This window comes from Brumimicrobium mesophilum, assembly GCF_003025005.1.
GTDB classification, from domain to species: Bacteria; Bacteroidota; Bacteroidia; order Flavobacteriales_D; family Crocinitomicaceae; genus Brumimicrobium; species Brumimicrobium mesophilum.
On the sequence record NZ_PVSS01000005.1, the window covers coordinates 1 to 57,671 of the forward strand.

Here is a 57,671-nt window from a genome sequence, read left to right on the forward strand (position 1 = left end):
TTAACAAGGGTTTTTTGAATGTATTATTAATCTCTTTTTAACAAACTCCGTAACAACGTCATTACCCACGTATTAAATTCAAAATATTTTATTTAGGTCAATCCAATTATACAAGAATCACTTATATTAAGGCTGAAATAAAGGTCAATACTGTTAGATCAATTCATATAAAGCATTACTCAATCCGGTGATATAACCATACACCAAGAGCTTGGTACAATCCAATTATATCAGACAATAACCATCATCATAAAACAACTACACTTATCTGCCCTTCTATTTCAATAATATCACCCTTTCGGATTTTAGCCCTTTTACGCGTTTCGACCTCACCATCTCGAACAACAACACCGTCCTCAACAATCATCTTTGCGTGCCCACCTGTTTGTGCTATAGTTAGCGCTTTTAAAAGTTGAATCAGTTCAATGTATTCTCCTTCCAAGTTAAATTCAATTGTTTCCATTTGTTATGATTTAAAAAATGCCGTTCCATAGTATTGGAACGGCATAATAAATTTAATTATTTTTATGAGATATAAATTACTTTACTCCATGCATTAATTTCTTCAATATAGGATTAAGCACAGCAATAAGAATACCAGCAACCACTGGTATAGCCGTAAAGATCAAAAAGAAAGTAGACAAACTATATTCCTCTTGAATTTGCTCAACCATCCCTCCTAAAGATGCTGCGGTTTTATTTCCAATTGCAATAGCTAAGTACCACATACCAAACATCAATGCTATCATTCTTGCTGGAACCAATTTACTTACGTAAGAAAGACCAACAGGAGATAAACAGAGTTCTCCAATAGTATGGAATAAATAAGCCAGCACTAGCCAAACCATACTCACACGAACCATTCCAGCTTCTGCTCCTGCAGGAATGAAACTAGAACCATAAGCTAAAATAGCGAACCCAACTCCCACTAAAATTAATCCCAATGCATACTTCATTGCGGCAGAAGGGTTGTACTTACTTTCCCACCACTTAGAGAAGAAAGAAGCAAATGCAATAATAAAGAATGAATTCAAAATACTAAACCAAGAAACAGTGATTTCTACTTCATTATCTTTAATTTCAGTAACTTCACCGATAACAATTTCTGAAGGCAAGCCTTTTTCAGAATAATTTATAGCAAGTTGATTTTGAGTTTGACCATCCAAGTATTGATACTTTCCTAGCTCTAAATGAGCTGCCACAGTTTCACCCACCTTTAAATCGCTACTCGAAGAAATACTTAAAACCTGATCTTTAGCAACTTCACCCTCACCTAAAGGACGAGCATCAGAAACAGGAACGAATTCTTTCACCACCTGTCCGTCAACTTCTGTTTCAACTTCAACCGCTTGATACGTTATATCGTATGATTTAGTTGAGAAATCTTGAACCAACATCCAAACAACTACACCCCAAACAAGAGCAAAGCACAAAGCAAGTGTGATATTACTTCCTGGAATTTTTTTGAAAGATCTTTTATTCAATAGATACAACACCCAAGTAATAATCATTAATGGAATAACAGTCAGTAATGTATTGACAATATTAAATATCAATGCAGAGTTCCCTGTAAGAACACGATCTGTATAGTCACGAGCGAAGATCACCATTGAAGTAGCTGCTTGCTCAAACGGAATAAAGAACAATACAGTAAAGAAGGCGAATATAATTACCGCTATCATTCTGTCTCTCACTACCTTTTCATATCGGATAATTCGAGTTATAATAAGGTATAAAAACAAAATAACACCTCCAATAATAATTACTAAATCACCAGACAATGTATCTCTTGACAAAAGGAATTCCTCAGGCAATAGATTAACCCCTCCAATTTTTGAAACTGGATCATTAATTAAGTATAATAGACCGATTATAGCAGTAACAACAATTAATATTTTATCAATCATTGTGAATTTATTCTCTTTGTAGTCTTTTACCTCAATAGCTTTTTCTTCTTTCGTTTGACGAATAGGCTTACCTCCTATTTTACCAAACAACGGTTTCGCCAGCAAGAATTGAATTGTACCGAATAACATAAACACACCCGCTAAACCGAATCCCCAAGACCAGCCAACACGTTCTGCTAGGTAACCACAAAGCATCATTCCGAAAAATGCACCAGCATTAACTCCCATATAGAAAATTGTATAAGCCCCATCTTTCTTTTCGGGCAAATAGGTATACATTTCGGAAATAATGGATGTAATATTTGGTTTAAAGAAACCTGTTCCCAGTACTAGAAGTGCAAGTCCCATATACAATGAGAATTCGGTTTCTAATGCCATTGAGGCATGTCCTAGGGTCATGATCACACAACCAATAAGAACTGCGACACGATAACCGGTGAATTTATCAGCAATAACACCACCTAAAATTGGCGTTAGGTAAAGTAAACCAGCATAAGTACCAAAAAGGGCACCTGCATTCTCTGCCGTCCATTCCCAACCTGGATTACTCCCAATAACCGCCATGGTAAGGAAGTTAATTAACAAGACTCTCATTCCGTAGAAAGAGAATCGTTCCCACATTTCTGTAAAGAAAAGAACGAACAACCCTGCTGGGTGACCTAAAACTTTACTTTTAAAGAACTCATCATGTTGAGATCTATCAACTGCTTCTGCCATAATTGTAATTTGGAATTAATTGTTAATATCAGTGTCGGCTATTTCGTAACCCTCTTGTTCAAGCTTTTCTACCTCTTTATCTTCAGCACCATGTGTTAACTTCTTCAACCTCTTGATTAAAAGTATTAACAACAAACCGAAACTAACGGTAAAAATAGTAAGCCACATGAAAGTGTTATATTCTTGCTCGTTCTGTTCTTCTTCTAAAACAAAGGAGACACCATAATTCTTACCATCGCCTTTATTCTCTATTTCTTTAGCGAAATCAGAATCTTTTTCAAAAACAAGTCTCGCGTGATAAGGGTTCCCTTCGGTTGCATCATTATCGGCCAAAACACTCTTTAATTCTTCTTTTCTCTTTTCATTTAATTCAAAAATAGAATTCAATTCTCTTGTACCTTCAAATTCAGTAAATTGAATCACATCTCCATCCAAGAAAACATTACTTTTAATTTCAAAATTCTTGTCTTCATTAATTGGAAAATCAATTACCTCAACAACTTTATTTTCCTGATTTTTAACTTTCATCGTATCCATCTCCATGAAAGGAATCAACTGCTCCTTTTCATAAACAACTTCACCTGCATAAGGGGTTAATTGAGAAGATTCACCAATACTTCCAGCTAATTTATTCCCAAAACCTGTTGCAGCGAAATAAATTCCCATCATGATAGATGCATATTTTAAAGGAGCTAATTTAGTAATGAATGAAAGCGAAACTGGTGAGGTTGAAAGTTCTCCAATTGTATGAAATAAATATGCTAAGAAAATCCAGAACATTGCTGCTTTACCGAAAGTTTCTGAACTTGCTTCTTTAGATGCAAACATCATAAACACATATCCAAGTCCCATAATGATTGTACCTACAGCCATTTTGAAAAGAGATGACGATTCACGTCCTTTTTTCTTCCACCATACCCAGAATCCTCCGATTACTGTTCCAAAAATGATTATATATCCTGCATTTAATGATTGAAAAACAGCAGCTGGAATTTCTTGCATCCAACTTAAACCGATATTTCTATCAATTTTCATGTCCGTATATAAGTTCATTAATCCTCCAGCTTGCTCGAAAGCTCCCCAGAAAACAATTACAATTAGGAAGGATATTAAAAGAACAATGATTCTGTCTTTTTCAATTTTAGATAATGGACGTTTTGCTGCTTCCTTTTCAGCTGCACTAACTTTGCTACCACCACTAAATTCACCTACACCTACTAAGTATTTTTGTCCCCAAATATAAACTGCTTGACCTAATAACATACCAATACCAGCTAAACCGAAACCATAATGCCAGCCATAGTAATATGCTATCAATCCAACTGTTATACTCGCCAAGAAAGCACCAATATTAATTCCAATATAAAAAATTGTAAATCCACTATCTCTTCTGATGTCTCCTTCTTCGTAAAGACCACCAACCATTGTTGAAATATTAGGTTTTAAACCACCTACTCCTAAAATAATTAGTGCTAAACCTGTAAAAAATGCCCAATCTTGAGGAATAGCGAGTACTCCATGTCCAATACATAAAAGAATTCCTCCATACATCACCGTTCTTTTTTGACCTAAGAACTTATCGGCAATCCATCCACCAGGAATTGAAGCTACATAAACAAACATTGTGTACCATCCATACAACCAGATTGCATCTTTACTGCTCCATCCCAAACCTGGATCTGCAGCTGTTGCAGAAGCTGCTATATATAAGGTAAGAATTCCACGCATTCCATAGTAGGAAAAGCGTTCCCACATTTCAGTAAAAAATAAAATGAACAACCCCATCGGGTGTCCCATAAACTCTTTTTTAACACTTGAATCTAAACTCATACTTTTTTCGTTGGTATTTTGGTTGGTGAAAATAAATAAAATTATTGAGCTCAACCTAAAATCTGTTAATTTAAGTTTAAAGTACAAGGTTTTTCGCTTCAAAAACGAAAATTAGTGTTTCAGATGATATATAAGGACAAAATTTGAAGATGTTTATCAAAACAGTTACATTTTTTGATCATTAAATTTTACAGAAACTTCAAGCTTATCAAATCCTTGCTTTTGATCAAAAAAACACCCAATTTTCATCAAACTCATTAATTATTCTAATTTTACACTATAAAATTAAATAAATATGATTAAAAAGCTTTTTCCTGTCATGGCTGTACTTGCCTTATTTTCTTGCAACTCAGAAATAAAAAAAGAAAACCATGAAGTAGAAATCGAAACTCCTAAAGTCGAAGTAATAAATCACAGTTACAGTAAATTGGAAGAGGTCAAAACTATTCGTCTAAACCTCGAGTTGTCATTAGACGTTGACAATAGAGTAATTGACGGTGTTGCTCGTCACCACATGAAAAACTTAGGTTTCGAAAAAGCTTACTTTGACATTAAGGATATTGATATCAAAAAAGTAACTCTAGGAAAATCAAATAATGAAATTCAAACGAATTTTGAAATAGGAGATTACGACTCCTTATTAGGAGCTCCTTTAACAGTGGATTTAAGTAAAACCGATTCACTTATTAATATTTATTACTCCACTTCTCCTGATTCGGAAGCATTAGGTTGGTTATCTCCTGAATTAACCGGAAGCGGAAAACACCCATTTTTATACACACAAGGTCAGGCGATTTTAACAAGAACTTGGATTCCTATTCAAGACACTCCGGAAAATAGAATCACCTATTCTGCAACCGTTGAAGCCCCAGAAGGAATGTTACCATTAATGAGTGCAACTAATCCGACAGAATTAAATGAATCTGGAGTTTATCAATTCGAAATGGAGCAACCTATTCCATGTTATTTACTGGCATTGACAGTTGGAGAATTAGAATACAGAAGGTTAAGCGAGAACAGCGGAGTTTATGCAGAACCTCACATGATTGATGCTGCGGAAAAAGAATTTAAGGATATTCCAAAAATGATTGATGCAGCAGAAGGACTTTATGGAAAATATTCATGGGATGTCTACGATGTTCTTGTACTGCCGTATTCATTCCCGTTTGGAGGAATGGAAAACCCAAGATTAACTTTCCTTACGCCAACTTTAATTGCTGGTGATGGAAGTTTAGTGAGTACAGTTGCTCACGAATTAGCGCATTCATGGTCTGGAAATTTAGTAACCAACGCATCGTGGGATGACTTTTGGCTGAATGAGGGATTCACAGTTTATTTTGAAAACAGAATAATGCGTGAAGTTTACGGGGATGAAGTTGCAGAAATGTTATCAATTATTGAATTCCAAGAATTACAGAACACAATAGATGACATGAATTCTAAAGGAGAAAACCTGGACACTCACCTGAAATTAGATCTAGATAATAGAAATCCTGATGATGGAATGACTGATATTGCTTATGTAAAAGGTGCTTTTTTCCTAAAAACAATAGAACGAGAAGTAGGAAAGGAAAAATTTGATGAATTTATCAACGCTTATTTTAATGAATACAAATTCAAAACTTTAACAACAGAAGATTTCATTGAATACTTAAACTCAAATCTATTAACACCTAATGACATTACTTTCAACACAGAAGAGTGGATTTATGGAGCTGGAATTCCTGACAACGTCGTTAAAATAGAGTCAAAAAGATTAACAATCGTTCAAGATTTAGCCAATAAGTTTAAAACAGGAGAGCCTCTTCCTAAGGATTTAAAAAGGCAAGATAAAACAACACAAGAGTGGATGGCATTCATCAGAGCATTTGACGGAGAACTTTCGAAGGAAAAAATGATGGAGATTGATAAACAATTGAATTTCAAAAATAGCGGTAATTCAGAAATCATGTCTGAATGGTTTGTACTTGGAATTAAAAACGATTACAAGGAGATTCGTCCAGAAATGAAGGCTTTTTTAGTCCAAGTAGGAAGAAGGAAATATTTAGAACCTCTGTATACAACTTTAGCTGATTCAGAAGAAACTTTGGATTGGGCAAAAGAAGTGTATAAAGATGCGAGACCAAATTATCACGCGATTTCATTTAACACTGTGGATGAGATTTTAGGGATGAAATAGATTTTGACTTTTAGTTTACAATATTGAAATTAGCCTATCTTTTAAAGATGGGCTTTTTTTTTTAAAATGCCATCCGAAATTCGTTCACTCCTGAGAACCATTTGAATTCAGGCCTTCTGAGGAAACAACCAAATTCAACATCTCCAAAAAATCTTCTCTATTTATAAAACTATTGTTTTTGTAAATCACATTATTTCTAATCATAATTACCGTACTTGGAAAACTAATAGTTTCATTTTTTTTGGCTAACTCCATTGCCAACTGATGTTTTCCTTCATCAATTCCGGTGGCTTCATAAACATAACGCTTCCCTTTGTAAACTATGTCTTCTTTACTTTCGGCATCTAGAATAATCAAATAATAATTCTCATTTAACTCTTTTAAAACTGCTTCACTTTTCAACACCTTATTTTCCATCGCTAGGCATATCGAACACCAATCTGTATTGATAAAAAACACCACAGGACGTTCTTCAACATATTGCAAACTATCTAAATCGTTTGCAGAATAATGATTCAGTTGTGCCATTAAAGAAAATGGTATTAAGATAAGTAAAGCAATCCAGTTTTTCATTTTTCTATTTATTCATCGTTGTATTGGAATCAATCCAACATTTCTTCGCTCAATCATTAATTACAGCATTCTAACAAGCCTTACAGCAAGAATTAGCTTCTTTTCTTTTTCGCATTATTCATTCTTGTCTATTTTTATTTGAATTCATGAGCTTCCTTCGGTCGGTTGCTCCAAAAAGAAACAAAAAGATCTAGCGCCTGATATTTTTTATTCAAGCTTTTATATTTTCAATTGTTTTCATGAGCTTGCTGCGCTGCGGTTCTTGTCTCTACTCCTAAAAGTCGATAATGTCGGTGATCTCTTCCGCAAGCTCCAGAGCTTACGCCGTTATTAGCGACTTTCAGCACGCTACACCTTCAAAAAAACATAAAGCGCGTCCGAATCAACTTACATTTTACTTTACAACAGATTGCATTAGAATTCTTATTTAAATTATGAGCTTAGTACAATACAAACTCAGAACTCTATCTATATGACTCATTTTAAATTAATTAATTACATCATTACATAGTCGATTTTAAGGTATAATGAGATTTAAATGAGTAACCCTTTATTACTTTATCGTGTATCGCAGTCCAACAAATCCTCGAATCCCTTGGTTAGATCCATAAATATAATCAGCGTCAAATTGCAAAGCATAAGGATTATCAGGTGTTGCTAAAACCCCACCGTTGGAATCGTATTGAACATTTTCATCAAATGGATCGTTGGCCCTCGCGATAATGAATGGATTTCCTTTGTTTGGTGTCCAATTCAAAAGATTTTTCACTCCTCCAAATATTTCTAAGCCACTTTTAAATTCTTTTGTCAGTTGAATATTCTGAATACTGAATGCTTTTGATTCTCCTAAACGGGGATCTAAATCACTAATTAAAGGCAATTTCATTGGACCATAAACCAATCCTGTGTATTCAACTTTCAGACCTGCTTTTGGAAAATCATAGCCGATATTCCAAGTCATTGTGTACTCCTCTTGGAATTCTTGTCTAATTCTTTCACCATTTTCAACACTCGAAACATCCATTAGCGTTCCTCCTATTCGACCAGTTAGGTTTTTATATCTAACATCCATATTCAATGAAATTCCCTTTGATTCTGCATAACCGTCTAAATTATCATATACAATCAAATTTGGATCTACATCATAATCTGGAATTATCTTATTCCCAAAGTAAGTATAGAAAACAGAAGCGTCAAAATTTAAAAACAATCCATTATCAAAGTTAAGTTTCTTTACAAAATTGATATTTCCATTCCAAGAAGTCTCTGGATTTAATTCCGCCAAGAAAACTACATCTCGGGAACCTGTCAAAGCTGCATGTTCTTCAGTGAAGACATTTGCAACTCTGTATCCTGAACCTCCGCTTAATCTTAAAATATTCATTTTATTTTTTGAAGTCCATTTGTAATTCATTCGCGGAGTAAAAATATTTCCGTGTAAAGAATTGTAATCGTAACGCATACCAACTAATAAAGTCTGTTGTGGTGCAAACTTCCATTCATCTTGAATAAAAATACCTGGCAAATAAATTTCTGAAGGATCAGTTATCACCTCACCATCTACAATCTTTTCGGTAGCTACTGAATTATCATCATAATAAGTATAGCGCATCGAAGCTCCAAGCATCAAATCATGTCTATTTATTTTCTTATCCCACGTAAATTGACCAAATCCAATATTTTGAACAGCGTCATAAACATCAGTTCCATAACGTGAATTTTGATCGTGTCCATTTGCACTAAACATAAACATCACCTTTTCTTTAATAGGCAATTGGTAATTTCCGAAAAGTTCCCACCGACTTGTATATATTGTTTCAGCGTAAATTGAATCACCACCTCTAAATTCAGGAGTCCAATCCATTTCTCCTCCCCATCTGTCTTCATAAACATAACGTGCAGCCATGTTAAAAATGCGGCCCTCTTTTCTTTTAAAGTTCCATTTATTGAAAATAGAGAAACGATCTTGTAAAGTAACATCAGTAAATCCATCATTATTATTGTCGATTGGATTACTATAATTAAAGTAGTTTACTCCGATTAAAGTAGAAACCTTATCTCCTAAACTTGCACTATAACCTAAATCTGTATTAATTTCTCCCCACGATGTTCCAAAAGCTTCTGCAGAAAGTTTTGGCGCTTGATCTGGAGATTTCGTGATTACATTAATTAATCCACCTACCGCTTCCGAACCATATAGAGTTGAAGCAGGACCTTTTACTATTTCAACGCGTTCTATTAATGATTGAGGAATTCCGTTCAAACCATAAACAGTTGATAAACCACTGACAATTGGCATTCCATCAATTAAAATCATTGTATAAGGACCTTCTAATCCATTGATATGAATATCTCCCGTATTACAAACGCTACAATTAATCGTAGGTTTTACTCCATTAACCAATGCTAAGGATTCAAAAATTGAAGCAACGGGATTAGCCCTAAAGAATTCTTTTGAATAAACTTCAATAGGTACTGGACTATCCGATTTACGAACATTTCTCATCGTTCCAGACACAACAACCTCATCAAAATTTGTGGTAATTGATGTTAGATTAAATGTAACACTTACCGGATCATCTGATTTTAAATCAACCTTTACAGTATCATTTTTAAAATCTGTAGATCTTGCAATTAAATTATATGATCCATTAGGTAATCCAGAAATCGTAAATTCTCCAGCAGCATTTGTGGTCGCTCCTTTGTTCATTCCATCAACTACGATGTCAATCCAAGCTAAACGTTCAGCATCTTTACTTTGCACAACTCCCATAATTGTAGTTTGCGAAAATAGCTGCCCTGAACTGAGCGAAAAAATTAGGGTTAAGACTAGTAAATGCAGATTATGTTTCATGCCAATAAATTTATATTTTGGCAAATATAGGTTTTATTTTTAGGCGAGACTAAACTTTAATTTAATTTGTTTGAATTTGTTTATTTCGACATGATAAAATTTTGGTTCAAATTGTGTTATGCGTTTTCATTTTGGGTTTACGACTTTTGATTGGGTAAACGGTTTATTTGGGCAGGCCCGTTTGTTTTATTCGACGTTTTGATTTGTGCGACGATTTGTTTTGTTTTGTTTTGTAGAGACGCACGGCCGTGCGTCTCTACAAAACAAAACAAAACCCAACCAAACCAATCAAAACAAAAAACAATTAATACAAGCGTATTTACCACCTATAATTCACAACATTTTCAAACGATTTCCATCAATATCGTCAGAATAAAACCGCCAAAAAAAAAACACCATTCAAAAAAATATTATTATCTTAAATATAAACAAAGGTTGTTTTCACAAAACTATCCATAACCACTTAAATCAAAATCAACACATTAAGGTTAACGGTTTCCGTTTTGTAATCATTCAATAATGGAAAAGAATAAAAGGTGTCAGAAAAATTTAAAAATAGGTACAGAACCGCTTCACATCGAAAACTCAATTGGAATTATTCCGCGAACGGGTATTATTTTCTTACAATTGTAACGCAAGACCGTGTGTGCAATCTAGGTGAAGTAAAAAATGATAAAATGGTACTTTCGGAATTTGGTGAAATTGTAAGAGCTGAATTTCAAAAATCATTCGAAATACGTAGTGAATTAATTCAACATGAAGAAATCGTCATGCCTAATCACATTCATGCATTAGTTGAAATTGATCAATCTGAAAAAAGGAACGATTTAAAAATTAAAAGAGTGCCTAAAAGAGAAGATTATCAGCAAAATCATGAAGCATATCGAGATTTAAAAATCAAAAGAAATCGCCCAGTAAGGTTACCACAATCTATTTCTTCATTCATCGCAGGATTTAAATCTGCTGTTAATACGAAAATTGATGATTATATTGATGAACTTCAATTAAACATTCCAAAATATAATCGCAATAACCATTTCTTTCAACCTAACTATCATGATCATGTTATTAGAAATGACCAAGAATATCAAAATATAAAATACTACATTAGATATAATCCTGAAAATTGGAATTATGATCGATTGAAGGATAAATGATAGGATTTTCCCAAAACGTAGAGGCGCACGGCCGTTCGCCTCTACGTTTTGGGAAAATTATTCCACCCCCTACCTTCCAATCCTAACCTCAACCGTACCACTATTCCCCGAAAACTTAGGAGCATAATGACATTGAATCTCTGCCACACCACTATTGAAATTTCCACTATGCGTTGCGTAAACTGTATAGGTAAATTTATACGTTCCTTTTGGCATGTTGTCTACAAAATATTCCATCGAAACATCTTTTGGACTTTGGTAATAATACAAACCTTCGTCATAATTGTATCCGCTAGTAGACATCGTTGGCTCGAATCCTGCCGGACGTAAATCTTTGATGTGTACGAATTCTAAATCTCGGTCTACTGTCACAATTAATTCAATTTCGATTTTATCTCCAACAGTAAATGTTGAATCTATAATTCCTTTCTCCTCTTTTGCTCCTGCAACAATTCGGCGGTATGTTTTTTGAATTTCCATCGACTTGTTTTGACTGCTTTTGATTTTCGATAGTTCATCCGTATACTGCCAATACATATTCAAAACGCCTGGACTTTCTGAAAATCTTTCAATTTCAACTGTTCCTTGATTAGCAGAAATCTCTCCTCCTGTCCATTTATTTTTCACTTGACCTAATCCTGGCGTACACTCTACTTCTACCTCATCTTTTTGAGTTGTTGGTGTGTAAACCAATTTCTGATTTCCAACCTTAATAACTGGTTGTTTTGAAGGACTCAAATAATCTCTTCCAGTTGATAAAATTGCATAAACAGCATCTGCAGTCGAAACTCCAGTCTCCCAAGCGTTCCCTTCTTTGTTCAGAATTAACCACAAACGCATGTCGTCCATCATTGCTTTCGGCGCATCCATGCTTTTAAAGAATGAAATAATCATCGCTTGACTTGCTATGTTGTTTTGATACCAGTAATAACCTGAATTCTCCACCCAGTACATTCCAAGATTAGTGTTTTTCTTCGCTCTGTCTTTTAATGAAGAATAAACCAATTGCGCTTCTTTATTTAGGTCTTCACTTTTGAAATAAATTCCAATCATCGCTTGTTCCAAAGGTCCGAAACGTGTCCAATCTTTCTTTAATTTATCTTTAAAGTATGAAGTCACCTCACCAATATCTTTTGATTTGCTGTTATTAAAAAATGTTCTTGAATACAACCAATACACATCCATCGAAGACAAAGTGTAGTTCTTCATATCCTTTATATCTTCTTTGTAACGTTTCACATGATAATTCGCCAAGAAACTTTCTGCTTTTTCAATTAATTGAGATGAATTAGAAATCTCAATTCCCAAACGATCCAAGTGCCCAAATCGAGTCAGCACGTTTTGCGTAATGTATGCATTCGATTTTCCACCTCCAAACCAACCAAATCCTCCATCGGTATTTTGATTTTTCTTGATTTCATTCAAAATATTTTGTTGATTGTCCACCAATTGATTCAACTCAAACAATTGAGCAATTCTTCTGCGTTGTTCCGTTTCATTTTTAGCATCCATTACCCATGGCGTTTCTTTCAAAAGAATCGTTTTCAATTCTTCATTTTTCTCCAATTCCGATAATAAAGCATCAGGTGTTTTAGATTTCCATTGATTAAAAATCGTTTGAATTTGCGGATTACTACTAACAATATCAGCTGCTATCGCGTTTGCATAATAGCTATTCACAAGTGAAGTCACACTTTGGTCATTCTGCTTACTTAAATTCGGTAAAGCCATCACAGCGCTCCAAGCTAAATTGTCAGTGTATTCAATCGTATAAGATTTGTTATCTAAAGTTGAAGAATTCTGATTTTTGAATGCATCAAAATCATGAGTCGTTTTACCTGGTTTTCTCAATAAAACATGATCCGTTTCTGTAATCAAAACACGATTACTCAAAACTGGAATAATATTTTTCTCTCCATCACTAAAACTTTCATTTGAAGCGGTAATTGTATATTGAATCACCTCTTGATTTCCAATATTCATATTCCAAACCACTTCTTCAGACGCTCCAGCTGCAATTGTTACCATTTTACTCATGGGTTGACGACCAATTAAATTCAATCTTTCTTGATTTATCGGATTTTCTAGCATTAACATCACTTCTACCGTTTGTTCTTCTTTGGTTAAATTCACTACTTTCGCAGCAAAATCAATGGCATCACCTTGTCTTACAAAACGTGGAGCATTTGCTGTAACCATCAACTCTTTTTGAGCGATGATTTCCTTTTGAAATGTTCCAACTTGCATTTCTTGGTTGTGACCCAACATCAATAATTTCCATTTCGTTAATGATTCTGGTAATGTGAAATTCAATACATATTTATTAGAATCATTTGAATAAATCGTTGGATAGAAAAAAGCTGTTTCGTTGAAATTTGATCTTGGAGCTACTTGTTTTTGGGGAGCTTCCACTTTTTTTGAAGGGTAATATACTTCTCCGGACGAAATACTATCAGCTCCATATGCTTGACCACTTCCAGACATTGTAGAAGCAACAGAATTTGCATTTCTTTTAGGTTCCCCACCATCACCCCGCATCATTTGTACTTCAGACAATTCCATTTCTGGATAATTTACTATTCCATAAGAACTAGACGTTTGTACATACCTATACCTCAAATTATCTTGATTCAATAATGATCGAAGCCTCCAGTCCAACCCGTATGAACCATTATTTAAAATTTGTCTATCCCAATCATACGACCAACTAACATAATGACCTCTCCCATAATAAGGAAACAAACTCCACGAATGTCCTCTAAACTGATCCAAGGAAGCATCATATAAAGTGGCTGCTAATTCTGCTTTTACGAATTCTTGATTTTCGTCTTGAATGGTAAAACTCCATTGTTCTTTTTGTCCTGGTTCTAATAAATCTCTGAAAGTTGAAGTTTTAATTTTCAATTCTTTGTTGCTGAATGGAACTTGAATAGTTTGCGTTTCTTTGTAGAAAACACCATTATGGAAAAGCACCACATCATATGTCAATACTCCTCTATCTTCTTCTTGAACGGTATAACATTTCGAGAATCTGTTTTTCAAATCCACCCATTCTCTGCTCACTAATTCATCTTTTCTGTAGAATGAAACTAAAGCTTTTGCATCTTCAAATGAAGATCCTACTTGAAAATCAACATCATTTCCAACTTTTACTTCTTCAGCCGAAGTAAAACTCCACAAAGCAAATTGATTTGGTATTTCTTTTGATTTCACATCTATCACCTCTAAGTTATGCTCCGCTTTTATCGTATCTCCTTCTTTGGTTAAAGCATGGAACTTCAACACATAATTTCCTTGTTCGTTATTGATCCAGTCATTAATTTCTAATGAATCTCCAGATTTAAAATCAATGGTTTTTATTAATTCATCCTTTTGTGAATGACCAACAGATGAATTCCATTGCATATTTGGAAATAAAACCGAAAATTCTTCTTGATCAATTCTAGAATCTTCTGCATTTCTCCAAATTCGATTTAGAAATTCTGAGTCATAAACTTCTTTATAAACCTCTACCTTTCCGGAATATCCTTTTTGTTTTTCACCTGATAAACTGACTACATCAATTACTGCGAATTCAGAATCATGGGTGAAGAATTTACTTGGCGCGTTTACTTGAATTGACAAACCAACTTTACTTAAATTCACCGACAAAGTTTCTTCATGTGTTTCACCTGAAATATCAGTTACTTTTACTCTAACTTCATAAGTGTAATAAGCGTTTTCAACAGCATTTGGATCTACCTCAGCAAAAAAGCCTATTGTAAATTCACCTTTTTGATCTGTTTTCACTGTATCTTCTTTCAACAAATCACCAGACGAAGGAGCATTATAAAATCTCCAATAGCGATTCCATTTTCTATAAATCGTGTAAGTCAATTGGGCATCTGAAATTCCATATCCAGCATAAGCTTTCGCATTTCCAGTAATTGAAACCGTATCATTTAATTTAGCTTCTTCTTTGGGTTGATTTAGTTTCACTTCAAAAGTTGGACGTTTATATTCCTCGACGGAAAACCTCAAGTAAGAGTGATTAAACTCTGCTTTACCTACTCCTGTTAAACTAAAGTTCCCTAAAGAGGATGATTTTGGTAATTGAAAACTACCATCAATACTTCCAAATTCATTACTTGTAAACTTAGATCGCGCAACTTCTTGATAAGACGCATCCTTCAAAACTATTTCAATCTTTTGATTTGCAACAACTTCAAATTCATTGTCTTTTCCTTTATATACAATTCCTTTAAAATAAACAGTTTGTCCAGGACGATAAATTGAACGATCTGTATAAAGTTCAACACGACTTATTTCTCTTTCTTCATTTGAATATCTCACATAATCATCTCCAAAAAGCATAGAATTCTTGTATTCTACAGTGTAAGAAATCCGATTATTATCGCCTGTTGAATGAATAAAAAGTCCGTTTTCATCTGTTTTCCCACTTTTTAACTCTATGTAATCCCTATTTCTTCTATAATCTGAATAATACAATGTCACCTCAGCGTTTTCGATCGGTTCACCTGTTTTTTCATCGACAACTAAAACAGTGTATTCATTATTTGAAGAAGTTGATTTCACACTCATTTCTGAGATTGTCAATTGCGTATGGAAAATCTTTTCTGCATTCCAATTTTTAGTATCAGCTGCTAGTTCACTTAGTGACTTTTCACCATCTGTAGCTAAAATAAAATATTGTCCAGGCGTTGAAATTTCGTCAAGTAACAATTCAGTACTTCTTTCTTGAAATAGGTTTTTGTTTTTTAAATCTAACTTTAGTGTTCTTACCAATTTCAGTTTATTCTCTAAAGCATAACTTCTCAGGTTACTATTTATTAAAGGATTAAAATCTTCTAACTTATAAATGCGTATCACTTGATTAGAATAATTTCTATGTTCAAGAAAAAATGGAATCTTTTTGTTTGGCCCGTATACGTTTGGTGATGAAATCCTGATTTCTTTATTTTCAATTATTGATATCAATGATTTTATTTCGTTCTTAAAGTCGTTTTTAGGAAATTGTTTAAGCTCTGCTGTTAAATCATCATGCGCTTCTTTAATAAATCCTTCAACTTCTGGCTGAAATTCAAAATGATACCCTTTTCCTTTCTTGTATTCATTTCTCGCGATTTCAAAAAGGAATTTTGATCGAGCTGAAGTCGATTTAAAATATTCAAATTGTTCTTTCCAAGCTCGGTTAACGGCTTCTTCATTATTAAAGGTCTTTTTTAAATAATGTAATCTCTGGTGAACGGCGGTACTCAAATAATCAGGATTGTTTGAGTTGTTCTTTTCAATGGTTTGAAAAAGGTTTAAAATTCTTCCTGTTAAATCATTTTTCGAAAAATCTAGTTCTATAAAATCAGTTGATTTTGCATACCATTCATTTTTATCCGAACTCGCTTTCTTTAAAGTCCCTCCATTTTGTATAATTGAAGATTCATATAAATTGATTAACTGGTAGCCAACATAATCAGCAATTGAATTTAAGATAAAAAGACTGTCATTTTCTTTTAATAAAACTTCTTGAAATGGTTTGAAATCGTATTTATTTAAATCACCTAATTCAGATTCCAATTCTTGAATATTTTCTAGAACGAAATGATGTCGAACAGTATCTTCACTTAAATTCAAAGAATCATAGATTTTCAAATAGCCATAACTCATCCACTGATGATTATTGAAAGCCAACTGCTGAACCATTTGCAATTTTGCAATTGAATTTGAAGGCGCTGGGAGGTGCTCTGTACTTTCGAGTATTTCGAAATAAAGTGCTGCTCGCTCTTCCTTTTCTAATTGATAAACCATCCCCTGAAAATAAGGGTAGGATTTTATAAGCGTTAGATGATCTTTCTCAATTTTAGCTTTCTCAATTACACTCCACAATTCTGCTTGAGCTGCATTGGGTTGTCTTATTTCCATTAAACTATCCACTTTTTGTAGTCGATTATCTTCTTGACAGTAAGAATTAAATGTCATAAGAATTGAAAATAGAATAACGAGTTGTTGAATTTTCATTGTATATTTTTAATGTGATTGTTCCTTTTGTTTTCTTTTGATGCAAAGAAAGTACCAATTCCATAAAGAACGGGAATTAATTACAAATTACGAATCTTTTAATTACAAATTGGTTGGTGCGGGTGTTACTCATGACGGAACGCGGATGACGCGGATCTCCGAACGCAGATTTACACGGATTTAAAAAAAACTTTTTATGCCCAAAAAAAACAAATTCACAAACGGTAGTTTGTTACAATAAAAAATCCGCTTTTATCCGCGCTGCTTGCATCCGCGTCATCCGCGTTCCAATACAGCGCAAACAATCAGCCCTTGAATTTATCTTTCTTCGGCACAGGATCATCTCCAAAACCTCCCCAAGGATGACAAGAACCAATTCTTTTTAGCGCCATCCAACCACCACGAAAAACGCCCCATTCTTTAATTGCATCAACAGAATATTGTGAGCATGTTGGATTATACCTGCAATTCGCTGGGAATATTGGACTAATGATGTATTGATACAAGCGAATCAGTGCAATAAAAGGAAATCGTATGATTTTTTTGATTACTTCCACGGTGTAAAAATACGGATTTAGAAAGGTATTGCATCGTTTGAAAACTAAATCATTTTTTTCTATACTCCCCAAACTTTTCATCATAGGAAAAAGTACCCATCACAATTTCATTATCATTTCCTGTTAAATCAGACAAGAAAAATGAGCCATTTTTATCTATTGCAACTTTAAAACTGTAGCCATAACTTTTCATAACGTTTGTGGAAACAGCAACACTTCCGTTGGAAACATTTTTAATTTCAAACAAACTTTTCTTTGTGTGAACATCCCATACCTCGTATTGACTATAATTCTGTTGATGAGTTCCAACACCATAAGGTCTAAACTCGGGTGGACTAACAGAGCAATACCATTTTCGTAATATAATCCACTCTTTAAAACCATCTTTATTGATATCAATGGAATCTACAATCTCAATTTCCTCTATACGGCAACTTACATTGTACTTTGGTGAATCTTCTGAATAATAATAAAGTCGACCTACATCAGATGAGGGAAAACCATATAAATTTTCAAGCTTTATTGAATCGAGCTTATGGTTATAGTTAAAAACTAAATAAGATTGATTATTCTCGATTTCATGCCCAGATGAATCAACGAAAGATATTTGCCCCCCTTCATTTTGAGAATAACCTAAAAAGGAAATAGAAATCAATAAGTTAATATGGAATAATCTGAACATAATAATTGTTGGTTATAATTAAACTTGTCTAACAGAACAATGTACATTCAAGAAGTAAAACGGTTCAACATTATATGCTTTTAAAACCTTGAAGAACAAAAAAGGGATTTTCTAATTAAAGAAAATCCCAATATTATTAATTTTCGAAGCTCACTCTTCAATTGATCTCGCCTCAAAACTCACTCTCAATACTGAAACGTCAGCTACTGCAATCTATGGAATTTAATCCCCCAACTTTCCATATCTGCATTTGCAAAATCTAATTTGTATTTTGTTGGGATTCCTGCATCATCCAACATAGATCCAATATCAATAGATGGAAATAGCTCTTCATAGGTAATCATCTCATTCAATGAAACACGTCTGTAAATATGTGAACGCGTTAAATTTTTGGTTTCATCCAAACCAGAAGCGCCTAATAATTCGACATAATTCTTCAACATCTTCGAATGATACTCTGCTACACGGGCTTTTTTATCTTTTACAACCAATCCAACAGCAAGTTCTTTTTTCTGAGTAGCAACACCTGAGGGGCATTCATTTGTGTTGCAAATCAATGCCTGAATACATCCCAATGCCATCATCATTGCACGTGCTTGGTAACAAGCATCCGCACCTAGTGCCATTGCTCTGGCAACATGAAATGCAGAAGTAATTTTACCCGATGCTATAATTTTAATATGGTCACGAATACCCAAACCATTTAATATATTGTGAACAAAATCTAAACCATCAATCATTGGAGCACCAACATAATTACTGAATTCAGGTGGAGCAGCTCCTGTACCTCCTTCACCACCATCTATAGCAATGAAATCCGGATAAACATCCAAATGAATCATCGCTTTACAAATCGCAATAAACTCACTTTTATGTCCAATACATAATTTAAACCCGATTGGTTTACCATCAGATAAATCACGTAATTGTTTAATAAATTTTATCATTTCAACTGGCGTATTAAAAGCCGAATGAAATGGAGGGGAAGCAACAACCGTATGAGGTTTTATATGTCTTATTCTAGCAATTTCTTCTGTATTTTTTGATGAAGGTAAAATTCCTCCATGCCCAGGTTTAGCCCCTTGAGATAATTTAATCTCTATCATCTTCACGCTTGGATTCTTTGACTTCTCTGCAAATAACTCAGGATTAAACTTCCCTTCTTCATCTCTACATCCGAAATACCCCGTTCCAATTTGCCAAATTATATCACCTCCATGTTTTAAATGGTAATCACTCAAACCTCCTTCACCAGTGTTATGCGCAAATCCACCTATTTTAGCACCTCCATTTAATGCTTCAATTGCATTAGAACTCAATGAACCAAAACTCATCGCTGAGATATTCAAAATACTTGAAGAGTATGGTTGTTTACAATCCTTATTTCCAATTTTCACTCTAGGGTCATGATTCAAAGTATCAAAAGCACGTGGTGCCACGGAATGACACATCCATTCATAACCTTCTGCATATAAATCTAACTGAGTACCAAAAGGAATAGTATCTCTAACATTTTTTGCTCGTTGATAAATTGAAGATCTATCTAATCTACTAAAAGGACGACCATCTATGTCCGACTCAATAAAATATTGGTACATTTTAGGCCTTAGTTCTTCCATCACATAACGAAGTCTCCCTAACAATGGATAAATCCTTCGAATAGACTGTCTAGTTTGTATCATATCGACATAACCCATAACGGTTAATATAAATACAATAGCAAATATAACATACCAATTGCTACTTAGATAAATAGAAAGAGCAAGTGAAACTAATAATAACACAGTGCTGACAAGTACGAATTTTACACGCATAATATAACTCCTTTTAATAAAACTTTAAAGTTCTTTTTGAGGTTTTTAAATCAATAGATAATCAAAATAAATTGTATTACAATAACCGAAAAAAATTAATCTTTGGTTAGCTAACATAAAAGTAATGATAAAATCATAACTATGAAGTAGTACGATCTACTTTATATTATTTCCAATACAACAAAAAAAATTATAATCAAACTTCGGCTATGCTTTCCTTTTGAAACTCAATCGAATCTATCATTTTTAGAAAAGCCTAATAACTTAAACACTTTTCATCCCTGTAACTATTGCGTTTTACTGATTTAAGTATAGAACTTACTTTCAAAATGAAAATTATTGAATCTATAAGGATCAAAAGGCATACCTACTATATAATACATCACTCAATATTACATATATTTAAATGAGTAATTCCAAGTCGATCAACATTTTAATCAAAAACAATAGGATTAAAGGAATTTTATCTATCTTTGTCGCCTTAATTAAAAAACAAAATAATATGAATAACTACGAGACTGTTTTCATTTTAACTCCCGTTTTGTCAGAAGATCAGACAAAGGAAGCAGTAAAGAAGTTTGAAGAAGAGATTAAATCTCTAGGCGGAAAACTAACTAATTCTGAGTCTTGGGGCTTGAAAAAATTGGCTTATCCAATTCAGAAAAAAACAACAGGATTTTACTTTCTTTTAGAATATGAAGGAGAAGGAAACCTTGTTTCTGAATTAGAAGTGACTTACAAACGTGACGAACGTGTAATGCGTTTCTTAACTGTTAAAATGGACAAGCACCACAAAGAGTGGGCTGAGAAAAGAAAGTCAAGAATGAAAAATGCAAAACCTGCAAAGGCTGAAGCAAAGTAATTAAAGTAAAGAACCAAAAAAAATTGCAATTATGGCACAAGATGTAAGATATTTATCGCCGGTAAACATTGACATAAAAAAGGACAAATACTGTCGTTTTAAGAAAAGTGGAATTAAATTCGTTGATTACAAAGACGCTAACTTTTTATTGAAACTATTGAACGAACAAGGTAAAATTTTACCACGTCGTATCACTGGAACTTCTTCTAAGTTTCAAAGTAGAGTAAACAAGGCTGTTAAACGTGCTCGTCACATAGCGATCCTTCCATATGTTGGAGATCAATTAAGATAAGCCTATTTATTAACACATTAAAAAGACAATTATGGAAATCATATTAAAGAAAAATGTTGATAAACTAGGTTACAAAGACGATATCGTTGAAGTAAAACCTGGATATGCGCTTAACTTCCTTATTCCTCAAGGATACGGAACGATTGCAACTAAGTCAACTAAAAAATCTCACGCCGAGGTTTTGAGACAGCGCTCTCATAAAGAAGTTAAAATCAAAGAAGAAGCTCAAGCAACTGCAACTAAAATAGAAGGTACTTCTATCAAGATTGGTGCTAAAGTTGGAGAAAACGGTCGTATTTTCGGTTCTGTTAACACTATTCAGTTATCTGAAATGTTAAAAGCTGAAGGTATTGATATCGACAGAAGATCTTTGAAAATTGTTGAAGAGCCAATTAAAGAAGTTGGAACTTACACTGGAGTAGCAAACCTTCACAAAGAAGTTTCTGCTGAATTTAAATTTGAAGTTATCGAAGAGTAATCTTTGCAAACAATATTTAATAGGAACCGTTCTTGCTAAAAGCATGAACGGTTTTTTTTATGGCAATTTGGTAGGTAGTTTAGAAACCCTATCGTGCATAACAATACTTCCTGCAACTGCTACATTTAATGAATTTGTCCCAGGCAACTGAATTAAATCATGGCACTTGTCTAAAATCTCTAATGGCAAACCATTGTCTTCAGCCCCTAACAAATAAACAGCTCTAGGCGTATGACTGTATTCACTTAACATTTCAGCACGTTCATCCAATTCTACACCAACAAGCTGACTGTTATAAGGTATATGCTTATAGAAGTCTTCAAAATCTTCATAATGAAACAAAGGAATCTCACGCCATGACTTCAACACATCTGAAGTTTGTTTTTTATAACTTTTTCCAATTGTAAAAATATACGAAGCCCCTAAAATATATGCAGACCTCCACAAAGTTCCGATATTATGACCACGTTTGTGTTGTAAAACACCAATTCCAAAATAATTCGCATCATCTGGTTTAACTTTCATATTTTAGAAATTTTATTTTATGATTACTATCGTTTAATAATGTTGTCCAAAGAAAAGCGTCCTGGTCCTATAAAAAGAATCGCAATATATCCCGTTAAATAAATAAGTGGTAATTCAATTTTACCAAATGCATGACCGCTGTGAACAATAAACACTGCTACAGCCATCGTTATAATTAATGGGACCAAAGCTAAACGAGTCAGTAATCCTGTTGCTATTAAAAGAGAGCATATTACCTCGGAAAAGACAGTTAAAATTAAAGATAGCATTACCCCCACTCCCAAAGGATCTCCAAATTTGATTTCTCCTTCACCAAAAAGAATCTGCCATTTTGCAATTCCATGTCCATAAAACATCGATAGACCTAAAACTAAACGCAATATCAAAGCATTGATATCTTTACCATATGCCCATTCCTTTTTTAATTTTGCCATTTCTAAAATATAAATAATAAATTACTTGGTTGAATACATCATCCTAGGATAACAGCATTATGTATTTCAAAATGCTAATTTGTAAATATAAAGATAAATCCAAAACGAAGTTGGAGTTCAAGAATAAGTAGAATAGAAAATGATTGAAAACATCTAGATATCTTTATCTTTGGCAAAAAGAAAAAATCATGGCATCAGCGGAAAGAGCAGCAGAAAAAAGAGAAAAAATAAAATTAATTTTAAAAGATATTAATTCTGGTGAAGACACAAAAATCATTGAAGGCTTGAAAGCCCTAAAAGTGAATGGCGATGACAATGTTATATTACCCATTGTTGATGCTTGGAACAAAGGAGTTTCTCCAGAAACGGAAGAAGAAATAATCACCTTTATAGGAGATATTAAGTCAACTTCAAGTGCTCAAACTATAATGGACATTTTACTAAATGACGAATACAATGATATCCATTTACCACTTTTATCAACAATCTGGAATAGTAAAGTTGATTACTCAGAATATATTGTAGACTTTGTTTCACTAGCTGTTCAATATGACTTCCTTGTCGCTTTAGAATGCCTTACTATCATAGAAAACATGGAAGGTCCATTCGAAGAGCACCATATCTTGGATTCAGAAATTATTTTGAGAGAATTCGCTGAAAATCATCAAGAAAATGAAACACAAGAAGAGAAGAAAGTTCAAATGATTTTGGAAATCTCTAAATTAGTGAAGGAATTTGATGACAAGATAATGTAAGATCAATGGCTTTAATGATTAAAAATAAGGTCAAAAAAACAAAGCCTCAAAACATTGCCTTCGACAAGCACAGTCAACGGAAAACTCTTCGGTGACTGAGTCTGTCGAAAGCATTGGAAATTAAAGGAATTCCATATTAAAACAATCCATTGATCTCCGCATCTATTGCAGAAATTATTCTCCCTAAATCCTCAGGGTTTTCATGGTAATTGTTATTGTCGACATCTACGATAATCATTTTTCCTTTGTCATAAGTACTGATCCAGGCTTCGTATCTTTCATTCAAGCGCTTCAGATAATCTAAACGAATAGACTCTTCATACTCACGCCCTCTTTTTTGAATTTGATTCACTAATGTCGGAACACTAGCTCTTAAATAAATAAGTAAATCAGGAGAGGAAACAAATGATTCAATTAAATTGAATAAAGAAAAGTAGTTTTCAAAATCTCTTGTAGTCATCAAACCCATAGAATGAAGATTAGGTGCAAAAATATATGCATCTTCATAAATGGTTCTGTCTTGTATTACAACTTTATCAGTTTGCTGAATCTCCTGAATCTGCGTAAATCGACTATTCAAATAGTAAACTTGCAGATTAAAAGACCAACGTTGCATATCTTCATAAAAATCATTTAAGTACGGATTTTGAGATACATTTTCATAATGTGTTTCCCAACCATAATGTTTGGATAGTAACTCTGTTAGAGTTGTTTTCCCTGACCCTATATTTCCAGCAACTGCGATATGCATAATTCAACTTATTAAATGATGGACTAAAATACTATAATAGTTTTAAATACTGAGTTTAATTGGCGTGATTTATCCCGTTTTTAGTTTAAATTAAGAAGTTAAAGATTGATTAAACTATGGAAATTTAATTCCAGAATGAGGTAGCTAATTCTCAATTAAAGAATATTTATGCACACCATTTTTATCTTTAAAATAAACTGCATTTCCAAATACCCGGAAATCTTCAACACTAGTGATGGGTAAAGAAATAGTCTCCTCCATATCATTCTTCCTGTCCAATCTCATTATTGAATCTTTTTTCAATAAATATATGAATCTCTCGGTGGGATAGATTTTTAAAGCTCCTTTTATGGAATATTTACGCAATAGACTTCCATAATAATCAAAAACAAAAATATCACTCCCTTCATAAAACAAAAAAAGTTGATTCTGACTTTCAATCAATGCACTAGGCATATCATTATTAGTTATTGTCATTAAATTGGAAATTTCTGATTGAGCAACACTAGACTTCAACCCTTCGAAACGAATTAAACGCGCATTTTGTTCATCAAACACCCAAAAGCGACTCGATTGATCGGAATAGCAGACATGTGTTCCATAGCCAATATTTAAGGCTGACAAATCGATTTTTCCATCCTGAAAAGAAAGTGTGTTGTCTAAAAAACCAATCATTTGTTGATTTTCAGAAAAAAGCATAGTTTTCATTGAATGTCTAGCATCTATTTTTGAAATAGCGCCAAAGCCTTTTCTACTCTGTGTAAAAGCAACTTGAAAATTTGTATCCAATTTTTGAAGGGTACCTTGATCTGAAATGATTAGCTCCTCCAATGGAGTAATGTCCCAAGCCTCAATATTATTATTCAGATGAGAATTTACTAATCTCCAACTATAAGTTTGACCAAAAGTCAGAAAAGAGAATGAACAAATAAAAAATATGACTAAACGAGTTTTCTTCATACTTTATTCGCTTCAAAAACAATGCTAGGATTCAAACTTAGTATATCTTCTAGGATAATTCTATCATTTGATAATCGCGGAACCTTATGTTGACCACCTAGCTTGCCCTTTTTTTTCAACCATTCATCAAAAAGTCCATTTCTAGCTTGATGCACCAATGGAAAGTCAAGCGTAAGATTCATCGTTCTTTTGGCATCATAATCTGAATTTAGTTCCCTCAAAGTATTATCTAAAATTTGAGAAAATACAAACATATCTTCAGGTTCCTTACTAAATTCAATAAGCCATTCATGACCACCTTTTTTATCTTTTTCCATATAAATAGGACAAGCAGTATAATCTTTCAAAAGCGAATTTGTTCTTTCACAAGCCACTTTTATAGCTTTGTCAGCATTATCAACTATTACTTCTTCCCCAAAAACATTGATAAAATGCTTTGTCCGCCCAGTTACTTTCACTCGATAGGGTTTTAAGCTAGAGAACTGAACTGTATCTCCTAAAATATACCTCCACAACCCCCCATTCGTTGATATTACCATCGCATAATTTGTATCCAACTCAACTTCAGACAAACTGATCACCTTTTCAGATTGAGTTCCTTTGTATTCAGACATTGGAATAAATTCAAAGAAAATTCCATAATCTAACATCAATAACAAATCGCCATTAAGTTCGTCTTGAATTCCAAAAAATCCTTCTGAAGCGTTATAGGACTCTATATAATGCATATCCTCATGCGGAATAATTCTTTTGAATTCTTTCTCATACGGTGAAAAACTCACACCGCCATGCATAAAAAGTTCAAGATTAGGCCACACTTCTCTAATGTCACTTTTACCAGTCTTTTCTAAAATACGATTCAACAAAACTAAAGTCCAACTTGGCACACCAGAGATACTTGAAACATCTTCGTACATCGTTTCTTCAGCAAGTTTCTCTATTTTCTCTTCCCATTCACTCATTAATGCTGTTTCTCGAGAAGGAATTCTTTTGATTTCAACCCACCAAGGTAAGTTTTTTAAAATAATTGAAGATAAATCCCCAGTGTAACGATCGGGCCTGAGTTTATTTTGTTCAGCCGTCCCACCCACTACTAGGTGCTTCCCTTTGTATAATTTAGTATATGGAAAATGAGAATAATAAATAGCCAGTAGGTCCTTTCCTCCTTTATAATGGCATTCTTCAAGTGAATCTTTCGTTACAGGAATAAACTTACTTCGATCAGAGGTTGTTCCAGAAGATTTAGCGAACCATTGTGTTTCTCCAGGCCATAAAACATCTTCTTCGCCAGAAACTTCTCTTTCAACCCATTCTTTCACATTTTCATAATCCTGTAATGGAATGTTACTTCTAAAATCATCATAGTGATTAATGTCATCAAAATTATATCTTTTACCAAAAACAGTTTTACGTCCAGTTAGGATTAACCGTTCAAACCATTCCTTTTGAACCTCTACAGGATGCATTCGAAACAAATCAATTTGATGAATTCGTTTTTTTATTAACCACCCGAAAATTGCATTAAAAGGCATAATAGTATTTTTTCTTGGATGAATATACGAAGAACGACCAACAGTTTTAAAAAATAATTGTTTTTTTTCAAACCTAAATTAAAAAACTGCTCTATAGAGGTAGTTTAAATAAAAAAAGGTCAAGTAATTTCTTACTTAACCTTATCAAATTTGAATTTATTTTTTTTTATTTCTTTCTCATGAAAATTCGAACAGGAACTCCTTCGAAATCGAAATGATCTCTAATTTTATTTTCTAAGAAACGCTTATAACTATCTGGAATATATTGAGGCAAATTGCTGTAAAATGCAAAAGCCGGAGCATGAGTGGGTAACTGCGTAATATACTTGATATTGATATACTTTCCTTTCAAAGATGGTGGTGGGAAGTAAGTAATTTCTCTTTGTAAAACCTCGTTTAATACAGAAGTTTGAATCTTCTTAACCCTGTTATTATAAACCTTCATTGCAGCCTCAAGCGCTTTATGAATACGTTGTTTCGTTACAGCCGAAGTGAATACAATTGGAACATCATTAAAAGGAGCCAACTGTTCACGAATTGCATCTTCAGCTTCTTTTGTTGATTGTGTTCCCTTATTTTCAACTAAATCCCATTTATTCACAAGTACAACAATTCCTTTATGATTTTTTTCACACATATAGAAAATATTCAAATCTTGTTTTTGAATTCCTTCAGTTGCATCAATCATAAAAATACAAACATCTGCACTTTCAATTGTTCTTACAGAACGCAAAACAGAATAGTACTCGATATCCTCGTGAACTTTTGCGCGTTTTCTAATTCCGGCTGTATCGATAAGAATAAAATCAAAACCAAATGAAGAATAACGTGTGTTTACAGAATCACGGGTTGTTCCTGAAATATCTGTTACAATATTACGCTCTTCACCAATTAATGCATTAGCTAAAGAAGATTTTCCAACATTAGGTTTACCAACAATAGCAAAACGAGGTAAATCACTATCTGATTCAATAGTTTTAGATTTAAATTCTTTCACTAAATCATCCAACAATTCTCCTGTTCCTGCACCACTAGCAGCTGCAATATCATAAACCTCTCCAGCGCCTAAAGACCAAAAATCAGCTGACATTCCCACTCTTCCAGTGTTATCCACCTTATTAGCAGCTAAGAATACTTTCTTTTTTGAAGAACGCAATAATTTAGCGACTTTATCATCTAAATCAGTTACCCCTGTTGTAACATCAACAACAAAAATAATTACGTTAGCCTCTTCTATTGCTAATTCTACTTGTTTTCTAATTTCAGTTTCAAAAACATCATCAGATCCTCTAACATACCCTCCTGTATCTATAACAGAATATTCATAACCAATCCATTCACCTTTACCGTAAATACGATCACGAGTAACCCCACTCATCTCTTCGGTGATGGCATTCTGTGATTCTGTTAACCGATTAAAAAGCGTTGATTTACCAACATTTGGTCTACCAACAATTGCTACTATATTACTCATAATTAGTATCCATATTTTTTAAGTTTACCTTCATTACTTCGCCAATCTTTATCGACTTTCACAAAAGTTTCAAGGAAGACATGTTTATCGACAAATTTTTCAATATCTTTTCGGCTATCAATACCGATATATTTCAATTGCCTTCCTTTAGCACCAATTAAAATCCCTTTTTGAGAATCACGTTCAACGATAATGTTGGCACGAATTCTAATTATATCTTCTTCTTCGATATATTCCGTTACTTCAACTTCACACGCATAAGGAACTTCCTTTTTGATATTCAAAAATATCTTCTCTCTAATAATCTCTGAAATAAAGAAACGCATTGGGCGATCCGAAATTTCATCTTTATCAAAGAATGCAGGTGATTCTGGCAACTTATCTAAAATTACACTCAAGATAGGCTCTACATTGAAATTATGTAAGGCTGAAGTTGGAATTATTGTTGCATTAGGCAATTGTTTAGCCCAATGTGCCAAACGATCTGCAACCACTTTTTGATCTCTTAGATCCATTTTATTTACCAGACAGATTACCGGAACTTTTAGTTCTTTTATCTTTTCCAATGTATCAGCATGATTCATTGTGTCTTCAAAAACATCAGTAATAAAAAGTAAAACGTCAGCATCACTTAGTGATGTACTTACGTACTTCATCATTGTATCATGTAATTGATATGCTGAATTAACTACCCCAGGTGTGTCAGAGAATACAATTTGATAATTCTCGTGATTTAAAATACCACGAATACGGTGACGCGTAGTTTGGGCTTTTGATGTTACAATTGAAAGCTTTTCACCTAGTAGGCGATTCATCAATGTAGACTTACCTACATTTGGGCTTCCAACTATATTAACAAAACCAGATTTGTGACTCATATATATAATTTTATATCTGCAAAATTGCGAAATATTACCAAGTAATTTATCAAAAGAACTAATAATATTTAAGATCATCAATCTAAAATTCCTAGTATTAAAATTAACATGGGAACAGTAGACAAAAAATCCAATTTGAAATTGGATTAAAATAAAAAGAGGCTGTCTAAAAGTTTAGACAGCCTCTAATTTTAATATTAAATAGGAACAAAGCCTATTTAGAATTTTATTTAGCTAAATCTTTAGCCTGTGAAATCCATTCTTCTGAAGCGATTCTATCACCGTTAATTCCTTCGATTGCAGAAATTTTAGCGATATCCTCATCTGTTAAAGCAGCAATATCCGCGATTGTAGTATATCCCGCTTCCTCTAATTGCTTAGCATATACTGGACCAATACCTTTAATCTTAGTCAATTCACTTTTTGCTTCCGATTTCTTCTCAGTAGCACCACCTTCAGTTGAAGTACCAGCAGATGAACCTCCACCTCTTCTAGAACGACGAGTTTTCTTTTCAGCTGGCTCTTTAGTCATCAATTCATTGAAGTCAACGATTTCAACCATACACATTTCAGCGTTATCACCCAAACGGTTACCAATACGAATGATACGTAAATATCCTCCTGGTCTATCAGCAATCTTTGGTGCAACCTCTCTAAACAATTCTGCCGTAGCATCTTTACTTTGTAAGTATTTAAATACTATACGACGTGAATGTGTAGAATCTGTTTTTGATTTCGTTAGCAAAGGTTCAATATACACACGAAGTGCTTTTGCTTTTGCTACGGTTGTATTGATTCTTTTGTGTTCAATAAGTGAACACGCCATGTTAGAAAGCATCGCTTTTCTATGTGCAGATGTTCTACCTAAACTATTATTTTTCTTACCGTGTCTCATTTTAAAGTCTTATATCAGTTTTTACTCTTTGTCTAATTTGTATTTAGACGTATTCATTCCGAACGACAATCCTTTAGCATCAACAAGATCCTCAAGTTCTGTAAGGGATTTCTTACCAAAGTTTCTGAACTTCAATAAGTCGTTTTTATTATAGACTACCAAATCTCCTAAGGTATCTACATCAGCAGCTTTCAAACAATTTAATGCACGAACTGATAAGTCCAAGTCCACTAATTTCGATTTCAACAATTGACGCATGTGTAATGAAGTCTCATCAAACTCTTCAGTTTCTGATTTGATTTCACTATCCAAAGTTATGCGCTCATCAGAGAACAACATAAAGTGATGGATAAGGATTTTTGCAGCTTCTTGTAAAGCATCTTTCGGATGAATAGAACCATCTGTTAAGATGTCAAAGATTAATTTTTCATAATCTGTTTTTTGTTCTACACGGAAATTATCAACTGTGAATTTTACATTCTTAATAGGTGTAAAAATTGAGTCAATAAAAATAGTTCCAAATGGTGCATTAGCCGTTTTATTCTCTTCAGCAGGAACATATCCTCTTCCCTTAATAATTTTTAGCTCAATATCCAATTTTACAGATGCATCCATGTTACAAAGAACCAAATCTGGGTTCAACACTTGGAATGCAGTTGTAAATTTCCCGATATCACCAGCTGTGAAAGTATCTTGCCCTCCAACAGAAATGATAACAGTTTCTTCGTCCTGGTCTTCTATTTGTTGTTTAAAACGAACTTGTTTTAAATTCAAAACAATCTCAGTAACGTCTTCTACTACACCTTTGATTGTTGAAAACTCATGATCAACTCCTTCAATTCTAATTGAAGATACTGCAAAGCCTTCTAATGAGGAAAGTAATATACGTCTTAAAGCGTTTCCAACAGTGATACCATAACCTGGCTCTAACGGACGAAACTCGAATTGACCTTCGTGTTCGTTAGATTCAATCATGATCACCTTGTCCGGCTTTTGAAAATCTAAAATAGCCATAATAATAAATTAATTTTTATTTAGAATATAATTCTACAATCAGTTGTTCCTTAATGTTTTCAGGAATCATTTCTCTCGAAGGAGTACTCATAACTGTTCCAGACATACTACCTGAATCCCAGTTCAACCAATCATAATTAGTAGTCTTAGATGCGATAGAATTAGTAATCGCCTCTAAAGATTTAGATTTCTCACGTACACCTACTACATCCCCATCACGAAGTGTATAAGATGGGATATTTACTAAATTACCATTAACGGTAATGTGTCTATGAGAAACAAATTGACGAGCAGCGCTACGTGTCGGAGCAATTCCTAAACGATAAACTGTATTGTCTAAACGAGACTCACAAAGAATTAACAAGTTTTCACCAGTAATTCCTTTCATTGCAGAGGCTTTTTTAAATAAATTTAAAAACTGACGCTCTAAAATACCGTAAGTGTATTTTGCTTTTTGTTTTTCAGTCAATTGAATAGAGTACTCAGATTGTTTTCCTCTTCTCTTGTTTGGTCCGTGTTGTCCCGGTCCATAACTTCTTTTTTCCAGTGCTTTATCTGGGCCAAAAATTGGTTCTCTAAATCTACGAGCAATTTTCGACTTTGGTCCTGTATATCTTGCCATTACAAATTATTATTTTGAGGTACTGGGAATTAAGGCATCTTCCTTCGCCAGTATGACTCCTCTTGTTGTTAATTAAAATTAAACTCTTCTACGTTTCGGTGGGCGACAACCATTGTGTGGTAATGGAGTAACATCGTTAATCTCTGTTACCTCAATTCCTGAGTTGTGAATTGCACGGATAGCTGATTCTCTTCCTGAACCAGGTCCTTTTACAAATACTTTTACTTTACGTAATCCGAAGTCATGCGCTTCTCTAGCACACTCTTCTGCAGCAACTTGTGCAGCATAAGGAGTGTTCTTTTTAGAACCTTTGAAGCCCATTTTACCTGCAGATGACCAAGAAATTACTTGACCTTGTGCATTGGTTAAAGAAATAATGACATTGTTGAAGGTAGCTTGGATATGCGCTTCACCAATAGCATCTACTTTAACATTTTTCTTCTTCTTTTGATTAGACTTTGCCATATTAAATACTAATTATTTAGTTGCTTTTTTCTTGTTTGCAACAGTTTTTCTTCTACCTTTTCTTGTTCTAGAGTTGTTCTTAGTACGTTGTCCTCTTAAAGGAAGTCCAGATCTATGTCTAACCCCTCTATAACAACCAATATCCATTAAACGTTTGATGTTTAATTGAACCTCTGAACGCAAAGCACCTTCAACTTTTACTTCACTAATAGTTGTACGAATAAGACCTATTTGGTCATCATTCCAGTCTTGAACTTTAATGTTCTCGTCAATATTATTAGCCTTTAAAATTTCTTTTGCTCTACTACGTCCAATACCAAAAATATATGTTAATCCAATAACACCTCTTTTGTTTTTCGGTAAATCTATTCCTGCAATTCTCGCCATAACTTTTACAATTATCTTATCCTTGTCTTTGTTTAAACTTAGGATTTTTTTTGTTTATAACGTAAACTCTTCCTTTTCGTTTTACGATTTTACAATCTTCCGATCGCTTTTTTACTGAAGCTCTTACTTTCATTTTACTTTCTATTTAAGCGTTTAACGCCCTTTTATTTATATCTAAATGTGATTCTCCCCTTTGTGAGATCATAAGGAGACATTTCTACTTTGACACGGTCTCCAGGTAGAATTTTGATGTAATACATCCTCATCTTTCCAGATATGTGCGCGGTGATTATATGTCCATTTTCCAACTCAACTCTAAACATTGCGTTTGATAATGATTCTATAATCGTACCGTCTTGTTCTATTGATTGCTGCTTAGCCATTTATATTGTATATTTTACATTCCAGACATTTCGCCTTGCGTACGACGTCCTCTAATCTTAGTTCCTTCCATTAACCCATCATAATGACGGTTCAATAAGTAAGACTCTATTTGCTGTAACGTATCCAAAACAACACCTACCATAATCAATAGAGAAGTTCCACCAAAGAATAGTGCAAATCCATCACCTACTCCGAATAAAACTGCAATAGCAGGTATTATAGCAATCATTGCTAAAAATACAGATCCAGGTAAAGTAATTTTAGACACTAAATTATCGATGTAACTAGCAGTTTCATCTCCAGGTCTAACCCCAGGTATAAACCCACCATTTCGTTTCATATCGTCAGCCATCTTCTTTGGATTGATCATTATCGCTGTATAGAAATACGTAAATACGATAATTAATACAAACAAGACAAGATTGTACCAGAATCCAAAGATTCCGAATTGACTTTCAATAAACATTACAGGAACCGTCATAATTGCTTGTGCAAAGATGATTGGCATTACACCAGAAGCATTTACTTTTATCGGTAAATAAGAGCGTGCTCCCTGTGCATCAACTGCACCTCCTCTTGCACCAGCAACTCGCTTTGCATAATTCATAGGGATTTTTCGAACACCTTGAACAATTAAAACTGTAGCCATTACAATTAGCATGAAAACGATTACTTCTATAATAACTATAAGGAAAGAATGTTGTGCTGTTTCCGCAACAAAAGATTGTGGCAGACGAGCAATAATCCCTACAGTAATTAATAATGAAATACCATTTCCAACACCTTTATCAGTTATTCTTTCACCTAACCAAACAGCGAACATTGCTCCAGCAACTAATACCAAAACTGATTGTGTCCACCAAAGAGGTGAATTAATAAATGCTTCAGGGATTGCGTTTTTACCTGCAACATAAAGAGAAAGATAACCTGGAGCTTGAACAGCACAAATAATGATTGTGAGAATACGCGTATAATTATTTATACGTTTTCTTCCACTTTCACCTTCTTGCTGCATCTTTTGAACCGCAGGCACAGCCATTCCCATCAACTGCATGATAATCGAAGCAGAAATGTAAGGCATAATACCTAACGCTAAAAAAGAAGCATTAGTAAATCCACCACCTGAAAGAAGACCTAACAGGCCTTCAATAGTACCCGCATCAGCTCCATCAGCTGCTAGTTTAGAACTATCAACTCCTGGTAATACAATAAACGATCCGATTCGGAAAACAAGAATTAAAGAAAAGGTTACTAATAACCTTTTCCTTAGTTCTTCAACTTTCCAAATATTACTTATATTCTCTATTAGTTTCTTCATTTGGGTAAAATAGTTTGCAAAGTTAATTAGATTTCTGAACAATCACCACCTTTCGACTCAATTTCTGCTTTTGCAGTTGCCGAAAACTTGTGAGCAGAAACGCTAATTTTTGCTTTTAGTTCACCTCTTCCAAGGATTTTAACTAATTCTCTATTTCCTAAAAGTCCATTTTGACGTAAAACTTCAGGGTTAATTTCTGTAAGATTTTTACGATCTACTAGAGTTTGAATAGCATCCAGATTAACTGCTTTATATTCTACTCTATTAATATTCGTAAAACCAAATTTTGGTGCACGTCTTTGGATTGGCATTTGCCCCCCTTCAAAACCTACTTTTTTACTGTAACCAGATCTTGATTTAGCACCTTTATGACCACGCGTTGCTGTTCCACCGTATCCAGAACCTTGTCCTCTACCGATTCGGCGCTGGTGATGTGTAGAACCCTTAGCTGGTTTTAAATTATTTAAACTCATTGCTTTTCAGTTTTTATGTTTTACTCAACTACTTCAACTAAGTGTTGAACTTTAGCGATCATACCCATAACTTGAGGAGTTGCTTCCTTTTCGATAGTATGATTCATTCTTCTTAATCCTAATGCTTGAACCGTGTCCTTTTGACGTTGTGTTCGGTTAATAGCACTTCTTACAAGTTTAATTTTTACTGTCTTTGCCATTATAAATTATATTAACCGTTAAACACTTGCTCCATCGTAATTCCACGTTGTTTAGCAACAGAAAATGCATCTCTCATTTGAGATAAAGCATCGATTGTAGCCTTAACAACATTAGCTGGATTAGATGAACCTTGAGATTTTGCCAAAACATTATGGATTCCTGCACTCTCCAATACAGCACGCATTGCACCTCCTGCAATTACACCTGTACCTTCTGATGCCGGCTTGAGTAAAACTCTTGCTCCACTATATTTACCTTTCTGTGTATGAGGCACAGTATTGTTTATGATTGGAACACGAATTAAGTTCTTTTTCGCATCATCAATTCCTTTAGAAATTGCTTCAGTTACTTCATTTGCTTTACCTAATCCTTGACCTACAATTCCATTTTCGTTACCAACCACTACGATTGCAGAGAAACTGAATGTACGTCCACCTTTTGTTACCTTTGTAACTCTGTTAATACCTACTAACTTGTCTACAAGTTCTAAGTCAGCTGGTTTAACGTGATTATTAATTTTTGCTGCCATTTTCTTAAAGTTTTAGTCCACCTTCTCTTGCACCTTCAGCAAGTGATTTTACTCTACCATGATATAAATAACCATTACGGTCAAATTTCACTGCTTCAATGTTTGCTTTGATTGCTTTTTCAGCGATCAATTTACCAACAAATTTAGCTTGCTCAATTTTCGGAAGGTTTTCACATTCTTTTACTCCTTGCGACGAAGCAGAAACCAATGTTTCTCCTTTCAAGTCATTAACTACTTGTGCATAGATTTGTTTATTACTTCTAAACACAGTTAATCTTGGAAGCGTCGCTGTACCCGTGATATTCTTACGGATACGCTTTTTAATTTTAGCTCTTCTAGCTACTTTACTAAATGCCATTTTTTTCTTAAATTAAGGTTATTTACCTGCGGCTTTACCTGCTTTTCTTCTCACATACTCCCCTTGGAAGCGGATACCTTTTCCTTTGTATGGTTCAGGTTTACGGAAGGAACGAATCTTGGCAGCTACGTGTCCTAACAGTTGTTTATCAAATGACTCTAAAGTCACAACTGGTGGTTTACCTTTAGCGGTTTCTGCAGATACCTTAATTTCTTGCGGAATTTCGATAACAATAGGGTGTGAATGTCCTACAGACATTGTTAATACGTTTCCTTGAACTTCTGCTCTGAAACCTACTCCTATTACTTCTAATACCTTTTTAAACCCTTCTGAAACACCTTCAATCATATTGCTAACTAATGCTCTTGAAAGACCATGTTTTGCTCTTGTTGCTGGGGCGTCCGACGCGCGGTTAAATGTGATTGAACCATCCTCGATTTGAGCAGTGATTTCTGGATCTAATTCTTGAGATATTTCTCCTTTAGGTCCTTTCACTGTCACAAGTTGTCCATCCATTTTTACTTCTACTCCACTCGGGATACTTACTGGGGATTTACCTATCCTTGACATTGCTTATTACTACTTTTATAAATTAATAAACGTAACAAAGAACTTCACCACCAACTTTTTGTACTCTCGCTTCTTTATCTGTCATCAAACCCTTTGATGTAGATATAATTGCGATTCCCAAACCGTTTAATACACGTGGCAATTCTTTTGAATTACTATACTTTCTTAATCCTGGAGATGATACACGTTGCAATTTTGTTATTGCCGGTACTCTCGTTGATGGATTATATTTAAGTGCAATCTTAATTACTCCTTGCTTATCATCCTCTTCAACCTTATAGTTTGCTATATAACCTTTTTCGAAAAGGATTTTAGCGATTGCTACTTTAGTATTTGAAGAAGGGATTTCCACAACTTTCTTAGTCACACTGCTCGCATTTCTAATGCGAGTCAAAAAATCTGCTATTGGATCTGTATTCATAACTTTTTTAACTATTAGATTACCAACTTGCCTTTTTAATTCCTGGTATTTTACCAGAAAGTGCCATTTCTCTGAATGTCACCCTTGAAAGTCCAAATTGTCTCATGTAACCTCTTGGACGACCAGTTAAATTACAACGATTGTGCAATCTAACTTTTGATGAATTAGCAGGCAATTTTTGAAGACCTTCCCAATCACCAGCTTCTTTAAGCTCTTTACGCTTTGCAGCATATTTTAAAACTAGGGCTTCTCTTTTACGCTCACGCGCTTTCATTGATTCTTTTGCCATAATACTATTTTTTTGTAAATGGAAATTTAAATGCATCTAACAATGCTTTCGCTTCTTCATCAGATTCTGCTGAAGTTACAAAAGTAATATCCATTCCTAAAATTTTATTTACTTTATCAATATCGATTTCCGGGAAAATAATATGTTCTTTAACCCCCATATTAAAATTACCACGTCCATCAAAACCTCTTGCTGGAACTCCTTTGAAGTCACGAGTACGAGGTAGAGCAACTGAAATCAGTCTGTCTAAAAATTCGTACATGTTATCTCCACGTAGAGTAACTTTAGTTCCAATCGGCATTCCTTTTCTTAATTTAAAGTTAGAAACGTCTTTCTTTGAAACTGTTGCTATAGGTTTTTGTCCTGTTATTGCAGTAATGTCTTCAAGTGCTCCATCAATGATTTTCTTATCAGCTACTGCTTCTCCAATACCTTGAGATAAAATAATTTTCTCAATTTTAGGAACACGCATAACAGATTTGAAACCAAATTGTTTTTGCAAGGCAGGAATAACTTCCTCCGAATACTGCTTTCTAAGTCTTGGTGTATAACTCATTACTTAATTTCTTCTCCTGATTTCTTAGCGAATCGAACTAGCTTTCCATCCTTGTTTTTCTTACGTCCAACTTTTGTTGGTTCGTTGTTAAATACAAGCATGAGGTTGGAAATGTGAAGACCCGCTTCTTTCTCTACAATACCACCTTGAGGGTTCGCTGCATCTGGTTTAGTGTGACGTTTTACAACGTTAACACCTTCCACAAGCACGCGCTCTTTTTTTCTGTCTATAGAAAGGACTTTTCCGTCCTGACCACGATGTTCACCGCTAATTACCTTAACAGTGTCACCAACTTTAATGTGTAATTTCTTTTGCATGACTTTTTAGTTTTAAAGCACCTCTGGTGCTAATGAAACAATTTTCATGTAATTCTTATCACGTAACTCTCTAGCTACTGGTCCGAAAATACGAGTTCCTCTCATTTCATTTGCTTGGTTTAATATAACCACAGCATTATCATCGAAGCGAATATAAGATCCATCTGGACGACGAATTTCTTTCTTCACTCTTACTACCACAGCCTTGGCTACTTGTCCTTTTTTGACAGCACCAGAGGGCATTGCGCTCTTGACAGAAACCACTATTTTATCTCCAATAGAAGCGTAACGACGTTTTGTACCTCCGAGAACTCGGATACACAATACCTCTTTCGCGCCACTATTGTCGGCTACTGCAAGTCTTGATTCTTGTTGTATCATTTCTTAATGATTATTTGGCTCTTTCTAAAATTTCTACTAATCTCCAATTCTTTGTCTTAGACAAAGGTCGGCACTCACGAATTGTTACTGTATCACCTATGTTACAGTCATTTTTTTCATCGTGGGCTACAAATTTAGTAGATTTTTTGATAAACTTACCATATTTAAGGTGTTTTACTTTTCGCTCAACTGTAATTACGATGGATTTATCCATCAAATCACTAGTTACGACACCCGTTCTTTCTTTTCTTAAATGTTGATTTTCCATATCAAGGCATTTTCTAAATTACAAGCTTAAGCTTGATTGTTTCTTTTAGTCAACTCCGTATTTAATCTTGCGATAGTCTTTCTCAACATCTTAATTTGCATTGGATTTTCTAACGGTGACACTTTATGTGTCAAAGTTATTTTAGCAATCTTTTCAGATGTTGTGTCAAGACGATCTTTAAGATCGTTTAGCGACAATTGAGTGATTTCTTCTTGTTTCATTTGTTTTATTATTTTCCTGGAACTACATAATCGTTACGTGTAACGAATTTACATTTTACCGGAAGCTTTTGAGCTGCTAAACGAAGCGCTTCTTTAGCTGTTTCGTAAGACACTCCGTCTGCTTCAAATAAAATTCGTCCTGGTTTAACAACAGCAACCCAGTGACTTGGTGCACCTTTCCCTTTACCCATACGAACCTCTGCAGGCTTCGATGTAACAGGCTTGTCTGGGAAGATACGTATCCAAACTTTTCCCTCTCTCTTCATGTATCTCGTAACGGCTATACGTGAAGCTTCGATTTGTCTGGATGTAATCCATGCTGGCTCCAAGGTTTTTAGTCCAAAAGAACCAAAAGCAACAGTACTTCCTCTATGAGCAAGTCCAGTGTTTCGGCCTTTCATGGCTTTTCTAAATTTGGTTTTCTTTGGTGATAACATCTTTCAGTACTTTTTAAGAATTCAACTTATTTTTTCTTTCTCTTATTAGGAGCGCCGCGGCGACCACCTTTCTTTTGAGACTCAAGTCCAATGTTAGGTGAAAGATCGCGTTTACCAAAAATCTCACCTTTACAGATCCATACCTTAATTCCGATACGACCGTAAGTTGTGTGAGCTTCTGCTAAAGCATAATCAATGTCTGCTCTAAACGTATGCAATGGAGTTCTACCATCTTTATACATTTCATCACGTGCCATTTCAGCTCCGTTCAAACGACCAGAAATCTTAACTTTGATTCCTTCTGCACCCATTCTCATAGTAGATGCGACTGACATTTTAATAGCTCTACGGAAAGAGATACGAGCTTCAATTTGACGAGCAATGTTATCCGCAACTAAATGAGCATCCAACTCTGGACGTTTGATCTCAAATATGTTGATTTGGATTTCTTTGTTTGTCAATTTTTTTAACTCCTCTTTAAGCTTATCTACCTCTTGTCCACCTTTACCAATAATCACTCCTGGACGTGAAGTATTGATAGTAACAGTAACCAACTTTAAAGTTCTTTCGATGATAATTTTAGAGATACTAGCACGTGATAAACGAGCATTTAAGTATTTTCTGATTTTATCGTCCTCAACAATTTTATCCGCATAGTCAGATCCACCGTACCAGTTAGAATCCCAACCGTGGATGTAACCTAATCTATTCCCTATTGGATTAGTTTTTTGTCCCATATCCTAATTTTTAACTCCGTCCACAACTAAACGTACGTGGTTAGATCGTTTTCTAATTCTGTTAGCTCTTCCTTGAGCCCTTGGTTGAATTCTCTTCAACATTCCGGCTTGTGACACTTCAATAGTTTTCACAACTAACTCTTCATCTTCCAAACTTTTGTCTTCATTTTTAGCTTCCCAGTTAGCTATTGCTGAACGCAATAACGTTGAAAGGCTTTTTGAAGCATCTTTTGGATTATGTTGTAATATATTTAACGCCTTATTTACTTCTACTCCACGAATAAGATCAGCAACTAATCTCATTTTTCTTGGAGCGATTGGAGAGTTCTTAAGCGATGCAAACGCAATCGACTTATTTGCTTCCTTTCTTTCTTCGGCTTTTAATCTTTTTCTAGCACCCATGATATGAAGTTTTAGTTATCTTCTTTTATCTTTCTTATTACCGCCATGTCCTCTGAAGTTACGCGTTGGCGCAAATTCTCCAAATTTATGTCCTACCATATTTTCAGTACAAAAAACTGGAATAAATTTATTCCCATTGTGTACTGCTATTGTGAATCCAACAAAATCAGGAGTAATTGTAGAGGCACGAGACCAAGTTTTAATTACACTTTTAGATTTTGAGGATTGTGCTGTTTCCACTTTTTGCACTAACTTATAGTGCACAAATGGTGGTTTCTTTAATGACCTACTCATATCCTATTTCTTTCTTTTCTCGATGATAAACTTATCTGAATATTTCTTAGCAGAACGCGTTTTGAATCCTTTTGCAGGAATACCATTACGTGATCTTGGGTGTCCACCTGAGTGACGACCTTCACCACCACCCATTGGGTGATCGACAGGATTCATCACTACCCCTCTAACACGAGGACGACGGCCTAACCATCTTGAACGCCCAGCTTTACCAGAAACAGATAAACTGTGATCATGGTTAGATACTGAACCAATAGTTGCTAAACAAGTAGTTAAGATCATACGAACTTCACTTGATGGCATTTTTAAAATACCAAACTTCCCTTCTCTAGCGATAAGTTGAGCAGATGTTCCTGCACCACGTGCAATAACACCACCTTTTCCAGGTGTCATCTCAACATTGTGAACTGTTGTTCCTAAAGGAATGTCACCAATATACATGGCATTACCCCTTACTGGAGTAGCATTCTTTCCAGACAACACAGTGTCACCAACTTGTAAACCCTCAGGAGCGATAATATAACGCTTCTCACCATCTTTGTAAAAAAGTAACGCAATATTTGCTGTACGATTTGGATCGTACTCAATACTTTTCACAGTCGCAGGAATATCCGCTTTATCTCTTTTGAAGTCGATAATACGGTATTTTTGCTTGTGACCACCACCGATATAACGCATTGTCATACGACCAGAATTGTTACGTCCACCAGACTTCTTTCTAGAAGCTAATAGAGACTTTTCTGGACGAGATGTTGTTATCTCAGAATAATCACTGATGAGTTTGTGTCTCTGCCCTGGAGTTGTAGGCTTGAATTTTTTAAGACTCATTTCTTTTAATTAATTAAACATTAGTAAACAGATCAATCGTCTCTCCTTCTGCAACAGTTACAATAGCTTTTTTGAATTTACTACTGCGTTGCTCAACGATACCTTTGTTAGTAAATTTAACAGAGGGTTTTCCACCGCCATAATTCATCGTGCGAACAGCTTCAACTGTTACGCCATACATGTTCTCGACGGCCTTTTTAATTTCAATCTTATTAGCTTTATGATCTACTACGAAAGTGAAACGATTGTTCATTTCACTATCCATAGTTGCTTTCTCGGTAATAAGAGGCTTTTTTATAATTGTGTACATCACCAATTAGTTTAAAATCTTTTCAATTACATCAACTGCATCTTTTGCAATTACAATTTTTCTTGCATTCAACACATCGTAAGTGTTAAGTGAGTCAGCAGAAACAACCTTAGTATTACTTAGGTTTTTCGCCGATTTGTATGCGTTATCGCTATCAGCTCCAACTACAAACAAAACTTTCTCATTTTCCAATTTCAACGCTGTCAAAACTGATAAAAACTCTTTTGTTTTTGGTGTGTCAAACTTAAGTCCATCAAGGATAAGAATTCCTTCCCCTTTTGCTTTAAGAGACAATGCAGATCTTCTTGCTACTCTTTTCAACTTTGTATTAAGTTTGAAACGGTAGTTTCTTGGACGTGGTCCAAAAGCACGACCTCCACCTCTAAAGATTGGACTTTTAATAGAACCAGCACGTGCTGTACCTGTTCCTTTTTGCTTTTTAATTTTTCTAGTACTTCCAGAAATGTCAGCTCTTTCTTTAGACTTGTGCGTTCCTTGACGTTGGTTAGCCAAGTATTGCTTTACATCTAAGTAAATTGCGTGATCATTTGGTTCAATTCCGTAAATTGAATCAGATAGTGTTACCTTATCTGAAGTAGCTTTACCTTTTGTATCTAATACTTTTGCTTCCATTACTTCTCAATTATTACTGTTGAACCTTTAGCTCCTGGTATAGAACCTTTAACTACTAAAATGTTTTTGTCAGCCAAAACCTTAATTACTTGTAGGTTTTCGATAGTAACTCTTACGTTACCCATCTGACCGGCCATTTTCTTACCTTTAAATACTCGTCCCGGTGTAGAAGCCATTCCGACAGAACCTGGAGCTCTTCTCATGCTTTTTTGACCGTGAGACGTTTCAGACCCTCCAAAACCGTGTCTTCTAACAACACCTTGGAAACCTTTACCTTTTGATGTTCCAGAAACACTAACTAGGTCTCCTTCTGCAAAAAATTCAGCATTTAAAACATCACCTGCTTTAAAGTCTTGCTCGTAACCATCGAACTCAACTAAATCGCTTTTAGGCGTAGTATTTGCTTTTTTAAAGTGACCTTTCAAGGCATTAGGAGTGTTTTTTTCTTTACGCTCTCCAAAACCAAGTTGAATGGCATCATAACCATCTCTATCACTTGTTTTCACTTGTGTTACTACACAAGGACCAGCTTCTATCACTGTGCATGGTGTTGCCTTACCCTCGACACTGTAGACACTAGTCATTCCGACTTTTCTTCCAATAATTCCTGGCATTCTTTCTTTATTATAATTAAACTTTAATTTCTACGTCAACACCACTTGGTAACTCTAAACGCATTAAAGCATCAACAGTTTTTGAAGACGAACTATAAATATCTAACAATCTCTTGTAAGAACATAATTCGAACTGCTCACGCGCTTTTTTGTTAACGTGTGGTGATTTCAATACAGTATAAATTCTTTTGTGCGTAGGAAGTGGAATTGGTCCACTTACTACTGCTCCAGTTGTTTTTACTGTTTTTACGATTTTCTCAGCTGACTTGTCAACCAAGTTGTAATCGTAAGACTTTAATTTTATTCTAATTTTTTGACTCATTACTTATAGATTAAGCTGTAACATTTCCTTTAATTTTCGCGATCACATTGTCTGCAATGTTTCTTGGACAAATATCATAGTGAGCGAACTCCATAGTTGAAGTTGCACGTCCTGATGATACAGTTCTCAAAGTGGTTACATAACCAAACATTTCAGAAAGAGGAACGAATGCTTTGATAACTTTCGCACCATGACGGTCGTCCATTCCTTGCATTTGTCCACGTCTTCTATTTAAATCCGCTACTATATCCCCCATATTTTCTTCTGGAGTAACAACCTCTAATTTCATGATTGGCTCAAGAAGTTGTGGGTTTGTTTTAGGAACTGCATGACGATAAGCCATTTTTGCTGCTACCTCAAACGATAGAGAATCTGAATCGACAGCGTGGAAAGATCCATCAATCAACTCAACTTTAAGAGAATCCATTGGGTATCCAGCTAGAACACCATTTTTCATAGCAGTTTCAAAACCTTTTTGAACTGAAGGGATATATTCACGAGGAACGTTACCACCTTTAATGCTATTAATGAATTCTAAACCTAATTTTTCTTTGTCATCTTGTGGGCTAATTTTCACAACTATATCTGCGAATTTACCACGTCCACCTGATTGTTTCTTGTAAGTTTCTCTGTGATCAACCGGTGTAGAAATCTGCTCTTTATAAGATACTTGAGGTTCACCTTCATTCACCTCTACTTTAAATTCACGTTTCAAACGGTCAATAAGTACTTCAAGGTGCAACTCTCCCATTCCTGAGATAATTGTTTGTCCAGAATCTTCGTTAGAAGTAATTTGGAATGTTGGATCCTCTTCAGATAACTTATTAAGTCCTACAGATAATTTTTCAACATCTGCCTTAGTTTTAGGCTCGATAGCGATACCAATTACTGGGTCTGGGAAATCCATTGATTCTAATACAATAGGATGTTTCTCATCACACAAAGTATCACCAGTACGAATATCTTTAAATCCTACAGCTGCTCCAATATCACCACAATCAAGCATATCTATTGCATTTTGCTTGTTTGCATGCATTTGGAATAAACGAGAAATACGTTCTTTTTTATTAGTACGTGTATTGTAAACGTAAGAACCAGCTGGAATTTGTCCAGAATACGTTCTAACGAAACATAAACGACCAACGAAAGGATCCGTAGCAATTTTAAATGCTAAAGCAGACATAGGCTCATCAGTAGATGGTCTTCTTTTTTCCGTTTCTCCTGAATCAGGATTAGTTCCTTCAATAGCTTCAACATCTAAAGGAGAAGGTAAGAATGCCATTACCGCATCTAAAAGTGTTTGAACACCTTTGTTTTTGAAGGCAGAACCACACATAATTGGTGTGATAGCCATAGAAACAGTAGATTTTCTAATTGCTGCAATCATCTCATCTTCTGTAATTGAATCAGAATCTTCAAAGAATTTCTCCATTAAAGCATCATCAGACTCAGCTACAGTTTCGATAAGGTAGTTTCTGTATTCAGCAACTTGTTCTTTCATATCCTCAGGCATTTCTACCTCAGTCCATGTCATCCCTAAATCTTCCTCATTCCAAACAAAAGCTTTGTTTACAATTAGGTCAACAACACCCTTAAAGTCATCCTCAGAACCGATTGGCAACTGAAGTGGAACTGGTGTACCTCCTAATCTTTCTTTAATTTGGTTTACAGTTCCTAAAAAATCTGCACCAGCACGGTCCATTTTATTTACGAAACCGATTCTTGGAACACCATATTTATTAGCTTGTCTCCAAACAGTCTCAGACTGTGGTTCAACACCTGAAGAAGCACAAAACAATGCTACAGCACCATCCAAAACACGTAATGAACGCTCTACCTCAACAGTAAAGTCAACGTGACCAGGAGTATCAATAATATTGATTTTGTATTCCTTATCTAAATATGTCCAAGATGCAGTAGTAGCAGCAGAAGTAATTGTAATACCTCTTTCTTGCTCTTGCTCCATCCAATCCATAACGGCAGCACCATCATGAACCTCACCAATTTTATGGCTAATTCCTGTATAATAAAGAATACGCTCCGTAGTTGTGGTTTTCCCAGCATCTACGTGCGCCATAATTCCGATGTTTCTCGTATATTTTAAATCTCTTTTTGCCATAACTTATCTTTAGAATCTGAAGTGTGAAAATGCTTTATTAGCTTCCGCCATTCTTAAAGTATCTTCTTTTTTCTTGTATGCACCACCTTCTTCTTTAGAAGCAGCAATAAACTCGTTAGCTAAACGCTGAGCCATTGTTTTTTCGTTACGCTTACGAGAAAAAGTAATCATCCACTTCATAGCTAATGATTGTTTTCTTCCTTCACGTACAGGAGTAGGTATTTGGAAAGTCGCCCCACCAACACGTCTACTTCTTACTTCTACACTAGGAGTAATGTTTTCGATTGCTTTTTTAAACACATCCAAACCTTTTTGGTCTTCCAATTTACTTTCAACGATGTCAATTGCATCATAAAAGATTTTGAAAGAAGTGTTTTTCTTACCGTCAAGCATTAAGTTATTCACAAACTTTGTTACTTGAACGTCGTTAAACTTTGGATCCGGAAGGATCTCAATTTTTTTGGCCTTTTTTCTTCTCATGACTTACGTTTTATTTTTTAGGTCTTTTAGTACCATACTTAGAACGACGTTGTGTTCTTCCTTCAACACCCGCGGTATCTTCTGCACCACGAACGATATGATATCGAACACCCGGAAGATCTTTTACTCTTCCTCCTCGAACCAATACCATCGAGTGCTCTTGAAGGTTGTGACCTTCTCCACCGATGTAAGCATTGACTTCCTTACCATTTGTTAAACGTACTCTGGCTACTTTTCTCATAGCTGAGTTAGGCTTCTTAGGTGTAGTGGTGTACACACGCACACATACTCCTTTACGCTGCGGACAAGAATCAAGTGCTGCTGACTTGCTCTTCTTCACCGGCGCTGTTCTTCCCTTGCGCACTAACTGTTGTATAGTTGGCATATTTTTACATTAAATTTTTACAATAAATAATTCCTCAAAACTGCTTTGAGGGTTGCAAAAATAAAAATATAATTTTAGAATACAATAGATTATCAAGAAAACTTCCTGATTTTTAACAAAGAAGTGTTGATTAAATTTCTTTGCCTTGTCTTAGATGACATTTTTTTCTGTTTTTAGGAATACAGAAAATTCGAGTTAGAATTTTTATTCCGAGAAAGGAATTATCTATCACTTTACTCTTCGAAAGCAAATATAATTAATATTTGGATTATTTATAAAAAGAAGTAGAAAAATTTAAAAAAACTACGAGGTAAATACTCAATGGAGCTTTACAACAAAAAAAATCACTAAGATTAATACTCCAAAAAGATTGTGAAAAATCTTGATTCACTTTTCACCTAGCCAACCAACACCCTACCAATAAACTTCAAATCAATAGTTATATGCTTTTTATGCATCTAATCAATACTAACTATATGACTGGGATGTGTAAAAAGAATTTTAAAACCTTACAACATCAAAGGTTATTTTTATCTTTGTTTTTATGGATTATTTAGAAGGATTAAACGAAAGTCAACGCCAAGCTGTTGAACATATTGATGGACCAATGATGGTTATTGCAGGAGCGGGATCTGGTAAAACCAGAGTACTCACCTATCGCATCGCACATCTTTTGAGAAATGGTGTTGATTCCTTTAGTATTCTTGCGCTTACCTTTACAAACAAGGCAGCCAAGGAAATGAAAGAGCGAATCAATTCAATAGTTGGTGGAAATGAATCCATGAATATAACAATGGGTACCTTTCACTCTGTATTTGCAAAACTGTTAAGATATAATGCTGATAAATTAGGTTATCCATCTAATTTCACAATTTATGATACCCAAGATTCTAGAAGTTTAATTAAAGCAATAGTCAAAGAATTTGGCTTAGACGATAAAGTTTATAAGCCGAATGCAGTTCAAGGAAGAATTTCTAGCGCAAAGAACAATTTAATTTCTCCTGCAGCTTATGAAGCCAATGTGGAAATTGTTTCTGAAGATCGAATGTCAAGAAAACCAGAAATTTTTAGAATTTATAAGGAATATGCCAAAAGGTGTTTTCAAGCAGGTGCAATGGATTTTGATGATTTACTCTATCAAACCAATGTATTGCTCAGAGATTTTCCAGAAGTTTTACACTTCTACCAACAAAAATTCAAATACGTACTGGTTGATGAGTACCAAGATACCAATTACTCTCAATATTTAATTGTAAAAAAATTAGCAGCAGTTTACGAAAACATTTGTGTTGTTGGAGATGATGCTCAAAGTATTTATTCTTTCCGTGGAGCTAACATTGAGAACATTCTGAATTTCAAAAAAGATTATCCAGATTTCAACATGTTTAAGCTGGAGCAAAATTATAGAAGTACTAGTAACATCGTTAATGCTGCAAACTCCATCATCAAAAGAAATAAAGATCAAATTCAAAAAGATGTTTGGACTTCTAACACTGAAGGTGGAAAAATTAATATCATTCGTTGTTTAACAGATAACGAAGAAGGTCGAGTAATTACAAATAAGATTTTCGATATTAAACAAAGTGAAGGTGCCGACTATAAAGATTTTGCTATTTTATATAGAACAAATGCGCAATCGAGATCTTTTGAGGAGTCTTTAAGAAAATTGAATTTACCGTATAAAATATATGGTGGACTTTCATTCTATCAAAGAAAGGAAATTAAGGATTTGATAGCTTATTTCAGGTTATCTGCAAATCCTAAAGATGAAGAAGCACTAAAACGTGTAATCAATTACCCGAAAAGAGGAATTGGGAAAACCTCAATGGATGGAGTAGTTTTGGCTGCTCGACAATATGATGTTTCAATTTGGGATGTGATTTCTGATTTTAATAGATATCCAGTTTCAATCAGTTCAGGAGCTAAAAATAAAATGGCTCAATTTGCCTTGAAAATTCAAAGTTATGCAGCACAAATGGAAACTGCGCCGGCATACGAATTAGCCAACAATGTTGCGCAATCATCTGGAATTCTCAAAGATTTATATGACGATAAATCTCCAGAGGGAGTAACACGCTATGAAAATATTCAGGAGTTATTGGCCGGAATAAAAGAATTCTCTGTTCAACAAGAAGAAAAAGATGAGAAAGGAACTTTAAGTGACTTTTTAATTGATGTTGCGCTTTTAACAGATGCCGACAAGGATAAAGAAGAGGACAAAAACACGATTACTTTGATGACAATTCACGCATCCAAAGGTCTGGAATTTCCTCATGTTTATATTGTAGGACTAGAAGAGAATTTATTTCCTTCACAATTATCGTTGACTTCTAGGACGGAATTGGAAGAAGAACGTCGCTTATTTTATGTAGCCGTGACTAGAGCAGAAAAAACATGTACGTTATCATATGTTGTGAGTAGATATCGCTGGGGGCAATTGGTAACCGCCGAACCTAGTCGATTTATCGATGAAGTAGATAATAAATTTGTGATTCATGAAAACGAAACACGAGGTCGTACAGGGGGAAGATCCTTAAGTGGTTACCAAAGACCATCTGAAGAGAGAACCAAAGGTTTTGGTCAGATGGGAACGGGAAATCGTAACCTTAGACCTGTGAAAGAAACAACTTCTGGATCAAGTTCAGCTAAAAGCACTGGTGGAGGAACAACAGAAAATTTAAAAGTTGGATTCAATGTTGAACATGCTCGTTTCGGAAAAGGAAAAGTAACTGCATTGGCTGGAGCAGGTTCAGATCAAAAAGCAACTGTTTTCTTCCCAAGAGTAGGACAGAAGACTTTGATTTTGAAGTTTGCGAAGTTGACGGTGGTAGATTAGAGAATACCAAGACCACGAGCTAGGCTTCGACAAACTCAGCCACCACTCTCGGTAACTTGAATAAAACAAATGATTATTAAAATGAACGCTATTTACTTAAGACACTTGAAATATATTGTTTTAGCAGTGCTGATATTTTTTCCGCTATTTGGACATTTGGGAAGTTTACCTATTCGCATTTGGGATGAAGGAAGAAATGCTATCAATGCATTAGAAATGTTGAAAAATGGAAATTTTATCGTAACTCATTACGATGGAACTCCAGATATGTGGAATACAAAACCTCCCCTACTGATTTGGTTGCAAGTGATTTCAATGAAACTTTTTGGAATTAACGAAACTGCCATTAGACTACCTTCCGCTTTTGCCGGACTTTTCACTTGCATTGGTTTATTGGTTTTCTCTTTGAAATACTTAAAGAGTTTTTGGTTTGGCTTTATTACTGTATTTGTATTAATCACAACTTTTGGATATATTGATTTTCATGCGACACGGACTGGAGATTATGATGCTTTACTCACACTTTTCACAACTTTGAGTGGCTTACTTTTCTATTCCTTTTGCGAGACTAAAAACGACAAACAGCTTTACCTGTTTTTTCTGTTTACCGCTTTAGCCGTATTAACCAAAAGTATAACGGGTATGTTGTTCCTACCAGCACTACTAATTTATAGTTTAGCTAAAAAACAATTTCTGCCATTGCTCAAGAACAAGCATTTTTATTTTGGATTAATCTCATTTTTGATTCTGGTGGTTGGATACTATTCCCTTCGTGAAGCCGATAATCCAGGTTTTATTGCTGCTGTTCAAGGGAATGAATTAGGAGGAAGATTTTTAGAAGTAATAGAAGATCATGAACACGGTTTTTGGTTTTATTTGGATAATTTTATTAATAAACATTTATCCTATTGGCATCTTCTCATACCATGTGGAGTTATCTTTGGATTCTTAGTTAAAGACAAAAAAATAAATCGCTTAACGCTTTTTTCAACTTTAATGGTTGTTACTTTCTTCCTAATAATATCCACTGCACAAACAAAAATAGAATGGTATTCAGTTCCCATGTATCCCTTCTCCGCCATTTTAATCGCAGTATTTATTTATTATATATTTAACGTTCTAAAAAACACTACAGTTTTTAATGAAACACTTTGGTACAATATCACCCCATTTATTTTTTTATTCTTATTAGGTGTAACACCATATCAACAAGTTTTTGAGAAGACGTACTTACCAAAAGAACATCGGTTTGAGGTTGAGTTTTATGAATTGGGTCATTATTTACAAGATGCGGCAAGAGGCAGAATTGATATAAATAACACATTTGTTCTTTATGATGGATATAACGCTCACAACCTATTTTATATCAAAATTCTAAACGATAAAGGAATCAAAACTGAATTTAAAGATTGGAAAAATCTCGATTCAGGAGACAAGGTAATTGCCCAACAAAAACATTTAAAAGAATACCTTATCAAACATTATAAATATGAAATCATTTTTCAAAAGGGTAATGTGGTAACTTATAAAATTTATGGAAACAAAGAATAATAAAGCAATTGATATTTCGGTAATCGTTCCTATTTATAATGAACAAGAAATTATAACGGAATTGTATGATCGTATTCAAAAGACAGTTTCTCAAATCTCCGAGAACTACGAACTGATTTTTGTGAATGATGGAAGTAAAGATCATTCCTTACTCGAATTATTGAAATTGACAGAAATAGACAATCGTGTTTTCTACATTAATTTCAGTAGAAACTTTGGTCACCAAATAGCTGTAACGGCAGGAATTGACAAATGCTCCGGTGAAGTAGTGGTAATTATCGATGGAGATTTACAAGATCCTCCAGAATTAATAATGGAATTATATGATAAGCATAAAGAAGGGTTCGAAATAGTTTACGCCCGAAGAAGAGAAAGAAAAGGAGAAAGTTTTTTCAAGAAAACTACAGCAAAAATGTTTTATCGAACACTAAGGAAAATAACTTCAATTGACATTCCTTTGGACACTGGCGATTTTAGATTAATCGATAAGCAGGTAGTTCATTACCTGAAACAAATGCCAGAACAGAATAAATTCTTGAGAGGACAAATAGCTTGGCTAGGATTTAGACAATCAGAAGTGCTTTTTGATAGAGATGAAAGAAGATTTGGTAAAACGGGTTATTCTTTAGGAAAAATGGTCAAATTTGCGATGGATGGAATTACTAGTTTTTCAGATAAACCATTGCAATTAGTTACGAAAATTGGTTTTTCAATTTCTTTCCTATCGTTTATTATCATTTTATATGCAATCTATTCTCACTACATTTTAAATCAGACAATCACAGGGTGGACTTCTTTAATTATCAGTTCAATGTTTATCGGTGGTGTTCAATTAATCTCAATTGGAATAATTGGAGAATACATTAGTAGAATCAATAAGAACGTGATGAATCGTCCTTTGTATATTATTGAGAAAAGTAATTTTAAATAATTACGAATGTTTCAATTATTTAGTTGAGATTTTCCAATCTTTCAACATCAATTCAAAAATATCCATACTAGATTTATTTCCTTGAATTCTATAGGTTGAAACAACTGCTTTGTTCAACTTATCGTAAAATTTAAAGAAAATATCATTATTTACGGTATTGAACTCTGGACCTAAATTGATTGGTTTAGACCAAACGATTCCATTGTTTTCCGAAACATAAACATCATAACCTCCCATTCCTGTATATCCATCAGAAGAGAAGAACAAGAATCTACCATCTGAGGTTACAAATGGTGTTGTTTCATTCCCTGTTGTATTTAAAGTCATGGGCAATTTCTTGGCAGGACCCCAACTTTTTCCATTTCTGTAAGAAACATAAATATCTGATTTGGATTTCTCTCCATCTCTATCACTCACAAAATACATGGTATTCCCATCCCCGGTAATTGTTGGTGCTCCATCAAAATAAGAAGTGTTAATTGAACTATTTTGAATAGGCTTCGGAGTGCTCCATTTTCCTTCTTTAGTTCTTTTTGAAATCATGATATCAGAACCTCTGGTTTGATTCCTAATATCTGCCACAGATGTATTCACTGTGAGGTAAACTTCTTCTCCATCAGCTGAAATATCATTAACAGCATCAAATCCTTCTGTGTTTAATCGGTCAATTTCATTGCTGGCTTTTCCCCAATCGTTATCCGCTTCGTTCCATTTGGTGTAATAAACATCTTCAAAATAGCGCTGATCGTTTGGGTTTACTCCTGCTCCTTTTGTATCTGGTCTTCTAGAAACGAAAAACGCTTCTTTTCCATCTTGAGAAATCACAAAATTATAATCATCATAACCTGAATTGATTTGAGCATTCAATAATATTTTTTCATACTTTAAATCAATTTTGGAAACAGAATCAGCAAACTTCACTTCATCCATTAAATGTTGAATTTCGTAAATTTTCTTTTTTGAACTAGAAAGTAATTCGTTTACTCTTTCATATTTCAATTTTGCGCTGTCCAATTTATTTTCGCGGTGATAAGCCCTCCCCATAAGGTAAAGTAAGTCTACGTTTTCTTCGCTATTTAGTTGTTCTGCAATTCTAGCATATTGCAAGGCATAACCGAAATTATCCATCTTGTAATGTGCTTCACCTATCCAATAGACAGCTTTTTCATTGAATTGATCTCTAACATAAGCCTCACGGAAGCTTCTTAAAGCATCTCTTGTTCTTCCCAATTCAAAATCTTTTTTACCTTCTTCTACAAAAAGTTTGGAAGCGGTGCGGTCAATCAAAGACGATGTGGAATCTGGTGGAGCAATGGATTGATGAATTTCCGATGAATTAGCATTTGAAATAAATACTGATGAAAGAAAAACAAGAGTGAAAAATAATTTCATAGGCTTTATGCATTATAAATGTTTACTGAATTTGAGTAAACTATATATTTGAATTGGTACTAAATTAGAATTCAAAAGTAAAGAAATGTAAGCAAAGAATATCTCTTTAGCTGTCCAATATTTCACAAATCTACTCATCTGTTTCATAATCAACAAATTCAAATTCATCTTCCTCCTTTTCTGCAAATTCATTATTGCTTAAATCTACTAAATCATGCATTGCTATTGTAGCTGCTACTATTGTGAATATTGGAGCAATAGAAGCAAGCATCCACAGCAGAAATTGGAAGAGACTTGCGCCCAAAGTTTCGAAAGGATGATCTAAAAAACCTTCGTAATCTACCATTTTACCTAAATCTACTGGAACTAGGATGAAAATGGAATAAATACTTCCGATGGCAATGGCCAAACCTCGGTGATTTCTGATAAAATGGATACTCTGGTCAATGTCCAATCTTCTTCTTTCATTAATATAATCGATAAAACTAAAGCCATAGTAGAAGAAACCGATTGCAAAAGTGAGGTAGAAAAATGGGGACTGATGCACTTCATCCCAACCCAAAGCGGAAACAATAAGAATGAGCAGAAAAAAGACATATTCCCACATTACGTTTCTCATGGCAATGCGCAAACCCCTTTTCACATCATGCAAAGTTTGTTTCATGGAAAAAGGATATTTATTGGTCGTTAATTTTTTTTCTACCACCTGAGAAATTATAGAAATCAATGGAGAAAGTAAAACGACAACGATATATTTTGCAAATTTCATTAAGATGAGTCCAATAGAAATGCTGAGCAACATTTTAAGAAGAAACCAAATTGTTTCATTCATATTGGTGCATTCCAAACAACCTTGTTCCTCCGACCAACCTGCTTGCCAAGCTGCGAATCGACTTCCCACATAATAAATCAACAACATCAGCAAAGCAGGAATTGGCATGTACCAATACAATTTATGTGTTTTGATAAAACCAATGGCTTTCCAATAACTTCGGAGTCCCAATGTGAAATGTTTGAAGAATTTCATTAATGATTTTGAATTATGTGGCAAAGGTAGGAAGGATAAATTTTATGAAGTCGTTTTGAACTTGATAAAATTTACTAAGAAAATTACGTTTGTAGGAAAGTTTCTTTTCAGGTTAGGATAGTTTGGACATAATACAATTATAAGCAAGTTTTTTCGCTTGTAAATATTTCACAGATTACTTTTCGGCTACTCTATAGAATGTGAAAGTTGCACATTGGATATTCATTTTAATGAGACCATGCAGGAGAAAAAAAGAAAAAGTGATTAAAAAGCAATTATTTCAACAGTGAAAATTCAAAAATTATACAAAACACCTAAGCCTGGTGAAATGAAATTTCGGTTTTCAGTAAATATCTCTTCCTTAAGGTGGTGTCCTAAACCTAGCTGAGCTTGTATTGTACAGCTTCTACCCAAATTAAAACTAGCACCAACTCCCAAACCACCAATAATATTAAAAATGTCAAAACCTGTATTTGATCCAATGATGATGCTAGTATTTATTCCTAGGTAACCATAAAGGTTGACTTTTTCTCGATTGAAAAAGTATTGATGAATGGCAAAACCAGCAAATTGAGCGTAAAAACCATCAGAAACAGCAGGAATTGTACTCACCTGCAAACCGAAATTATTAGTAGGATTACGAAAACGATAAGATAATCCCAAACCACAATCAATGCTGGCTAAAAGTCCTATGGAATGAATGTTTTTTTCTTCATGAGGTATTTCAATTGTCAATGAGTCTTGTGACTTCACATCTTCAATTGTTAACATTGCAGTTGATAGGAGTAGGAATAGATATTTAATTGTTTGGAGTGTCATTCTTTAATAGTTAATCTCATACTCCTTTTGCTCTCCCTCTTGCAAATAAATTGTATCGTAAAATATTTCTGTAATTCCTGATCGGGTGACTTCCCATTTGTAATATTGTTCCCCCATAGGAACTTCCGAATATCCGTTTGATTCCCAAAAAGCGCACCCATCATGTCCCCAAGGTTGACTGAAATCAAAGTTCCCTACTTGATTACCTTGGAACAGTACCATTTCATCACCTGGCCCTTGACAATTGACGTTATCAATTTTAAGTTTAATATATCCACATTCTGCATATACAAAATCAACCATATTACTCTTCTCATGCTCCAAATAGTGCTGAACAAGACCACCATAGCATATATTATCAGGCTCACTTACACCTAGAACATACTTTCTATTGTTTTTCATTTTCAAATTAAAGGAAGCTTTTCCGTTCTCATCTAAAAATCCCGATGCTACAATTTTAGATTTTGTTTCTTGAATAGGTGTCCAAGACTCTGCAACTGCATATTCTTGTCCTGCATAGGCTGTGCCGTCACCGGTGATGTAATCTTGGGCTTGGATAACTACGGATGTCTCTTTTTTGCATGAAGTTGCGAAGAAAAGTATTAAAGTGATATATATTAAATGTTTCATTTAGTATTCAATAACATACGTGGTTGTATCGTTTTCATCAACTGTAAAATAATCAATTCCTGTGGTTGTGCCACTTGTTCTTTTGACTTCCCATTCAACCGTATAATTGCCAACTGGTCTTTGATTATATATATAGATACCTGAATAATCTTGACAACCTCCTATATAAACTCCTTGAGCCCATTCTCCGTTATATAAAAACCCCTTATATATATATATATATATATATATGGATTTGATGAAACGTAATATTTATACCTAAACTCGTCATTAGCATCTTCACAATTTACATTATTGCTTTTAATATCCAAATAACCACAAGTTAAATAATCAAAATCAACCAAATTATTCTTTTCATGATCCAAATAATGCTGCACAAGCCCACCATAACAAATATTATCAGGCTCACTTACTCCCAAAACATACTTTCTGTTATTCTTCATTTTCAAATTAAACGAAGCTTTTCCGTTCTCATCTAAAAATCCTGTGGCTACAATTTTAGATTTCGTTTCAAAAAAAGGAGTCCACGATTCTGAAACTGCGTTTTCTTGCCCTGCATAGGCTGTGCCATCGCCGGTTAAGTCTTGCGCTTGGATAACTACGGATGTTTCTTTTTTGCAGCCTGCTAGTAGCAGAGCCACGAGAAATAGGATCAATACATAATTAACTTTCTTGTGTGCCATTAGTAGTAGAGTTTAACAGTGTCAATTTGTCCTGAACCAACATAAAACGTTTTGTGAATAACTTCATTATTACCATTTCTTACAACCTCCAATTCGTATAAAATACTATCAGATGGAATAATAATTTTAGAAGAAGTATTATCATAACAACCCTCCAAGTATTTAAAGCCATTGTGATTTATATTAGGAATCCAAGCACTATAGTTATTGACTCCGTTTCCCGTAAAAACAAATTTTCTTCGAAATCTCATTCTATCATTACTCCCCTGACAATTTATATTTTTAGTATGCTGCACATATTCCACAATATGCACAATTTCATATCTTATGATATTCTCTTCATCCTTTTTAACACTTTCGTCAGATGGAGAAGGCTGTTTTAATACCGAGTAGTCAAAGCCATTATGCCCAAGCGAGCCTTCATTAATTTCTGGTTCATACCAATAACCTGATGTCAGATTTGCTTTAAAACTAAACTCGGCTATCCCCACTTGATTGGTTTTGCCCTCAAAAAGCAAATTATACTCAATCCCATTATTTTTCTTTTTTGCTTCATATAGGCGAACCAACATATTTGTATAGGGTTCATTAGTTACGGGGTTTATAACCTCCCATATTACCGTAGTATACTCCTTCGATTTTTTCTTGCAGCCTGTAAAAAGCAGAAATGCAAGAAATAGAATTAATACATAATTAATTTTCTTGTGTGCCATTGGTTAATAATATAACTTCATAGTATCAACAACATTTGGTCGATTATGAAATTTCAGCTTGATTAATTCAATACTATTGTTTTTTGTCACTTCAAGCTCATAAATAATAGAATCTGATGGATTTACCAAAACATTAGAACTACTCTCATAACAGCCTTCATAATATCCTGAAGTTAATGTTGGACTTGGAGACCAATTAGAAAATCCATCATAAGGCCTTGTATAAATCTGGTTAACCCTGTATCGCATTTTATCACTCGCATTCTGGCAATCCACATTTTTAATATGAATTATAAACTCTCCATAAGGCATTATCTCATATCTTATGATATTCTCTTCATCCTTTTTAACACTTTCATCGGAAGGTGAAGGTTGTTTAATTACTGAATAGTCAATTCCGTTAACCCCGAGTGAACCTTCGTTAATTTCTGGCTTATACCAATAGCCTGATGTTAAGTTGGCTTTAAAACTAAACTCGGCTATTCCCACTTGATTGGTTTTGCCTTCAAAAATGACTTTATACTCTATTCCATTATTTTTCTTTTTTGCTTCATACAGACGAACCAACATATTGGTATAGGGTTCATTAGTTACGGGATTCACAACCTCCCATATTACCGTTGTATAATCCTTTGA

64 protein-coding genes and 1 pseudogene (1 of these 65 running past the window's edge) are annotated in these 57,671 nt (G+C 34.4%); 9 read left to right on the forward strand and 56 right to left on the reverse strand.

Going from position 1 to position 57,671, the window contains the following annotated elements; genetic code table 11:
- Nucleotides 1–247: 247 nt before the first annotated feature.
- The 3 genes from C6368_RS05955 to C6368_RS05965 all read right to left on the reverse strand — a co-directional run bounded on the left by C6368_RS05955 (nt 248) and on the right by C6368_RS05965 (nt 4,454).
- Entirely contained in the window at nt 248–463 is a 216-nt protein-coding gene (locus tag C6368_RS05955; RefSeq protein WP_107038282.1) for an RNA-binding S4 domain-containing protein, read from the reverse strand.
- Between the two features lie 76 nt (nt 464–539).
- The gene (locus C6368_RS05960) at nt 540–2,624 is read right to left on the reverse strand and encodes a peptide MFS transporter (RefSeq protein ID WP_107038283.1); all 2,085 of its coding nucleotides are present in this window, start codon (nt 2,622–2,624) and stop codon (nt 540–542) included.
- A gap of 15 nt (nt 2,625–2,639) precedes the next feature.
- Nucleotides 2,640–4,454 carry a peptide MFS transporter gene (locus tag C6368_RS05965; protein WP_107038284.1) on the reverse strand — a complete coding sequence of 605 codons (1,815 nt, stop codon included), beginning with the start codon at nt 4,452–4,454 and terminating at the stop codon, nt 2,640–2,642.
- A gap of 295 nt (nt 4,455–4,749) precedes the next feature.
- On the opposite strand from C6368_RS05965, the gene C6368_RS05970 reads away from it, so the two are divergent.
- Nucleotides 4,750–6,633: a M1 family metallopeptidase gene (locus C6368_RS05970; RefSeq protein ID WP_107038285.1), complete on the forward strand. Its 1,884-nt coding sequence runs from the start codon at nt 4,750–4,752 to the stop codon at nt 6,631–6,633.
- Between the two features lie 84 nt (nt 6,634–6,717).
- Here the strand turns inward: C6368_RS05970 and C6368_RS05975 are convergent, their stop codons facing one another.
- Together C6368_RS05975 and C6368_RS05980 are read right to left on the reverse strand one after the other, a co-directional pair.
- Nucleotides 6,718–7,206: a thioredoxin family protein gene (locus C6368_RS05975; protein ID WP_107038286.1), complete on the reverse strand. Its 489-nt coding sequence runs from the start codon at nt 7,204–7,206 to the stop codon at nt 6,718–6,720.
- 553 nt (nt 7,207–7,759) lie between these two features.
- Nucleotides 7,760–10,060 carry a TonB-dependent receptor gene (locus C6368_RS05980; protein WP_107038287.1) on the reverse strand — a complete coding sequence of 767 codons (2,301 nt, stop codon included), beginning with the start codon at nt 10,058–10,060 and terminating at the stop codon, nt 7,760–7,762.
- 536 nt (nt 10,061–10,596) lie between these two features.
- On the opposite strand from C6368_RS05980, the gene C6368_RS05985 reads away from it, so the two are divergent.
- Nucleotides 10,597–11,217, forward strand: a complete 621-nt coding sequence (locus C6368_RS05985) for a transposase (RefSeq protein WP_107038288.1) — start codon at nt 10,597–10,599, stop codon at nt 11,215–11,217.
- 69 nt (nt 11,218–11,286) lie between these two features.
- On the opposite strand, the gene C6368_RS05990 is transcribed toward C6368_RS05985, so the two are convergent.
- From C6368_RS05990 to C6368_RS06005, 4 genes are all read right to left on the reverse strand, one after another.
- On the reverse strand, nt 11,287–17,229 hold the full coding sequence (locus C6368_RS05990) for an alpha-2-macroglobulin family protein (RefSeq protein ID WP_107038289.1): 5,943 nt from the start codon (nt 17,227–17,229) through the stop codon (nt 11,287–11,289).
- Nucleotides 17,230–17,534: 305 nt separating this feature from the next.
- Nucleotides 17,535–17,786 carry a membrane protein insertion efficiency factor YidD gene (gene yidD, locus C6368_RS05995; protein WP_394336204.1) on the reverse strand — a complete coding sequence of 84 codons (252 nt, stop codon included), beginning with the start codon at nt 17,784–17,786 and terminating at the stop codon, nt 17,535–17,537.
- A 49-nt stretch (nt 17,787–17,835) separates the two neighbouring features.
- Nucleotides 17,836–18,468, reverse strand: coding sequence for a hypothetical protein (locus C6368_RS06000; RefSeq protein WP_107038290.1), 633 nt, complete (start codon nt 18,466–18,468; stop codon nt 17,836–17,838).
- 203 nt (nt 18,469–18,671) lie between these two features.
- Complete coding sequence (locus C6368_RS06005; protein WP_107038291.1) at nt 18,672–20,282, reverse strand: FMN-binding glutamate synthase family protein; 1,611 nt, start codon at nt 20,280–20,282, stop codon at nt 18,672–18,674.
- Nucleotides 20,283–20,784: 502 nt separating this feature from the next.
- On the opposite strand from C6368_RS06005, the gene rpsF reads away from it, so the two are divergent.
- Genes rpsF through rplI form a run of 3 tightly spaced genes read left to right on the forward strand, consistent with a single transcriptional unit; the run spans nt 20,785 to nt 21,914 of the window.
- On the forward strand, nt 20,785–21,144 hold the full coding sequence (rpsF, locus tag C6368_RS06010; protein WP_107038292.1) for a 30S ribosomal protein S6: 360 nt from the start codon (nt 20,785–20,787) through the stop codon (nt 21,142–21,144).
- Between the two features lie 31 nt (nt 21,145–21,175).
- Nucleotides 21,176–21,436: a 30S ribosomal protein S18 gene (rpsR, locus tag C6368_RS06015; protein WP_107038293.1), complete on the forward strand. Its 261-nt coding sequence runs from the start codon at nt 21,176–21,178 to the stop codon at nt 21,434–21,436.
- A 31-nt stretch (nt 21,437–21,467) separates the two neighbouring features.
- Nucleotides 21,468–21,914, forward strand: coding sequence for a 50S ribosomal protein L9 (gene rplI, locus C6368_RS06020; RefSeq protein WP_107038294.1), 447 nt, complete (start codon nt 21,468–21,470; stop codon nt 21,912–21,914).
- 57 nt (nt 21,915–21,971) lie between these two features.
- On the opposite strand, the gene C6368_RS06025 is transcribed toward rplI, so the two are convergent.
- Both C6368_RS06025 and C6368_RS06030 read right to left on the reverse strand, forming a co-directional pair.
- Nucleotides 21,972–22,439 carry an RNA methyltransferase gene (locus tag C6368_RS06025; RefSeq protein ID WP_107038295.1) on the reverse strand — a complete coding sequence of 156 codons (468 nt, stop codon included), beginning with the start codon at nt 22,437–22,439 and terminating at the stop codon, nt 21,972–21,974.
- A 26-nt stretch (nt 22,440–22,465) separates the two neighbouring features.
- Nucleotides 22,466–22,873 (reverse strand): DoxX family protein, encoded by a 408-nt coding sequence (locus tag C6368_RS06030; protein WP_107038296.1) that lies wholly within the window; start codon nt 22,871–22,873, stop codon nt 22,466–22,468.
- Between the two features lie 188 nt (nt 22,874–23,061).
- Here C6368_RS06030 and C6368_RS06035 point away from each other — a divergent pair, with 188 nt between their 5' ends.
- A complete protein-coding gene (locus C6368_RS06035; protein ID WP_107038297.1) occupies nt 23,062–23,628 on the forward strand; it encodes a hypothetical protein in 567 nt (188 codons plus the stop codon).
- A gap of 136 nt (nt 23,629–23,764) precedes the next feature.
- On the opposite strand, the gene C6368_RS06040 is transcribed toward C6368_RS06035, so the two are convergent.
- The 38 genes and pseudogenes from C6368_RS06040 to rpsL form a co-directional block, all read right to left on the reverse strand.
- Nucleotides 23,765–24,379 (reverse strand): deoxynucleoside kinase, encoded by a 615-nt coding sequence (locus C6368_RS06040; RefSeq protein ID WP_107038298.1) that lies wholly within the window; start codon nt 24,377–24,379, stop codon nt 23,765–23,767.
- Between the two features lie 144 nt (nt 24,380–24,523).
- Nucleotides 24,524–25,339 carry a hypothetical protein gene (locus C6368_RS06045; protein ID WP_107038299.1) on the reverse strand — a complete coding sequence of 272 codons (816 nt, stop codon included), beginning with the start codon at nt 25,337–25,339 and terminating at the stop codon, nt 24,524–24,526.
- On the reverse strand, nt 25,336–26,871 hold the full coding sequence (locus tag C6368_RS06050) for a GH3 auxin-responsive promoter family protein (protein ID WP_107038300.1): 1,536 nt from the start codon (nt 26,869–26,871) through the stop codon (nt 25,336–25,338). The genes C6368_RS06045 and C6368_RS06050 overlap by 4 nt, the downstream gene beginning before the upstream one ends.
- Before the next feature lie 166 nt (nt 26,872–27,037).
- The gene (gene der, locus C6368_RS06055; protein WP_107038301.1) at nt 27,038–28,345 is read right to left on the reverse strand and encodes a ribosome biogenesis GTPase Der; all 1,308 of its coding nucleotides are present in this window, start codon (nt 28,343–28,345) and stop codon (nt 27,038–27,040) included.
- Between the two features lie 2 nt (nt 28,346–28,347).
- Entirely contained in the window at nt 28,348–29,223 is an 876-nt protein-coding gene (gene era / locus C6368_RS06060) for a GTPase Era (RefSeq protein ID WP_199851598.1), read from the reverse strand.
- Between the two features lie 226 nt (nt 29,224–29,449).
- Complete coding sequence (locus C6368_RS17440; RefSeq protein ID WP_234369098.1) at nt 29,450–29,638, reverse strand: helix-hairpin-helix domain-containing protein; 189 nt, start codon at nt 29,636–29,638, stop codon at nt 29,450–29,452.
- Nucleotides 29,639–30,118: pseudogene (gene rplQ, locus C6368_RS17445) on the reverse strand (50S ribosomal protein L17); the annotation flags it as partial.
- A 21-nt stretch (nt 30,119–30,139) separates the two neighbouring features.
- Nucleotides 30,140–31,132 carry a DNA-directed RNA polymerase subunit alpha gene (locus C6368_RS06070; RefSeq protein WP_107038303.1) on the reverse strand — a complete coding sequence of 331 codons (993 nt, stop codon included), beginning with the start codon at nt 31,130–31,132 and terminating at the stop codon, nt 30,140–30,142.
- 16 nt (nt 31,133–31,148) lie between these two features.
- Nucleotides 31,149–31,754 carry a 30S ribosomal protein S4 gene (rpsD, locus tag C6368_RS06075; RefSeq protein WP_107038304.1) on the reverse strand — a complete coding sequence of 202 codons (606 nt, stop codon included), beginning with the start codon at nt 31,752–31,754 and terminating at the stop codon, nt 31,149–31,151.
- A 78-nt stretch (nt 31,755–31,832) separates the two neighbouring features.
- Complete coding sequence (gene rpsK, locus C6368_RS06080) at nt 31,833–32,219, reverse strand: 30S ribosomal protein S11 (protein ID WP_107038305.1); 387 nt, start codon at nt 32,217–32,219, stop codon at nt 31,833–31,835.
- Between the two features lie 12 nt (nt 32,220–32,231).
- The gene (gene rpsM / locus C6368_RS06085) at nt 32,232–32,606 is read right to left on the reverse strand and encodes a 30S ribosomal protein S13 (protein WP_107038306.1); all 375 of its coding nucleotides are present in this window, start codon (nt 32,604–32,606) and stop codon (nt 32,232–32,234) included.
- Nucleotides 32,607–32,622: 16 nt separating this feature from the next.
- Nucleotides 32,623–32,739 carry a type B 50S ribosomal protein L36 gene (ykgO, locus tag C6368_RS06090; RefSeq protein WP_101334172.1) on the reverse strand — a complete coding sequence of 39 codons (117 nt, stop codon included), beginning with the start codon at nt 32,737–32,739 and terminating at the stop codon, nt 32,623–32,625.
- Nucleotides 32,740–32,770: 31 nt separating this feature from the next.
- Entirely contained in the window at nt 32,771–32,989 is a 219-nt protein-coding gene (gene infA / locus C6368_RS06095; RefSeq protein WP_101334173.1) for a translation initiation factor IF-1, read from the reverse strand.
- 14 nt (nt 32,990–33,003) lie between these two features.
- Nucleotides 33,004–34,308, reverse strand: a complete 1,305-nt coding sequence (secY, locus tag C6368_RS06100) for a preprotein translocase subunit SecY (RefSeq protein WP_107038307.1) — start codon at nt 34,306–34,308, stop codon at nt 33,004–33,006.
- A 26-nt stretch (nt 34,309–34,334) separates the two neighbouring features.
- Entirely contained in the window at nt 34,335–34,781 is a 447-nt protein-coding gene (gene rplO, locus C6368_RS06105; RefSeq protein ID WP_107038308.1) for a 50S ribosomal protein L15, read from the reverse strand.
- A 20-nt stretch (nt 34,782–34,801) separates the two neighbouring features.
- A complete protein-coding gene (gene rpmD / locus C6368_RS06110) occupies nt 34,802–34,981 on the reverse strand; it encodes a 50S ribosomal protein L30 (protein WP_107038309.1) in 180 nt (59 codons plus the stop codon).
- Between the two features lie 11 nt (nt 34,982–34,992).
- The gene (gene rpsE, locus C6368_RS06115) at nt 34,993–35,511 is read right to left on the reverse strand and encodes a 30S ribosomal protein S5 (protein WP_107038310.1); all 519 of its coding nucleotides are present in this window, start codon (nt 35,509–35,511) and stop codon (nt 34,993–34,995) included.
- 4 nt (nt 35,512–35,515) lie between these two features.
- Complete coding sequence (gene rplR / locus C6368_RS06120) at nt 35,516–35,869, reverse strand: 50S ribosomal protein L18 (protein ID WP_107038311.1); 354 nt, start codon at nt 35,867–35,869, stop codon at nt 35,516–35,518.
- Between the two features lie 18 nt (nt 35,870–35,887).
- Nucleotides 35,888–36,439: a 50S ribosomal protein L6 gene (gene rplF / locus C6368_RS06125; protein ID WP_107038312.1), complete on the reverse strand. Its 552-nt coding sequence runs from the start codon at nt 36,437–36,439 to the stop codon at nt 35,888–35,890.
- 22 nt (nt 36,440–36,461) lie between these two features.
- Nucleotides 36,462–36,860 (reverse strand): 30S ribosomal protein S8, encoded by a 399-nt coding sequence (gene rpsH, locus C6368_RS06130; protein WP_107038313.1) that lies wholly within the window; start codon nt 36,858–36,860, stop codon nt 36,462–36,464.
- 19 nt (nt 36,861–36,879) lie between these two features.
- A complete protein-coding gene (gene rpsN / locus C6368_RS06135; RefSeq protein WP_107038513.1) occupies nt 36,880–37,149 on the reverse strand; it encodes a 30S ribosomal protein S14 in 270 nt (89 codons plus the stop codon).
- Nucleotides 37,150–37,153: 4 nt separating this feature from the next.
- Nucleotides 37,154–37,705, reverse strand: coding sequence for a 50S ribosomal protein L5 (rplE, locus tag C6368_RS06140; RefSeq protein WP_107038314.1), 552 nt, complete (start codon nt 37,703–37,705; stop codon nt 37,154–37,156).
- The gene (rplX, locus tag C6368_RS06145; protein WP_107038315.1) at nt 37,705–38,022 is read right to left on the reverse strand and encodes a 50S ribosomal protein L24; all 318 of its coding nucleotides are present in this window, start codon (nt 38,020–38,022) and stop codon (nt 37,705–37,707) included. Before rplX ends, rplE begins: the two co-directional genes overlap by 1 nt.
- A gap of 12 nt (nt 38,023–38,034) precedes the next feature.
- Nucleotides 38,035–38,403 (reverse strand): 50S ribosomal protein L14, encoded by a 369-nt coding sequence (rplN, locus tag C6368_RS06150; protein WP_107038316.1) that lies wholly within the window; start codon nt 38,401–38,403, stop codon nt 38,035–38,037.
- A 10-nt stretch (nt 38,404–38,413) separates the two neighbouring features.
- Nucleotides 38,414–38,671, reverse strand: coding sequence for a 30S ribosomal protein S17 (rpsQ, locus tag C6368_RS06155; protein ID WP_107038317.1), 258 nt, complete (start codon nt 38,669–38,671; stop codon nt 38,414–38,416).
- A 26-nt stretch (nt 38,672–38,697) separates the two neighbouring features.
- On the reverse strand, nt 38,698–38,892 hold the full coding sequence (gene rpmC / locus C6368_RS06160) for a 50S ribosomal protein L29 (RefSeq protein ID WP_107038318.1): 195 nt from the start codon (nt 38,890–38,892) through the stop codon (nt 38,698–38,700).
- Nucleotides 38,893–38,900: 8 nt separating this feature from the next.
- Entirely contained in the window at nt 38,901–39,329 is a 429-nt protein-coding gene (gene rplP / locus C6368_RS06165; RefSeq protein ID WP_107038319.1) for a 50S ribosomal protein L16, read from the reverse strand.
- 26 nt (nt 39,330–39,355) lie between these two features.
- Complete coding sequence (gene rpsC / locus C6368_RS06170) at nt 39,356–40,066, reverse strand: 30S ribosomal protein S3 (RefSeq protein ID WP_107038320.1); 711 nt, start codon at nt 40,064–40,066, stop codon at nt 39,356–39,358.
- A gap of 3 nt (nt 40,067–40,069) precedes the next feature.
- The gene (gene rplV / locus C6368_RS06175; RefSeq protein ID WP_107038321.1) at nt 40,070–40,468 is read right to left on the reverse strand and encodes a 50S ribosomal protein L22; all 399 of its coding nucleotides are present in this window, start codon (nt 40,466–40,468) and stop codon (nt 40,070–40,072) included.
- A gap of 15 nt (nt 40,469–40,483) precedes the next feature.
- The gene (gene rpsS / locus C6368_RS06180) at nt 40,484–40,762 is read right to left on the reverse strand and encodes a 30S ribosomal protein S19 (protein WP_107038322.1); all 279 of its coding nucleotides are present in this window, start codon (nt 40,760–40,762) and stop codon (nt 40,484–40,486) included.
- Nucleotides 40,763–40,765: 3 nt separating this feature from the next.
- The gene (rplB, locus tag C6368_RS06185; RefSeq protein ID WP_107038323.1) at nt 40,766–41,590 is read right to left on the reverse strand and encodes a 50S ribosomal protein L2; all 825 of its coding nucleotides are present in this window, start codon (nt 41,588–41,590) and stop codon (nt 40,766–40,768) included.
- A 13-nt stretch (nt 41,591–41,603) separates the two neighbouring features.
- Nucleotides 41,604–41,900 carry a 50S ribosomal protein L23 gene (gene rplW / locus C6368_RS06190; RefSeq protein ID WP_107038324.1) on the reverse strand — a complete coding sequence of 99 codons (297 nt, stop codon included), beginning with the start codon at nt 41,898–41,900 and terminating at the stop codon, nt 41,604–41,606.
- Between the two features lie 6 nt (nt 41,901–41,906).
- Nucleotides 41,907–42,533: a 50S ribosomal protein L4 gene (rplD, locus tag C6368_RS06195; protein WP_107038325.1), complete on the reverse strand. Its 627-nt coding sequence runs from the start codon at nt 42,531–42,533 to the stop codon at nt 41,907–41,909.
- Nucleotides 42,533–43,147 carry a 50S ribosomal protein L3 gene (gene rplC / locus C6368_RS06200; RefSeq protein WP_107038326.1) on the reverse strand — a complete coding sequence of 205 codons (615 nt, stop codon included), beginning with the start codon at nt 43,145–43,147 and terminating at the stop codon, nt 42,533–42,535. The genes rplD and rplC overlap by 1 nt, the downstream gene beginning before the upstream one ends.
- Before the next feature lie 16 nt (nt 43,148–43,163).
- On the reverse strand, nt 43,164–43,469 hold the full coding sequence (gene rpsJ / locus C6368_RS06205; protein WP_107038327.1) for a 30S ribosomal protein S10: 306 nt from the start codon (nt 43,467–43,469) through the stop codon (nt 43,164–43,166).
- A 10-nt stretch (nt 43,470–43,479) separates the two neighbouring features.
- Nucleotides 43,480–45,588 carry an elongation factor G gene (gene fusA, locus C6368_RS06210; RefSeq protein WP_107038328.1) on the reverse strand — a complete coding sequence of 703 codons (2,109 nt, stop codon included), beginning with the start codon at nt 45,586–45,588 and terminating at the stop codon, nt 43,480–43,482.
- Nucleotides 45,589–45,597: 9 nt separating this feature from the next.
- Entirely contained in the window at nt 45,598–46,068 is a 471-nt protein-coding gene (gene rpsG / locus C6368_RS06215) for a 30S ribosomal protein S7 (RefSeq protein WP_107038329.1), read from the reverse strand.
- Between the two features lie 10 nt (nt 46,069–46,078).
- Nucleotides 46,079–46,453 (reverse strand): 30S ribosomal protein S12, encoded by a 375-nt coding sequence (rpsL, locus tag C6368_RS06220; protein WP_107038330.1) that lies wholly within the window; start codon nt 46,451–46,453, stop codon nt 46,079–46,081.
- Nucleotides 46,454–46,997: 544 nt separating this feature from the next.
- Here rpsL and C6368_RS06225 point away from each other — a divergent pair.
- The 3 genes from C6368_RS06225 to C6368_RS06235 all read left to right on the forward strand — a co-directional run bounded on the left by C6368_RS06225 (nt 46,998) and on the right by C6368_RS06235 (nt 51,771).
- On the forward strand, nt 46,998–49,289 hold the full coding sequence (locus C6368_RS06225; protein WP_107038331.1) for an ATP-dependent helicase: 2,292 nt from the start codon (nt 46,998–47,000) through the stop codon (nt 49,287–49,289).
- An 81-nt stretch (nt 49,290–49,370) separates the two neighbouring features.
- Nucleotides 49,371–50,840 carry an ArnT family glycosyltransferase gene (locus C6368_RS06230; RefSeq protein ID WP_159038469.1) on the forward strand — a complete coding sequence of 490 codons (1,470 nt, stop codon included), beginning with the start codon at nt 49,371–49,373 and terminating at the stop codon, nt 50,838–50,840.
- A complete protein-coding gene (locus tag C6368_RS06235; RefSeq protein WP_107038333.1) occupies nt 50,824–51,771 on the forward strand; it encodes a glycosyltransferase family 2 protein in 948 nt (315 codons plus the stop codon). Before C6368_RS06230 ends, C6368_RS06235 begins: the two co-directional genes overlap by 17 nt.
- A 15-nt stretch (nt 51,772–51,786) precedes the next feature.
- Here C6368_RS06235 and C6368_RS06240 read toward each other — a convergent pair whose 3' ends face one another.
- The 7 genes from C6368_RS06240 to C6368_RS06270 form a co-directional block, all read right to left on the reverse strand.
- Nucleotides 51,787–53,163: a PD40 domain-containing protein gene (locus tag C6368_RS06240; protein WP_107038334.1), complete on the reverse strand. Its 1,377-nt coding sequence runs from the start codon at nt 53,161–53,163 to the stop codon at nt 51,787–51,789.
- A gap of 130 nt (nt 53,164–53,293) precedes the next feature.
- Nucleotides 53,294–54,190, reverse strand: coding sequence for an EI24 domain-containing protein (locus C6368_RS06245; RefSeq protein ID WP_107038335.1), 897 nt, complete (start codon nt 54,188–54,190; stop codon nt 53,294–53,296).
- A 294-nt stretch (nt 54,191–54,484) separates the two neighbouring features.
- Nucleotides 54,485–55,009, reverse strand: a complete 525-nt coding sequence (locus tag C6368_RS06250; RefSeq protein WP_159038470.1) for a hypothetical protein — start codon at nt 55,007–55,009, stop codon at nt 54,485–54,487.
- A 3-nt stretch (nt 55,010–55,012) separates the two neighbouring features.
- On the reverse strand, nt 55,013–55,639 hold the full coding sequence (locus C6368_RS06255; protein ID WP_107038337.1) for a hypothetical protein: 627 nt from the start codon (nt 55,637–55,639) through the stop codon (nt 55,013–55,015).
- Nucleotides 55,640–55,800: 161 nt separating this feature from the next.
- Nucleotides 55,801–56,322 carry a hypothetical protein gene (locus tag C6368_RS06260; protein WP_107038338.1) on the reverse strand — a complete coding sequence of 174 codons (522 nt, stop codon included), beginning with the start codon at nt 56,320–56,322 and terminating at the stop codon, nt 55,801–55,803.
- Entirely contained in the window at nt 56,322–57,035 is a 714-nt protein-coding gene (locus C6368_RS06265; protein ID WP_107038339.1) for a transthyretin-like family protein, read from the reverse strand. Before C6368_RS06265 ends, C6368_RS06260 begins: the two co-directional genes overlap by 1 nt.
- Before the next feature lie 3 nt (nt 57,036–57,038).
- Nucleotides 57,039–57,671 carry the 3' portion of a hypothetical protein gene (locus C6368_RS06270; RefSeq protein ID WP_159038471.1) on the reverse strand. Its footprint extends 75 nt past the window's final position, so the window shows 633 of its 708 coding nt (coding positions 76–708); its start codon lies beyond the right edge, outside the window; it ends in the stop codon at nt 57,039–57,041.

Coding starts and splice junctions, on each gene's coding strand:
- C6368_RS05955 (WP_107038282.1), bottom strand. CDS start 463: ATGGAAACAATTGAATTTAACTTGGAAGGAGAATACATTGAACTGATT.
- C6368_RS05960 (WP_107038283.1), bottom strand. CDS start 2,624: ATGGCAGAAGCAGTTGATAGATCTCAACATGATGAGTTCTTTAAAAGT.
- C6368_RS05965 (WP_107038284.1), bottom strand. CDS start 4,454: ATGAGTTTAGATTCAAGTGTTAAAAAAGAGTTTATGGGACACCCGATG.
- C6368_RS05970 (WP_107038285.1), top strand. CDS start 4,750: ATGATTAAAAAGCTTTTTCCTGTCATGGCTGTACTTGCCTTATTTTCT.
- C6368_RS05975 (WP_107038286.1), bottom strand. CDS start 7,206: ATGAAAAACTGGATTGCTTTACTTATCTTAATACCATTTTCTTTAATG.
- C6368_RS05980 (WP_107038287.1), bottom strand. CDS start 10,060: ATGAAACATAATCTGCATTTACTAGTCTTAACCCTAATTTTTTCGCTC.
- C6368_RS05990 (WP_107038289.1), bottom strand. CDS start 17,229: ATGAAAATTCAACAACTCGTTATTCTATTTTCAATTCTTATGACATTT.
- C6368_RS06000 (WP_107038290.1), bottom strand. CDS start 18,468: ATGTTCAGATTATTCCATATTAACTTATTGATTTCTATTTCCTTTTTA.
- C6368_RS06005 (WP_107038291.1), bottom strand. CDS start 20,282: ATGCGTGTAAAATTCGTACTTGTCAGCACTGTGTTATTATTAGTTTCA.
- rpsF (WP_107038292.1), top strand. CDS start 20,785: ATGAATAACTACGAGACTGTTTTCATTTTAACTCCCGTTTTGTCAGAA.
- rpsR (WP_107038293.1), top strand. CDS start 21,176: ATGGCACAAGATGTAAGATATTTATCGCCGGTAAACATTGACATAAAA.
- rplI (WP_107038294.1), top strand. CDS start 21,468: ATGGAAATCATATTAAAGAAAAATGTTGATAAACTAGGTTACAAAGAC.
- C6368_RS06025 (WP_107038295.1), bottom strand. CDS start 22,439: ATGAAAGTTAAACCAGATGATGCGAATTATTTTGGAATTGGTGTTTTA.
- C6368_RS06030 (WP_107038296.1), bottom strand. CDS start 22,873: ATGGCAAAATTAAAAAAGGAATGGGCATATGGTAAAGATATCAATGCT.
- C6368_RS06035 (WP_107038297.1), top strand. CDS start 23,062: ATGGCATCAGCGGAAAGAGCAGCAGAAAAAAGAGAAAAAATAAAATTA.
- C6368_RS06040 (WP_107038298.1), bottom strand. CDS start 24,379: ATGCATATCGCAGTTGCTGGAAATATAGGGTCAGGGAAAACAACTCTA.
- C6368_RS06045 (WP_107038299.1), bottom strand. CDS start 25,339: ATGAAGAAAACTCGTTTAGTCATATTTTTTATTTGTTCATTCTCTTTT.
- C6368_RS06050 (WP_107038300.1), bottom strand. CDS start 26,871: ATGCCTTTTAATGCAATTTTCGGGTGGTTAATAAAAAAACGAATTCAT.
- der (WP_107038301.1), bottom strand. CDS start 28,345: ATGAGTAATATAGTAGCAATTGTTGGTAGACCAAATGTTGGTAAATCA.
- era (WP_199851598.1), bottom strand. CDS start 29,223: ATGAGTCACAAATCTGGTTTTGTTAATATAGTTGGAAGCCCAAATGTA.
- C6368_RS06070 (WP_107038303.1), bottom strand. CDS start 31,132: ATGGCTATTTTAGATTTTCAAAAGCCGGACAAGGTGATCATGATTGAA.
- rpsD (WP_107038304.1), bottom strand. CDS start 31,754: ATGGCAAGATATACAGGACCAAAGTCGAAAATTGCTCGTAGATTTAGA.
- rpsK (WP_107038305.1), bottom strand. CDS start 32,219: ATGGCAAAGTCTAATCAAAAGAAGAAGAAAAATGTTAAAGTAGATGCT.
- rpsM (WP_107038306.1), bottom strand. CDS start 32,606: ATGGCGAGAATTGCAGGAATAGATTTACCGAAAAACAAAAGAGGTGTT.
- ykgO (WP_101334172.1), bottom strand. CDS start 32,739: ATGAAAGTAAGAGCTTCAGTAAAAAAGCGATCGGAAGATTGTAAAATC.
- infA (WP_101334173.1), bottom strand. CDS start 32,989: ATGGCTAAGCAGCAATCAATAGAACAAGACGGTACGATTATAGAATCA.
- secY (WP_107038307.1), bottom strand. CDS start 34,308: ATGAAGAAACTAATAGAGAATATAAGTAATATTTGGAAAGTTGAAGAA.
- rplO (WP_107038308.1), bottom strand. CDS start 34,781: ATGAGTTTAAATAATTTAAAACCAGCTAAGGGTTCTACACATCACCAG.
- rpmD (WP_107038309.1), bottom strand. CDS start 34,981: ATGGCAAAGACAGTAAAAATTAAACTTGTAAGAAGTGCTATTAACCGA.
- rpsE (WP_107038310.1), bottom strand. CDS start 35,511: ATGGCAGCAAAAATTAATAATCACGTTAAACCAGCTGACTTAGAACTT.
- rplR (WP_107038311.1), bottom strand. CDS start 35,869: ATGGCATTTAGTAAAGTAGCTAGAAGAGCTAAAATTAAAAAGCGTATC.
- rplF (WP_107038312.1), bottom strand. CDS start 36,439: ATGTCAAGGATAGGTAAATCCCCAGTAAGTATCCCGAGTGGAGTAGAA.
- rpsH (WP_107038313.1), bottom strand. CDS start 36,860: ATGAATACAGATCCAATAGCAGATTTTTTGACTCGCATTAGAAATGCG.
- rpsN (WP_107038513.1), bottom strand. CDS start 37,149: ATGGCAAAAGAATCAATGAAAGCGCGTGAGCGTAAAAGAGAAGCCCTA.
- rplE (WP_107038314.1), bottom strand. CDS start 37,705: ATGAGTTATACACCAAGACTTAGAAAGCAGTATTCGGAGGAAGTTATT.
- rplX (WP_107038315.1), bottom strand. CDS start 38,022: ATGCAAAAGAAATTACACATTAAAGTTGGTGACACTGTTAAGGTAATT.
- rplN (WP_107038316.1), bottom strand. CDS start 38,403: ATGATACAACAAGAATCAAGACTTGCAGTAGCCGACAATAGTGGCGCG.
- rpsQ (WP_107038317.1), bottom strand. CDS start 38,671: ATGGAAAATCAACATTTAAGAAAAGAAAGAACGGGTGTCGTAACTAGT.
- rpmC (WP_107038318.1), bottom strand. CDS start 38,892: ATGAAACAAGAAGAAATCACTCAATTGTCGCTAAACGATCTTAAAGAT.
- rplP (WP_107038319.1), bottom strand. CDS start 39,329: ATGTTATCACCAAAGAAAACCAAATTTAGAAAAGCCATGAAAGGCCGA.
- rpsC (WP_107038320.1), bottom strand. CDS start 40,066: ATGGGACAAAAAACTAATCCAATAGGGAATAGATTAGGTTACATCCAC.
- rplV (WP_107038321.1), bottom strand. CDS start 40,468: ATGGGTGCTAGAAAAAGATTAAAAGCCGAAGAAAGAAAGGAAGCAAAT.
- rpsS (WP_107038322.1), bottom strand. CDS start 40,762: ATGAGTAGGTCATTAAAGAAACCACCATTTGTGCACTATAAGTTAGTG.
- rplB (WP_107038323.1), bottom strand. CDS start 41,590: ATGAGTCTTAAAAAATTCAAGCCTACAACTCCAGGGCAGAGACACAAA.
- rplW (WP_107038324.1), bottom strand. CDS start 41,900: ATGTACACAATTATAAAAAAGCCTCTTATTACCGAGAAAGCAACTATG.
- rplD (WP_107038325.1), bottom strand. CDS start 42,533: ATGGAAGCAAAAGTATTAGATACAAAAGGTAAAGCTACTTCAGATAAG.
- rplC (WP_107038326.1), bottom strand. CDS start 43,147: ATGCCAGGAATTATTGGAAGAAAAGTCGGAATGACTAGTGTCTACAGT.
- rpsJ (WP_107038327.1), bottom strand. CDS start 43,469: ATGAGTCAAAAAATTAGAATAAAATTAAAGTCTTACGATTACAACTTG.
- fusA (WP_107038328.1), bottom strand. CDS start 45,588: ATGGCAAAAAGAGATTTAAAATATACGAGAAACATCGGAATTATGGCG.
- rpsG (WP_107038329.1), bottom strand. CDS start 46,068: ATGAGAAGAAAAAAGGCCAAAAAAATTGAGATCCTTCCGGATCCAAAG.
- rpsL (WP_107038330.1), bottom strand. CDS start 46,453: ATGCCAACTATACAACAGTTAGTGCGCAAGGGAAGAACAGCGCCGGTG.
- C6368_RS06225 (WP_107038331.1), top strand. CDS start 46,998: ATGGATTATTTAGAAGGATTAAACGAAAGTCAACGCCAAGCTGTTGAA.
- C6368_RS06230 (WP_159038469.1), top strand. CDS start 49,371: ATGAACGCTATTTACTTAAGACACTTGAAATATATTGTTTTAGCAGTG.
- C6368_RS06235 (WP_107038333.1), top strand. CDS start 50,824: ATGGAAACAAAGAATAATAAAGCAATTGATATTTCGGTAATCGTTCCT.
- C6368_RS06240 (WP_107038334.1), bottom strand. CDS start 53,163: ATGAAATTATTTTTCACTCTTGTTTTTCTTTCATCAGTATTTATTTCA.
- C6368_RS06245 (WP_107038335.1), bottom strand. CDS start 54,190: ATGAAATTCTTCAAACATTTCACATTGGGACTCCGAAGTTATTGGAAA.
- C6368_RS06250 (WP_159038470.1), bottom strand. CDS start 55,009: ATGACACTCCAAACAATTAAATATCTATTCCTACTCCTATCAACTGCA.
- C6368_RS06255 (WP_107038337.1), bottom strand. CDS start 55,639: ATGAAACATTTAATATATATCACTTTAATACTTTTCTTCGCAACTTCA.
- C6368_RS06260 (WP_107038338.1), bottom strand. CDS start 56,322: ATGGCACACAAGAAAGTTAATTATGTATTGATCCTATTTCTCGTGGCT.
- C6368_RS06265 (WP_107038339.1), bottom strand. CDS start 57,035: ATGGCACACAAGAAAATTAATTATGTATTAATTCTATTTCTTGCATTT.